A 54,275-nucleotide genomic window follows, 5' to 3' on the forward strand; every position below is an offset into this window, starting at 1 on the left:
CGGAAGGCGTTTTGAAGCCCTCTGCGCCCTGTTTGCGCTGCTCAGCGTGGTGATCATTTTTATCGAATCGGGCGTCGGAACGCAGTATCACCTGACGCTGGAAGAATGGCATCTCTTTGTCTGGCTGGAGCTGGTCATTACGCTGGTCTTTACCGCTGAATATTTCCTGCGGGTATTCTGTTGGCCTGACCCGGCCAAATATGTCTTCAGCTTCTGGGGATTTATTGATTTAGCCACGATCCTGCCGCTCTATGTCATGTGGCTATGGCCAGAAATCAGTCTGAGCTATGTTTTTGCCTGGCGAGCGATGCGCGTTATTCGGGTGTTACGCATTCTTAAACTGCTGCGGTTTATGCCGTCATTGCGGATATTTTGGAGTGCCATCGTCAGCGCGCGGCATCAGCTGATCCTGTTTTATTCATTTATTGCCATCGTCATGGTGATATTCGGCGCGCTGATGTATTTGATAGAAGGGCCGAAGAATGGCTTCTCAACGCTGAATGCTTCTGTTTATTGGGCGATTGTGACCGTCACAACCGTTGGCTATGGTGATATAGCCCCTCACACTCCGCTGGGACGGATTGTCGCCTCGGTACTGATTCTGATTGGTTATTCGGTGATTGCGGTCCCGACAGGGCTCATTACTACGCACATGAGCAGCGCCTTTCAGAACCGTAAGGCGCAACGAAAATGCCCGAAATGTCACCAGGGTGAACATGAACACAGCGCGCGGTTTTGTAATCAGTGCGGAAGTGAGTTACCGGATTAAATAAAAAAGGCTGCAATCGCAGCCTTTTTTATTATTCGCGCCAGAGAATATGACACAGCTTGTGGTTTTTCTCGCGACACAGCAGGACGCGGGCGAAGATGTCGTTAATTTCACCGCCATCTTCATCGGCCAGGCCAATCACCACTTCGGCAAAGAAGTCAGGATTGAGGTCGAAATCCACATGTTCAGCCCAGTCTTCAGAAGGGTCGAACAACTCGGCGCCCCCGCGCTCTTCAAACTGGAGATTAAAGAGGATCACGTCTGCGGGATCGAGGTTATCAACCGCCAGTTCGAGAAAAATGTCATAGGCCTGTTCGAGCGTTTCGTCTTCGGTCAGGCGATTGTTCAGATCCATTTCCATGATGACTACCTGTTTAACATCGTTGGGCACGTTTTACAGCAACGGACTAAAGAAGTAAAACAGTCGTTCGGTAATTCTCTGCCACAGCGGGCGTTTAACCCACAGTCTGGCATCCAGCAGTCGCGAGCGGGAGATATAATCATCCTGGACCGCGGCCAGATCGCCGCCAAAGCCGGCATCATCGATCACCAGTGTGATTTCAAAGTTCAGCCACAGACTGCGCATATCCAGGTTAACCGTACCCACGAGACTTAACTCGCCGTCGACAAGCACGCTCTTGGTATGGAGTAATCCGCCTTCAAACTGGTAGATTTTCACCCCCGCAGCCAGCAGTTCACTGAAGAATGCCCGGCTGGCCCAGCCCACCAGAAGCGAGTCATTTTTGCGTGGCAAGATGATACTCACATCGACACCGCGCTGTGCCGCGGTACAGATGGCGTGCAGCAGGTCATCGCTGGGAACAAAGTAGGGGGTGGTCATGATCAAATATTCACGCGCTGCGTAAGTGGCTGTCAGCAACGCCTGATGGATCAGGTCCTCCGGGAAGCCCGGTCCGGAAGCGATAGTATGGATGGTGTGCCCGCTGGCCTCTTCAAACGGCATGATATTGCCATCCGGTGGCGGCGGCAGGATACGTTTCCCGGTTTCTATCTCCCAGTCGCAGGAATAAACGATACCCATCGAGGTGGCAATGGGCCCCTCCATTCTCGCCATCAGGTCTACCCACTGCCCGACACCCGAGTCCTGCTTGAAGAACCGCGGGTCAACCATGTTCATGCTGCCGGTATAGGCAATATAGTTGTCGATCATGATCATTTTACGGTGCTGGCGAAGGTCCATCCGGCGCAGAAACACACGCAAGAGATTGACCTTCAGCGCCTCAACCACTTCAATACCGGCATTACGCATCATGCCCGCCCAGGGGCTACGGAAGAAGGCGACGCTGCCAGCGGAATCCAGCAACAGTCGGCAATGAATGCCCCGACGCGCAGCGGCCATCAGCGATTCAGCAACCTGATCGGCCATGCCGCCAGGCTGCCAGATATAGAACACCATCTCGATATTATGGCGAGCCAGTTGAATATCGCGGATGAGGGCCTGCATGACGTCATCCGAGGAGGTCAGCAACTGGAGCTGGTTGCCCTTAACGCCGCCAATACCCTGACGGAGTTCGCACAGCTTAAACAGCGAGGAGGCAACACTGCTGTTCTCCTCGGCAAAGATATGTTTGCAGGCTTTGAGATCGTTGAGCCATTTGGCGGTTGAAGGCCACATGGCGCGGGCACGCTCGGCACGGCGTTTACCCAGATGAAGCTCACCGAAAGAGAGATAGGCAATAATTCCCACCAGCGGCAGGATGTAGATTATCAGCAGCCAGGCCATGGCAGAGGGTACGGCTCTGCGCTTCATCAGGATGCGCAAAGTCACACCCGCGATTAACAGCCAGTATCCCAGAATGACCAGCCAACTCACCACGGTGTAGAAGGTTGTCATAGGTAAAAAATCCTTTTGAAAGCGTATTGTTATGAGTGTACGCATCAGGAATCATCTGGCAAATAAAAACGCCAGTTAAAAGCGCTGGTTTGCTGCGGGGTTGGGTTTATAATGGGGTTTCTGTTAGAGAAAGAGTTGTAAACATGAAGCGCAGTAGAACAGAAGTAGGGCGCTGGCGCATGTTGCGACAGGTGAGTCGTCGCAAGGCTCGTTGGCTGGAAGCACAATCCCGCCGCAATATGCGTATACACGCCATCAGAAAATGTGGAATGACCAGACACCGTAACGCGTTGCTGTTCGCTACACAGGTTATCTGAGAACCATCAGGGCACCGTTAAGGTGCCCACTGATTTTCAGGCTATCATTTTTCGCAGTCTCTCCCCCGATTCATTCCGCGATATACTCCGCCCTCTTAATCTTATGCATTTCAAAGATGAATCCTTATCTCTGGGTATTTATTGTGCTGCTTGCGCTGGATGCGATCAGGGAAAACGCAGGATTATCGTCATTATCCGCGTTGATTAATTTACTGCTCAGCGGGATATCGCACTGGATAAACTAAAAAGGAAAAGAGATGAACGGAAAAGTGGTTGCAGCCCTTCTTGGGATTGCCGTGTTGAGCGGTTGTGCCAGCAGTAAAACGTCACCGGAAAGGCATGCTTATTATTTCGTGTCGCATAAAACCAATTTTACTGGCGGCAATTTTACGTCAAGTGTATCGCAAAATTATCGTCTGAATGTCCCTCAGTTCCGTGAGCTGTATGAGCAGGGGAAAACCGATCGCGCTGCAGGACGCACACGGTCTGAGGCTAACCAGTACGCCCAAAGCATTCGCGATCAACTGAAGAATCAGGCGAAAACGGAGCATGCTTTCGACGGTAATACCGCGGATAAATGGACGTCTCAAATGGAAGAGAAGGACGCCGTTTTATTTGGTAACGAACTGGCTACGACTTATCTTGATGGCTATAACGGCGTACAATAGCGTCTGATTTTGGGGATATCGTATTTGCAGCGATATTCCCGTCGTTTTTTAGCAAAAGGAGGGAGAGGTGTTTGCGGAGTTTGGTGTACTTAATTTCTGGACCTATGTTGTAGGGGCATTTTTTATCGTGCTGGTGCCTGGACCGAACACATTGTTTGTACTGAAAACCGGTATTGGGCACGGTGTTAAAAAAGGGTATCTCGCCGCCACTGGCGTGTTTATCGGCGATGCAGTGCTGATGTTTCTGGCCTGGGCGGGCGTCGCAGCATTAATCCAGACGACCCCGGTTCTGTTTAATATTGTGCGCTACCTCGGTGCTTTCTATCTCCTGTGGCTCGGCGGCAAAATGCTCTGGTCAGTCATCACCCGTCAGAAGAATACCCATGAGAGCGGAACCGAGCCTGCGAGCATGATCATGAAACGCTCGCTGGTGCTGAGCCTGACGAATCCAAAGGCTATTTTGTTCTATGTCTCGTTCTTTGTGCAGTTCATCGATGTGAATGCGAAAAACACGGGCACGTCTTTCCTGATCCTCGCGACCACGCTGGAGCTGATTAGCTTTATGTATATGAGCTTCCTGATCTTCTCTGGTGCGTTTGTCACGCGTTATCTGAAAACCAAAAAGAAACTGGCAAAGCTGGGGAACGGGCTGATTGGGCTGCTGTTTGTCGGATTTGCGGCGCGCTTAGCGTCACTGCACTGAAGAGATGAGTGGCTCCTTTCGGAGCCACTTTTGTATCAAAACACTTTCTTGTACGGGCGAACCGTCACCTTCGCATAGACACCTGCGGCAACGTACGGGTCTGCATCAGCCCAGGCCTGAGCCGCTTCCAGGGATTCAAACTCGGCGATCACCGTGGAGCCCGCGAAACCGGCAGCGCCAGGGTCATTGCTGTCTACCGCAGGCATTGGACCCGCGGTCAGTAATCGACCTTCATCCTGGAGCAGTTGTAAACGCGCCAGATGGGCAGGGCGAACGGACTGGCGTTTTTCGAGGGAATCAGCGACATCTTCAGAGTAAATCACGTAAAGCACGGTGAAGCTCCTTAACCATTAAAAGTGTCAGTAACGTTATGTGAAAGGGCAACTGACTGCAATGTAAAGATAAAAACAATGTTAAAACCCTGATCTGAATGCGCCTTTTTTGGCCTCTCTTGCGCTTAAATTGCGCCAGGACAAAGTGTCTTATTGAATATGATTGCTATTTGCATTTAAAATCAGTGTTCGGTTTTTTAACGTTGATGATTATGACTTCGATGACCCTTGATTTACCTCGCCGCTTTCCCTGGCCGACGCTGCTTTCTGTCGTTATTCACGGTGCTGTCGTGGCGGGTTTGCTTTATACCTCGGTTCATCAGGTTGTTGAAATGCCAGCGCCCGCACAGCCTATTTCTGTGACGATGGTATCGCCAGCGGATCTCGAACCACCGCAGGTTGCGCCTCCGCCGCCACAGCCCGTCGCCGAACCGGAACCCGAACCTGAACCGGTGCCGGAACCGCCAAAAGAAGCTCCGGTGGTGATCCACAAACCCGAGCCGAAGCCGAAACCTAAGCCGAAGCCAAAACCGGTGAAGAAGGTAGAAGAACGTCCAAAACGCGAAACGCGTCCGGTTGAACCCCGCGCCACGCAGACGGTAGAAAACGCAGCACCTTCGCGTCCGGTGATGAATAACACCACGACGACAGCCAAACCGACAGTCACCGCACCTGCGGGACCGCGTGCGGTCAGCCGTAATCAGCCGCAGTATCCGGCTCGTGCTCAGGCATTACGTATTGAGGGCCGTGTACGGGTGAAATTCGATGTTACGCCGGAAGGGCGTGTTGAGAACGTGGAAATACTGTCCGCGCAGCCGTCTAATATGTTCGAGAGAGAAGTGAAAACGGCGATGCGCAGATGGCGTTATGAAGCCGGTAAACCGGGCAACGGACTGATCGTGAATATTGTCTTCCGCCTGAATGGCGGGGCACAGATGGAATAAAAAAAGCCTCCGCAAGGAGGCTTTTTTTTACCGGACAATCAGGCCTGAGGAAGCGGTCGGGGTTTACCTTCGTTGTCCACGGCCACATAAATAAACAGCGCTTCTGTCGCTTTATAACGCTGTCCAATGGGTTCGGACGAGACCTTTTTCACCCACACTTCGATGTTAATGGAGATGGAGGTATTGCCACGTTTTACGCAACGCGCGTAACAGCAAACCACATCACCCACTGCAACCGGGCGCAGGAAGGTCATGCCATCCACTCTCACCGTCACTACCCGGCCATGTGCAATCTCTTTTGCCAGAATAGCGCCGCCCATATCCATTTGCGACATCAGCCAGCCGCCAAAAATATCGCCATTGGCATTGGTGTCAGCGGGCATTGCCAGTGTGCGTAAAACCAGTTCGCCCTGAGGGGCGTTATTTGTTGTCATTGTTTTAACTCGTAACTGAAGACTTCAGGCGGGATGCTACTATGATTTCAGGCTGGAGAGAATAGACCAGAACGCCTGCTGCACACGTTCTGGTCGGTGAACGATCAGTGCTGGTCGTCCTGTGGCATGTGGCGATAGATATAAACGCCACTTAACAGCGTGAAGATGAGCGTCAGAGCCGTCAGGCCAAAGACCTTGAAGTTGACCCAGATATTCTGCGGCAGCCAGAAAGCAATATAGATATTGGCAAGACCACAGAGAATAAAGAAGATCGCCCAGGCGATATTCAGTCGGGACCACACTTCCTGAGGCAGCGTCAGCTCTTTGCCCAGCATGCGCTGGATCAGCGGCTTCTTCATCACCCACTGGCTAATCAGTAACGCACCCGCAAACAGAGCGTAAATCACCGTGACTTTCCATTTGATGAATTCATCGTTGTGGAAGAACAGGGTGAGTCCACCAAACACCGCGACCAGGACGAAGGTCACCAGCGCCATTTTTTCAACTTTACGGTAGCGAACCCAGCTATAGATCAGCACAACCGCTGTGGCCACGATCAGTGCAGTCGTGGCGGCATAAATGTCATACAGCTTGTAGAAAGCGAAAAAGACCACGAGCGGTAAAAAATCAAGAAACTGCTTCATTCTGTGATTCCATCTTCTGTGTAGGGCCGGGCTGACGTTCCCGGCCACAGGATTACTGACGAATTAACATATACAGGCGGAACAGATAGACCAGCAGTACCGCTGAAATGAGGTTGCTCAGCGTATTTGCCACCACCGCGCCAACATTTGGCGTGAGTACCGCAAAATTCGGGGCAAACAGCAGCAGGAGCGTTTTCGCCAACAGCCAGCCGATAACAGCCGGTGCCACCAGGCGTATATTTGCCCAGGCGAGCCGGATGCTGCTGCGCATCGCGGTAAAGATCCCCAGTTTATCCTGCACGACCATTACCGGCGCGAAAGAGAGCACGATAGCCAGTAATACACCCGGCACGACGACCAGCATAATCCCCATCTGCACCAGCATGGTGGTTAAAAAGATGAGGATAAACAGCTTCGGTAATACCGGCGCGCTGGCACCAATCGCCCGCAGGGCGCTGACGCGCTGACCGGCGGAAACCAGCTGAATCATCAGCAGAACGCCACCTGCCAGAATCGCATTGCCGATAAGACCAGAGAATGTCGAAGCAGCGGAAGCCCGCAGCAGGATTTGTTGCTGCTCCGGCGTCATGTTTTGTACCAGTTCAAACAACCCCACGCTATCTGCAAGGTTGTCGCCCTGGCTCAGGCTGGCAATCTGTTCGTCACTTGGCGAGAACGCATGACCAAGCACCACTGTAATGAAGGCGCATAGCAACGCGATCAGTAAAAAGGTTAAGAACTGATTGCGGAAAAAGTTTCCCGTGTCACGGTAGACAGACTTCGCCGTGATAGACATGCACTCTCCTTGAGTATTGCAGGTGTTAATTAGCCGGCAATTGTACACCGGATAACACTGTCGTGGCAGCATCAAGGCTTGTATGGAAAAGCATATCTTTGTAAAGCGGCGGTAATCCAAAGCGCGCACGGGCACGATTACAGGCTTCATTGACCTGCCCATCCTCACCTGACATGGAAAATTCCCGGCACGGGCTGGGGCGGTGCTCGTAGATAGAGCACCGGGTGGACACCCCAGGTTCACCATGAAGCGCAGCGCATCGGCACGGTTTTTGGTTGGTGCCGCTCATGCAGCGCAGAAAAGGCGTTAACGGTTCAGTGAGATGAACCGGAACGGTACCGCCGCCATCGCTGGCTTCGGCCCAGTAGAAAGAGACTCGAAAATACGCACAACAGGCTCCGCACGTCATGCACGGGTTAACATCACTCATGGCACACCTGCAAAAGAAGAACGCATCAAATCAACTTGTGAGAGCGCTAAATTATCCAGCCGCGAGAGGAAGAGCAAGAGGGTGAAAAGAGAAAATTTTGTAACGCCGAAATGCCAGAAATTGACCTGACGACAACTTATCGCTTTACGGTGTGTCACCAAAAATTAACCCAGATCAATGAATGTTAACTTACTGGTTTTAATGTGATCTGTAGCAGATCACTTATTACTCATTTGTGAGTATATTCTCCTCCGCGACTAAAACCACAACGATGGAGCGGATATGAAAAAATTAGCGGTGGCAGCCCTTGTATTAAGCAGTCTCTCTGGCGGCGCGTATGCGCATGAAGCAGGTGAATTCTTTATTCGTGCCGGTTCGGCAACGGTGCGTCCAACAGAAGGCTCTGATAGCGTACTGGGTATGGGCGGTTTTAACGTCAGCAACAATACCCAGCTCGGTTTGACCTTTACGTATATGGCGACGGAGAACATTGGTGTTGAGCTTCTGGCAGCAACGCCATTCCGTCATCGCGTCGGTTTAGGGCCAACCGGGGATATCGCGACGGTGCACCATTTACCGCCAACACTGATGGCGCAGTGGTACTTTGGTGATGCTAACAGTAAGGTGCGTCCGTATATTGGCGCAGGGGTGAACTACACCACCTTCTTCGACGAGAAATTTAACGATACCGGTAAAGAAGCCGGGCTTACCGATCTCAGTCTGAAAGACTCGTGGGGTGTTGCGGGGCAGGTGGGGCTGGACTATCTGATTAACCGTGACTGGTTAATTAACGCCTCGGTCTGGTACATGGACATTGATACCGACGTTCGCTTTAAAGCGGGCGGTGAACAGCAAAGTATCAGCACTCGCCTCGATCCGTGGGTGTTTATGTTCTCCGCGGGTTATCGTTTCTGATTTATCCCCTGAGACTGGCCTGGTTATGGCCAGTCTTGCTTCGGGGGGATTAAGGTTGCCCCTCCATATTCCAGCGTGCTGAACTCATCTCATCAAATACATGCTGAACCGTAAACGGCCGAAATACTGCCCGTTTAGCCGCGTCAGCCAACGCCTGACAATAACCTATTCACACCATTCCTAAAGTCGAGGTGCAGGTTGCACCGCTTACCGCTTTATGCGTGAGGATCGGTCAGTGCGGCGTCCAGTGATTGCTCAATGGCGCAGGCCTGTAGCCAGTGGATATTGTTATCCGAGGCTTTACCGGAATGCTTATAAGTACAGGCATCGGGGGCACGTTGTTTGTGACAGCGTTTAGGGGGAAGGGGAACACATCCGGCAAGCACAGCAGTAATACACACTGACGAAAGAATTTGATTCATGAGAAAGTCCATTTATGAAAGTTATTCCGCAAGCAGGCTATCGGAGTTGGGAGGAGATTAATGCCAGATGTCGCAATATACTGTTCTCGAAAAGCGAGACGTTAAATTTTACAGGACATAATATTGAAAAGAATAATTATTGCGGCTGCGGTTACGCTCATTTCTGGCTGCCATCAACAGCCCATGCAACCTGAACCGGCGCAGAAACCGTGCAATGGAATAACGAATAAGCCTTTCCCTGCCATGCCCGTAAAGGCACAGGCGCTGGGCATTGAGGGTAACGTTGTTTTCTCTTTTTCTGTGGGCGACGATGGTCATCCATACGATATACGTATTGTCTCTGCACAGCCTGAAGGGGTGTTTGAACGCGAAACGCTGCGTGCCGTGCAAATATGGTGTTTATCACCGAATAAAAGCCGTCAAACAGAAACGGTCACTTTCACAGTAAATAAGCCCCGATAGCCCGGGGCTTATCTTTCCTCGCAGGCACGCTAACGCACCACCAGCACCGGGCATTTTGCGTGGCGCACGACGACCGCAGCGTTAGAACCTAACAGATAGGTCGAAATATCAGGTCGATGAGACGCAATAATTATCAGGTCTGCATTGATACTCTCAGCCAGTTTCAGGATCTGATCTTTAGGCGTGCCAGAAATGGCGTGGGTCTGAATGCGGTCGGCCGGTAAATTGAACTGCGTAACGATCTCATTCAATTTCGCCAGCGCCTCCTGCTGCATTTCCTCCAGTTTTGGCATCTCAACGGAATAGGCCAGCCCAAGAGAGGAATAGTAGGGGAAAGAAGGAACGACAGTCAGAAAATGCACTTTGCCGTTACTGATTGCTGCGTTCGCCTGAACATAGGGAATCACCTGTTCGGTCAGGCGACGCTCTGAAATATCGACAGGAACGAGAATTGACGCAAACATGCCACACCTCCTGTTTGTTTTTTATCCACTTTAAGTGTAGTTCCGGGGGAGAACAGGGGGCTGCATTTACCGCCAAAGTGGGACGTAAGGCGGATTTTTGGGGCAGGAGACGCCCCGGTTAAGGAGCGTCTGTGGCGGGATTATTTCTGTATCAAATAACGAATGGTTGGCCCATCCTGTTGAATGTCCAGCACGGTGTAACCGTGGTTTTTAGCATCCAGAGGAATGTTGTTGATGGACTGCGGGCAGTCGCTCACCACCTCCAGAATTTCCCCTTTCCTGAGCTGAGGCAGGGCTTCCAGCGTGGCGACAGCGGGATAAGGGCAGGGTTCGCCCACCATATCCAGACGATAGTCAGGCACGATCTCTTTCATGCGGCATTCTCCTGCGTTTCATTTTTGACAGCGGCACGGCGGAAGAACCGTTTCTCCTGCGCAATCACCAGTAAAAAAGCGACCAGCAGCAGGGCGTACGTGACCAACAGGCCACCGAGTGGGCCGAACGTGCTGAGCAGGTTGACCTTATCCCAGTTTGTCGCGAGGACAGGAGAAAGGGAATCCCAGTAGTACGCGAGGAGAGTTGACCCGAGCACGTTCCCCAGGCCAACCCACCAGTAATGCACCTGACCTTCAACGGCGCGGTACATCCAGCCGGTTTCACAACCGCCAGCCAGCACAATCCCGAAGCCAAACAGCAGGCCGCCAATCACCGCATTCGGGCCGGCCCACATGATTTTCGGTTCAACACCTAACTGAACATAGCTGAAGATGCCGATAGCACTCACCGCCATCCCGGCAATAATCGCTTTTGCCATCATTGTTCGCCCGGTGATCCACATATCGCGAAACGCTGAAGTAAAGCAGATCTGCGCGCGTTCAATAAGCAAACCAAAGCCCACGCCAAACAGCATTGCCAGACCCAGTTTAGGTTGATTGAGCGCTGTACACAGTGCCCATGCCACCATGGCGAAAAAGACCAGCATCCCCAGGCGGAAACGACGGTGTGCCTGAGCCGGTTTTTGCGGCAGCGGCGATGCGGCGCTGACTTTAACCATCCTGACGGGAATACGGAACAGCGGCAAAAGGGTAAATTTTGCGCCAAAGTAAGAACCGATGGCGGTAGCGACGGCAAAGAACCAGGCATGTAGCGAAAACTGTGGGATACCGGTAAAGAAGGCGGCAAGGTTACAGCCCATCGCCAGGCGCGCACCGAAACCGGCAATCATGCCGCCGATGACCGCCTGTACGATGCGGATCCGACTTTTTGGCATTCTCAGCTTAACGTTGTTTGCCCACAGCGCGGCGGCAAAACAGCCGCCGAACATGCCGATGATCATCATCCCGTCGATGCGGGTCAGCGGAGTGCCTTCCAGATGAATGAGCTTAAAGTAACCCCACTCTTCAGCATGCACACCGGCAAGCTGCAGCAGCTGTCCACCCCAGCGGGTAAACTCGCCGGTTACAGCCCAGAACGTACCGGTAATGCCGAAATAGTAAGTAGACAGGATCCCCGCTGCGATAACGGCGGGTACAGGTGACCAGAACTTAACCAGGTAAGTCTGTTTGAAGTATTGCCATGACATGAGTAAGCCTCTGAACTCAGAAGGTATATTTGGATTTAACGGGCTGGAATATATAACTTTTTTTCTTTCTCCAAAACCTCTCCAAAACTTTTCTCAAAAATACCTACCTTTTTTATGACCTCCGTCATCAAATCTTCCTGATATCTCCTGGCAATCACTCACCCGGCTGCAAAATATTCACTCTTTTCGCGGCTCCTCACGCAGAATACGCGAGCGGCAGACATCCAGAATTTCGTCAGCGAGCGCAGAATTATCCGGGCAGGCACGGGACAACACCAGAGCCCCGACAAGATGTGCAAAGGTGTCTATCAGGTCAGCACGTGAGACATTTTCGTCGCTTAACATTGCCAGCTGGCGTTCAACCCCGGCTGCAAATGTCTCTTTGATGGACTCAGACTGACGGGCGGTGTCGGTGCCCAGGGCAGACATCACACAACCCCTGGCCATATCATCGCGATGCTGTCGGGAGAGGTAATATTCAATGAATTTTTCTCGATCCACACCCGCCAGGTTTTCCGCGGCGTGTACAAAACCACAGTTCATGGCTTCTGACATCAGGTCGGCCTTTGAACCAAAGTGCTTATAAAACCCGCCGTGGGTTAAACCCGCCGCAGACATCAGCTCCGCCACGCCCACGCCGTCATAGCCGCGCTCACGAAAAAGTTCTGATGCCGTTTCAACAATGCGCATTCGGTTTTCCCGAACCTGCTCTTTTGACACTTTCATGCGTTCCCGCCCCCTTACAAAACAAGGCTCAATTATACATTGATGATGATCATAATCAAACCAGTTGACTTTATAGATTATGATCATCATCATTAAATCCATGTCCCCGACGGCGCTTCGCAGAGGTATGCGCGCTCTGTCAGTCTGACTGAGATCAGCAAAGAGAGCCGGACATATCCCCGGATTTACCTGCATCGAACAGTGCAGATTCTGTTCAACATTTAATAAAGAAGATCACATATGACGAAAACTTCAGTTCTCATTACAGGCGCATCGACGGGTATTGGTGCTGTTTATGCGCAAAGATTTGCGAGCCGTGGACATGACCTGGTTCTGGTTGCCCGCGATAAAACAAAATTAGACGCACTCGCCGAGCGTCTGCGACAGGAGAAGGGCGTTTCTGTAGATGTTCTGCCAGCCGATCTCACTCAGGCAGCGGATTTAGCGACGGTGGAAGCTCGTCTTCGTGAAGACGAAAAAATAGGGGTGCTGATTAACAACGCAGGCATGGCACAGTCGGGCAATTTTACCGGCCAGACGCCTGAGGCAATTGAGCGTCTTATCGCCCTGAACGTCACTGCGCTGACGAGGCTTGCCAGTGCCGCGGCGCCTCGGTTTGTCAAAACCGGAGAAGGCGCAATCGTCAATATCAGTTCCGTCGTTGGGCTCGCCCCGGAATTTGCCATGACGGTTTACGGTGCCACCAAAGCCTTTGTGCTTTTCCTGTCGCAGGGATTGCATATTGAGCTGTCCTCCGCGGGCGTTTACGTCCAGGCGGTACTTCCGGCCGGCACTTACACCGAAATCTGGGAGCGTGCAGGTATTGATATCAGTAAGGCGCCCGAGATGATGGAAGTGGGTCAGTTAGTTGACGCAGCCCTGGCCGGCTTTGATCGTCGCGAACTCGTCACCATCCCTCCTTTACAAAATGCTGCCCACTGGGATGACCTGGAGAAGGCGCGTCAGGCTCTGCTGGCGGATATCAATCAGGCTAAAGCGGCAGAACGGTACACAGTGTAGCCACGGGGATTCGGCATAACCCTATGCCGCGTTGTTTCCCTGCAGCGTGTTGTTGCGCTGCAGGGTGAGCAGGACTCCATCAAGAGAGCGTAGTGAGAATGACAAAAAAACGTGTAGCACTGGTGACCGGAGCTTCTTCGGGGATCGGTGAGGCGTCGGCTAAAAAACTGCTTGCCGCGGGGTATACGGTCTATGGCACCAGCCGGCGCGGTGCGCAGGCAGGCACGCATCCCTTTGCGTTATTAACGCTTGATGTGACGGACGATGCGTCCGTGAGCGCCGCCATTGAGGCGTTACTGCACCTGGAAGGGCGGATAGATTTGCTGGTGAATAATGCGGGCTTTGGGGTTGCTCCTGCGGCCGCGGAAGAAAGTTCGATTGATCAGGCCAGGCGTATTTTCGACACCAACTTTCTTGGCCTGGTCAGAATGACGCGGGCAGTGATCCCGCACATGCGCCATCAGGGCAGTGGCCGCATCATCAACATTGGTTCGATATTAGGGATTGTCCCGCTACCGTACGTGGCACTGTATGCAGCCAGTAAGCATGCGGTTGAAGGGTATACGGGCGCGCTGGACCATGAACTGCGCGCACAGGGTATCAGGGTTTCCGTGATCGAGCCGGCTTATATAAAGACACAGTTCGACGCAAACAATTTAGAACCTGACGCGAAGCTAGAAGAATATGAACCGCTCCGGGCTAAGCTGAACAACGTCGTCAGCAAGGCAATGGACGAGGCGGAACGTCCGGAAGTGGTGGCTGATGTGGTGCTAAAGGCTGCCCAGTCTTTACGGCCTAAGGTGCGTTATACGGCGGGCACGCTGGCGGGGAAACTGAATTTTATTCGCCGCTTTGCGCCTGCTTCACTTCTGGACAAGGTAGTACGCAACAGTCTTCAGCTCGACGCGAAAGAATAAGAATATGAAATTTTCTCAACTGGCTATTCTGACTGCCGGGTTGTTTTTCATCCTGACGGCGATATGGATGTTCTTCCCGCAACTGCTGTTAACGCAGTGGGGAATCACGCCGACACCGGGAACTGATGTGCTCGGCCATCGCTCTGCCGCCCTGTACGCGGGCCTGGGGGTGATGTGTTTATTCGCCAGGCATGCAGAGCCCACGCTGGCACGCTATGCCCTGGCAGCAGGGATCGGTACGTTATGTTTGATTTTAGCCGTGTCCGGCGTTGTTGAGTGGTATGCAGGACACGTTAATGGGCAGATCGTTATTGCAGTATTTATCGAGCTATTCCTGGGTATCGCTTTTTTACTCAGCAACAGCGTTGGTAAGAAACACGCCACCGGCAAACCCGGCAGAGTAAAAGACAAATGAATAAGAAGACGATGAAAGCATTTACGTTCAAACGCTATGGTAAATCCCCTGAACTGGGATTCGACGACGTCGATTTTCCCTCCCCTGGTGATGATGAAATTCTGGTCAAAGTGTATGCAGTAGGTCTGAACCCGATCGATAACATGATCCCGACCGGCATGTTCAAACGTGTTCTGCATTTCAGTCTCCCCGCGACGTTGGGCAGTGACGTGTCCGGCGTTGTCGTTGCCACAGGACGTCGCGTGACGCGTTTCAACGCAGGCGATGAGGTGTTTGCCAGTATTTTTGACAGGGGAACGGGTTCGCTTGCTGAATTTGTGCGGGTGCCAGAAAACCTTGCAGCGTTAAAACCCGCCACTCTGGATTTCGTACAGGCAGCGTCGCTTCCGATGGTCGGTCTCACCTCCTGGCAAGCGCTGACGGAACGCGCGAAGCTGCGAGCGGGGCAGAAAGTATTTATCCCGGCCGGCTCCGGTGGAATTGGCAGTTTTGCTATCCAACTGGCAAAACACCTTGGCGCAACGGTAGGGACGACAACCAGCACCGCCAACATTGACTGGGTGAGCCGCCTTGGTGCAGATGAGGTGGTTGACTATAAAAAGCAGGAATTCGAAAAAGTGCTGAGCGGCTACGATATTGTCCTCGGGACTATCAGAGGTGACGCGATTGAGAAATCCACCCAAATCCTTAAACCGGGAGGGAAGATAGTTTCCCTGATCGGGCCGTTAGATACGGCTTTCGCACGGGAAAGACACCTTAATGTGTTCCTGCGTTTCGTATTAGGACTGATGAGCCGCAAAATCATGCGACTGTCAAAAAAACGAGGGTTAACCTATTCGTTTCTCTTTGTCCGCCCTGATGGCAGCCAGCTTAGCCAAATCGCTGAACTCATGGACGCTCAACGCATCAAACCCGTTATCGACAACGTTTTCCCCTTTGCCGAAACTGGCGACGCCTTCGCCTATCTGGCTCGCGGGCATGCAAAGGGGAAAGTGGTGGTTAAAATTCATGAGTGATAGCAATGAAGGCTTGCCTCTGTGCTAAGCATAAATGACCAGGGTTATCGCCTCAGGGAAGAGGTATTGTCACTATCACCGTTCGTATCAGTTATAGCCCTCCGTCTTCATCGCATAATGCGGCCAGATATCAGGATCGTGCCCGGGAATAATTTCCGCATTATGCATCTGGGTAACCACTCTTAGTTTTGCCACCGATCGTGCCACCTCACTGGCCGATGTCATCAAGCCAGGCAGGGCTTTATCCTGAAAATGGTCAAGCGTATAGGCAGCATCTATCGCCAGGGTGAACGATTTTCCACTCGGCAAGGAGACGACAAAAGATTGATGACCCGGGGAGTGGCCTGGTGTGTAAATAATTTTCAGAACGCCGTCGCGATACAGATCAAAACCGTCATCGGCATCTCCTGCCAGAAACTGCCATTTGAGACCTTCGCGATGAAAATCTTTCCGACAGTAGGCCCCGGCGGTAAACCAGTCCGGTGAAAAGGCATAGTCGTACTCAGCACGCTGCACAAGATGAGTGGCTTCAGGAAAGCGGCCAATCGCGCCGGTATGGTCAGAATGGAGGTGGGAGAGTAAAACATAACGCACCGATTCTGGCCTTATTCCGAGCTTCGCCAGTTGTCTTCTACAGCCCTGGTTTGTATCCATGATGGGGTGATACTGGTCAACAGTCGGTCCCCAGTAGGCGCGGGGATCCTTCAGCCCTTCCACCGCAAGACCACCGTCAATAACAACATTCCCCTGCGGATGCGTCAGTAAAAACCAGGGGACAGGTATAATGTAGTCGGAGCCTTCACCCTGATTCATCCTGATATCGTGATATTTACAACGCTGATAGCCCGACTGGAACATATAAAGCCTGATATCTGACATGCTTCTTTTCCCGTAAAAAATGAAATGTTCTGTACGCCATAGCTACACCAGCCGTGGACGCACAGATTTTCATTAACAGAAGGGCCTGGCAGTAGAGGGGCGGGACCACTTTCATTTATCGGTTTTACCAATATAATCGGTGAATGGATTTACTTACGGCAATGCGTATTTTCATTCGGGTGGTTGAGCGCGGAAGCATGTCTGCCGCTGCGCGCGATCTCGGCATCGGACAGCCGGCGGTCAGTGAAAGGATAGAGCGTCTGGAAGCTCATCTTAATACCCGCCTGCTGCGACGTCACACGCGCCGAATGTCTCTCACCAATAGCGGGACGCTGTTCTATGAACGGAGCAAAAGCGCCGTTGCAGCGGCTGACCATGCGCTGGCAATCGCGGATAATGGTGAGGCAATTAGTGGAACCCTGCGCATTGCCGCACCCTATGGTGCCGGGGAAGAGTTACTTATGCCCGCCCTGCTTAAACTGCAATTGGCCTATCCGGGCATAAACATAGATCTGGTGCTCAGTGACAGAGTGACGGACCCGGTCACCGAAGGTGTGGATATCTCGCTACGTCTTGGTGAGGCGGGGGAAGGATATTATGTTGTCCGCCCGTTGGGGAAAATTGAGCGGTTGCTGGTGGCCTCTCCCGAATATTTGCAGCGTTATGATATGCCCCGTACACCGGGTGAACTCGCCCGACATGCGTTTGCTCGTGTTTCGGGCCTGTTTATGAATAACCATGTGACGCTGATCGCGCCTGACAACGCGTTACTCACCGTCCCTGTGAGAATAACATTCACTTCCAGCCACTGGCGGCCGTTACGTACTGTGCTTCTGGCAGGAAGGGCAATCGGGGTATTGCAGTCTCCGGTTTGCCGACAGGAGATTGCCGACGGGCATCTCGTACCTGTGTTACCCGACTACCTTGTTCCTTCATTCCCTGCATATCTACTTTATCCCCCGGCTAATATCATCTCCGCTGAAACACGAGCATGTGTCGCTTTCCTTGAAAACGAACTTCGCACAAGCCTTACGCGCTCGGTAACAAAAGGGCAGCCATAGTTCTCAAACTCGAATATGAGGCTGTTAAATAAACGGTTGAACAAAATTTCTTGCCCGCCTGAGGTACACCCCGGTTAATGGCTTGCCCAGTCGAGCATGCGTCATTCGCTGCTACGGTGCGGCAACTCTCCGGAAGCTAAATATTCTGCGCGGGTTTGAAACTACTGCAGTGACGTCTTCCCCCACTGCCTGACGTGTTCAATCAGAGCCCGCAGCTTGGGGGCCATATTTCGACGTTGCGGGAAGTACAGATAAAACCCAGGAAAAGGCGGAAGAAAATCATCCAGTAATGAAACAAGCTGTCCTTTTTCAATAAATGGCCTGAATGTTTCATAGGTTGCAAAGGTAATTCCTCCCCCCGCAAGCGCGAGCCTGAGCATGAGACGGAGATCGTTGGTGGTGATATGCGGTTCAACCGCCACGTCGAAAGGTATTCCCGCTTCCTCAAATTCCCAGCGATAGGGCGCGACGTCTGGCGATGGGCGCCAGCCGATACAGCGATGGCGGATAAGCTCTCGCGGATGGCGAGGTGCGCTGTGGGCCGCCAGATACGTTGGTGATGCCACCACCACTTCCCGTTGCTGTCCCGTCAGAGGGACAGCAATCATGTCTTTTTCGATCACGTCACCGAGCCTTACGCCGGCATCATAGCCCGCTGCCACAATATCAAATTCGTCATCCAACACGACGATATCGATGGTGACGGCAGGGTTAGCGGCTGCAAAGGACGCGAGCAGAGGGCCTGAAAGAAATTCTTCTGCAATTGAGGTGACAGCAATTTTCAGATGCCCTCGCGGCCCGTTGTCAGAGAGAACGTCTTCGCACGCCGCGTCAATCGTTGATAGCGGTACGGACAACGATTTTCGCAGCCGTTCTCCCGCTTCAGTCAGGTTTACCGAACGTGTGGTGCGCATGACAAGCAGGGTCCCGAACGTATCCTCCAGGCGTCTGATCCCCTGGCTGACCGCCGATCGCGTCACGCCAAGACGTTCGGCGGCAGCGCTGAAGCTACGTTCCTCCGCGACAGCCAGAAACAGAGGTAAAAGATTAAGGTCAATTTTCATTGTTTAGGATTGCTAACCAGTGTGTACACCAGAGGCAGGATACACGAAACAATAACCGCGTTCTATTATCCCTCTGAACTCAACTGAAGGAGTAAGTCATGGATAAAGTCATCTTGATCACCGGTGCATCCAGCGGTATCGGAGAGGGTATTGCACGAGAGCTTGGCAATGCAGGCGCGAAGTTGTTACTTGGGGCACGCAGGAAAGATCGTATTGAAGCTATCGCTGCAGAAATCCGCAGTACAGGCGGGCAAGCGGAAGCCTGCGAGCTGGATGTCACAAATCGCCAGTCGATGTCTGATTTCGTGCAGGCGGCACTGACTACGTGGGGGCGTATTGACGTTCTGATCAACAACGCGGGAATAATGCCCCTTTCTCCGCTGGCAGCGGGTAAATATGATGAATGGGAACGTACCATTGATGTGAATATCAAGGGCGTGCTATGGGGGATTGGCGCCGTGCTTCCCACCATGGAAGCGCAGGGCTCCGGTCAGATAATCAATATTGGCTCTATCGGCGCGCTCTCTGTGGTGCCGACAGCTGCCGTCTATTGCGCCACAAAGTTCGCCGTTCGGGCGATTTCAGATGGCTTGCGACAGGAAAGCGCCAGCATCCGTGTCACCTGCGTCAACCCCGGTGTGGTGGAAAGCGAACTTGCCTCGACCATTACTCATCCGGAAACGCAGGCGGCAATGGAGGTATACCGTTCCATTGCACTCCAGCCGGCTGATATTGCCCGCGCTGTTCGGCAAGTGATTGAAGCGCCTGAAAATGTTGATACAACAGAAATCACGATTCGACCTACCGCGTCTGCGAACTGAACTGGCTAACACATATGCACCACGAAAGCTGCCTGTAAGGCAGCTTTTTTTGTCGCGTCACAGGGTGCAGGGTGAAAATTGTATGTGTATTGAAAAGGTCATAACGCGGGCCAGACAACCGGTTTGGCCCGCATGACAAACTTACCACTGCTGCTCTGTGGGCATGATGAACAATTCTGCCACGTTGACATGGTCCGGCGCGCGCAGCACATAAAGGATGGAATCAGCAATATCCTCTGACTTCAGGAACGTCATGTGTTCCTTCAGGTTTTCCATCTGTGCACGGTAGTTTTCGTCAGTAATGTGCTCGAATAATTCACTTTCAACCGCGCCTGGCTGAAGTGAGGTTACGCGAATATTGTATTGAGACGAAAGCTCCATGCGTAATACATCTGAAAATGCGGCTACCGCATGTTTCGTCGCGCAATATACCCCGAGTCCAGCGAACGTTTTTCTGCCCGCAATCGAGGACGTATTGATGATATGCCCTGACTTTTGCGCTTGCATCACAGGGAGTACCGCGGCAACCGTGTTCATTAAGCCCTTAATATTGACATCAACCATACGATGCCACTCCTCCAGTTTGAGACTGGCGATGTCTGAAATGGGCATGAGTCCGGCATTGTTAAAGGCGATATCAATATGGCCATAGGCGTCGTGCAGTTTCTTCACGCCGTCGAAGACTGACGCCTGGTCAGTCACATCCATTTCCAGCGCAATGGCTTCTCCGCCGAAGGCCTTGATTTCTGACACCAGCGCCTGGAGACGATCCCGGCGGCGGGCCGCGAGTCCCACTTTGACCCCCTCTCTGGCCAATTTAATGGCGGTGGCTGCGCCGATACCGCTTGATGCACCGGTCACGATGGCTGATTTACCGTTGAGTTCCATGATTAATCCTCTTATGCGTTTGTTTCAGCGCTTCAGCAAAGAACATCTGAAGTTCGGGTCAATCATGTCTGCAAATGGCACTCTCTTCGCGCGGTGGTTTGCTCACACTGTCGGTGTTTTGCTACGCATATTTTCGTGGCGATACTGAGAGGGCGAAATACCGGTGTGCTTGCGGAATATGGCAGCAAAATGGCTGGGGCTGTTGTAGCCCACGGTCAGGGCGATGCTGATCATCGAATCCTCTGTCTCGGACAACAGGCGGCGCGCCTCTTCCATTCGCAAGCGGATAAAATAATGGGAAGGCGAAAGCCCGGTAGACTGTTTAAAGACCCGGCTGAAATGGAATTCGCTAAGCTCGGCAAGGCCAGCCAGACGTGCTAAGTCAAAGGGGTGAGCCAGCTCTTCATGCATCGCCTTAAATACCCGGTGTAATTTATATGCCTGCAACCCGCCGTGGTGTCGCTTTGCCGATGTCCGGTAAGCACGGGAGAGATGTACGGCAAGGGCTTGAGCGATACCCTGGATGTAAGGTCCACTGGGTGGGTGCTGAAAATAAAGCTCTGCGCGCATAAGTTCCAGCAGGGCTGACAGTGTTTCATCGCGTTCGCCCGACACTTCCCGCAGCTCAATGTCCTGCATCATGGACACACCAATATAGACGTGCATAACGATGAAAGGGCAGTCTGGCTCGGCTTGCCATCTCATCTCTGTCGGAGAGGTGTCGGTCGTGAGAAAAAAATCACCTGCGGTAACGTGGTTTTCTGACCACTCTCCGCCCAGAGGCCGTTCTTCAACGACGGCCCGTCCAGAGAGTATCCAGACAATAAAAGGCTCTGGCACGGCCGGGATAATAACGTTGTCCTGCCTCTGCCGGCGCGCCAGAATTTGAATGAAGACATCCCGGGAAGATTGTGCCCGATGTTCCTTGAGCAATTCGCCCGGAATGTACGCTTCGAATGATTCAGCGGAAGTACGTTGAGCCATATTCGTCAATAACGTCTCTTAAGCCAGTTTCACAAGGTTTAGCGCGGGAAGGGGACCACCTGGGAATTGTTGCAGATATCCCCCCATCTCAAGACTCCCTAAGTCTATACTGGCGAAGCCCATTCGGGTGGCTAATTCCTCGACGTCCGCTTTTGCATCAGCGTGGTCGCCGGACATAAAGACCACGCGGCGTCCGCCAGATTGGGACGGGTCTTGCGCAAGAACGTTTGCCAGAAGCGTGTTGAAGGCTTTGACGACTCGGGCTCCCGCTGCCCATTCTGAAACGCGCTGGGATGAATTTTTACCCCCCAGATCTGCAAGGGTGTAGCCCGGCAAAAGTACCGGGTTAGTCGCGTCAATCAGAATACGCCCCTCCCAGTTCAACCCACTTAATGCGGCCTCGGTTCTGTTCCAGTTGGTACTTATAAAAACGATTTCGGCTTCGGCAGCCTGATGTACCGTTCCGGCGCGAGCTTTGTCGCCCAATGCCTCAATCACTTCAGCCAGGCTGTCCGGGCCACGACTGTTACTGAGGATGACATTCATGCCTGCGTTGACCAGCTAGTGGGCAAAAGCTTGTCCGATGGCGCCTGCACCAATAATGCCGACAGTATTTGTTTTCATAATTTGTTTCCTTAAATGAACAGATGCGTTGATGTGTTTGGCTACGTTGCTTGAGAACATGAAAGGAGAATAGTGCTCACCGATCTATCTGTGTAGCCTATATAATTAGATGGTATACATCTAAAGGGGCGATACATGCTGGATGGTATGTCGATTGATCAACTGCGTACTTTCATTGCTGCGGTTGATGAAGGCAGTTTCTCGGCCGCAGGTCGCAAACTTCGCCGGGCGCAGTCCGTCGTTAGCGCTACGCTGGCAAATCTGGAATCTCAGGTAGGCTTTCCTTTATTTGAGCGAACGGGACGTTACCCGAAACTGACGGAGGCGGGGGCAGCCTTACTGGAGGCCGCACGCCATACGCTTGCCGGAATGGACGCGTTTAAGGCTAAGGCGCGTATCCTGGCAGAAGGCCTGGAACCCGAACTCGCCGTGTCTGTGGATGTGATGTTTCCGATAGAGATCCTGACCGCAGTCGTGAAGGAATTTCATCTGGCCTTTCCCGGCACACCGTTGCGTCTTTATGCTGAGGCGCTGGGGGCGGTACTTCAGCCGTTGCTGGCCGGCAACTGTCGGGTCGCGATTATCGGCTCGCTACCGGATGTTCCGACCGGGTGTGCCTCTGAGTTCCTGCTCAGTGTTCCTGCCGTGGCTGTGGTCTCACCCGATCATCCTTTGGCTAAAATGGCTGGCCCAATTCTTCGACCGGTTATGGAGAACGCTGTGCAGCTTGTATTGGCTGACCGCTCATCACTCACGGCGGGTCGCAACTTTGGCGTGATGTCGGCTAAGACGTGGCGTTTGGGTGACATGGGGGCAAAACATGCATTCTTGCGTGCGGGCCTCGGTTGGGGTTATATGCCTTTGCCTATGGTTGAGGACGATCTTGCTAATGGCAGACTGGTTATCCTGAACCTGGAGATGCAGCCCGATGTTGGCCCTGGTTTTTCCATGCATGCGGTACATATGACGCAATATCCTCCAGGGCCAGCCGGACGCTGGTTTATTAATAAGCTTAAAACGCACTAAACCAGGTTATCTGGCAGTCAGAGCACCAGATAACCGATATCCTGCATCAGAATGTATAAAATGCCCCGACGGTAAAGAGAAGATATTCATCCTTTTGCACAATGGGGCTGCTGCTTACACGGTCTGCAAGCGTGATATACCCTAAATCCGCATAGCCGGACCAGTTATCATTAAATGTGTGTTGCCAGTTAATATCGTAATTCACACTGTTTAATCCGCTACCCGCGTTGAAAGACCTATATCCGGAATGGGTACTCTGATTTTCATTCACCCCAAACCAGGTATTATTATACCGTGCGTCGCCGTATTTTCTTTCGGTACTGATTAGCAGGGTATCTGTGTCGTTAGCAAAAAGAACGACATTAAGTTTAATTTTATATTGCATTCCCTGGCTTTCAGTCAGCGGTGCCGTAATATTTCCCTCAAAGCCTATCCAGGGTGCCATCCACCATCCTGCCGTGGTGGTGGTATTCATTACGGTATTAATCTTACCCATACCTTTAAGTTTATCAGAGCCTTCCTGAAGCCAGGCGTTTCCGCTATCCGTGCGGCCAAGGGAATACCCCAGAGCTTGCCCCAGGTAAACGCCATTACTGAACTGATGGGAATAGACAATGCCTTTGTCGGTATTGACGGACCAGTCATCGTAAGTCCATCCGAAATACGGCAGCGTATTGACATCATATTTATTCGAGCCGGTATATTCAGGCGCATATTGTGAACCCACGCCAATCGTGACATAAGATGCTTTTTTATCTGATGATGCCTGTGAAGCGAACGATGCTGCGATGAGTGTTACTAAGGCGATTTTTATTTCCTTCATAAAACTTCCTGAATGAATTATGCTTATATCTATGAATTGCGGAGTATGCGGGCGGTCAATCAATATTCCTGCAAGATTTAATCAAGATTCCATCAAGGTGCGAATGTGAAACGTGTTTTAATTATTGAAGACGATTTGGATGCCGCGAATGTGCTTGAGGCTTACCTTAAGCGCGATCAGTTTCAGACCTCTTCGGCCAGCAGCGGTAACCGGGGGCTCGAACTGGCATTCAGCTGGAAGCCCGACATTATTTTACTGGATGTGATGTTGCCCGGCATGAGCGGGAACGATGTTCTGCTGGCCCTGCGCCGGCGCAGTGATATTCCCGTGATTATGATCACCGCCATCCGCGACGGCAGCGACAAAATCAGTGCCCTGCGATTTGGCGCGGATGACTATGTGGTGAAGCCCTATAACCCGGGTGAGGTGGTCGCCAGAGTCCATGCTGTACTCCGTCGTTATTCCGGCGAGCGCAGCAGCACGCTTATTGAGTACCGGGGACTGCAGGCAGATACAGAGTCCATGACGGTAAGCGTTGAGAGCGAGAACGGGCAACGGACAGCGCTGGATTTAACGCCGACGGAACTGTTGCTGCTGATGACATTTCTTAAGTCACCGAATAAGGCTTTCACCCGTCAGGCGCTTCTTGAAGCGTGTCTCCCAGAAAGTGAAGCCCTGGAGCGCGTTGTGGACACGCATATCTATAACTTGCGAAAAAAACTCGAGTCAGCGGGGCAGACTGATTTGCTGATAAACGTACGAGGGATCGGTTACCGATTTGCAAATGCATGAAAAAGTTTACGTTATCTCCACGAGGCGAACCGAGTACGCTGTGGAACTGGATATGCAAGCGGCTGATATCTCTGGCAGTCGGAAGTATTATTCTTATCGCCTTTTTTATGTGGGTGCGATTTTTTGTTGAAAACAAATGGCACGCCTACCGGATGCCAGAGGCCGTCAGTGCTGAACTCTCCGTTCTGAGCAAGCACCCTGAACAGAACATCAACCGCTATCATGAAATTATCGACACCTGGTATGGGCTGTCCTACTCAGATCCGACGATGGGGATTAAGGACTGGGTGATTCTTGGCATCCTGGTTCTGATATTCATACCGATTATTTTTATGCTTACGCTGAAAACAGCGCGACCCATTTCCCATCATATTAGCCGGCTTGCCGGTGCGGCACGGTCTGTTGCTGAAGGCGGGTTTGGGACCCGTGTGCCCGTCCCGGACAATCTGCCGCTTGAATTGCGTAGCCTCAGCGAGAACTTTAACGGGATGTCGATGCAGCTGGAACGCTACGAGAAAGATTTGAAAAAATCGCATGTGATCATGGCACATGAATTGCGCTCGCCGCTGACGGCTGCCATCGGTCGTCTGCAGGGCATTATGGATGGCGTATTTGAACCCAGTCAGGCCCAGTTGAACATGATTATGCAGCAGATGAATGATTTAAACAGACTGGTTGACGATCTGCATCTGTTAAAACTGGCTGATGCCAACCAGCTGAATTTGAGCCTGGTATCAACCAGCCTGGACCAGATAATCCGTGAGAAAGTGGCATGGACGATGCCTTCAGCCCAAAGGGTGGGCGTGAACATTATCTACCATGAGGGGGAATCTGTGACCTGTCGGGTTGATCCGTACCGGATAGGCCAGGTCTTTTTGATCCTGATGGACAATGCGCTGCGTTACGCTGCGGAAGGGGGCATCTTGGATATTCGTTATTATGTCAGCGATAAAAAGGTATCCGTTATTTTCCGCGACAACGGTCCGGCAGTCCCGGACGCACTGCTTGAAACCATATTTTCACCGTTTGTGCGTGAGGAGCAGTCCCGTTCACGACATACCGGTGGGTCCGGGCTTGGGCTTTCTATTGCCCGAGCGATATGCGAGGCGCATCGCGGTACTATCTTTGCAGAACGGAATGCCAGCGGAGGGCTATCGTTCACGATGACGATACCGCTAAGCGAAAAGGAACAGCATTGACGGTTCCTTAACAAAGGGTGAACTGAATCTTGTAAAAATTGAGTTTAAATACATGGTAAACGGGGGTTTACCATGTCACCTGAATTACTTCTCTCACTGCTTTCTGCCTTTCGTAAAATGGTACGATGTGGATGTTTTTTACTGTACATCGCACCGGTGATTGTCATATTTCAGATTATCATTATTGTTTTATTGGATGCGCCGAAAGGAGATAAATAATTGTTGAGGGCAGGGCGGCGAATACAGTTCAAAGAACCAGTGATTTACCTGTGGGCTGGGTTTCGGCCCAAAGCAGTTTATAGTCCCATTTTTTATCATACAATCCGATTGAAAATTGCATTGCCTTATTTTCATTGCGACATACTTCTCGTGCATCAACAATATTTTTCCACATGAGCAGACTTCCTGGGCTGAATGCGGTGATCGACGGGTCAATCCCTCCGTTAGGAACATCAAAATACAGGCTTTTTTCACTACGTGCACACAGTACGAGATCTATCGCAACGGGGGCACCTTCAAAGAAAAGTACATTGCCGGTGACCATATGTGGCAGGGCGGTTAACAGTTCAGTGATGTTTTTCCTGTTATAGCATCTGACGCTGTCAGCAAAACGCAGCCTGAAAAGATGCACGTAAATATCAGCAATATCCGCCGGTGACATCTCTCTGAGCGGTATGCATTCTCCGCCCGCAGCCAGCATTTTTTTTAGCTCGCCATTTCTTTTTTTCACCGTTTTACCTGAGAAAGACGTTTTAATCAGGCAAACCTTACGTTTTTCACGAAAAGCATAGGTGGCATTTATTATATTCCCACGCAGCGAAGAAGACAGCCGGTTTGTTTTTACTGGCAGAACGATTTTTTGATCGGCAGCCATGGGGATAATAATTTCATCATAAGATACCGGGTAATCGCGCCAGACATTCAGGCCGAAGGTATTTTCATCACTGGTAAAGTACGCTGCGGTGACCTCGCCATCGCGTCGGTAATGCCAGAATGCGAAATCTTTTTCCTTCTTCTGCATAAAGAAATTGATAATGTCGGGGTGAGTATTAACACTGCCGCCGTACTTATAATAAGCCGCCTGGTAATGCGTGAAGTTTGAACGTTCCCATCCAAAAAGCGAATGTCTGAAGCCCATTATTGTTTCTCCTTGCAATCTCATCAGAGGGCGCTGTCAGCGCCGGGCAGTTCTGTCTGAACAGGCTGATTATCCCGACCGTTAATCAATAAACGGTCAAGGCAAAATCAAGATTGCTGCAATCTTCGTTGGCGGAGTTAATTTTGCCTGTCTCAGGAAATATCTGCTTACATTCCAGCTAACGCTATGCTCTTTACATTGACACTAGTGTCAATGTTGTAGAGTGCATCTATGACGAGGAGAAAGGTATGCGACCATCTGAACTGGCGGCGCTCACTGGCGTCAGCACCCGAGTGCTCAGACATTATGAAGCTAAAGGACTGATTGTTTCTCAGCGGTTGGACAACGGTTATCGGAATTACGACGCGAAAGACGTCGAGAAAGTGAGATGGATAACCTCGCTTTTAAAATGTGGGTTCAGTACCCGACAGATTGCAGAGCTGGAAAAGTTTTCTCAGGTAAGCGACATGGATGATGCGCGTTTTATCCAGTGTCTGGCGCAGCACAGAGAAAAACTTCGGGCCCTGGACACGCTTATCGAATTACTTAATGAACGCAGAAATACACTTGCCACGCGTATTCACGCCTACGAGTGATCGCTCTGTCTGAGCAGTAATAACAGGAAATATCATCATGAAACAGTTAGACAATAAAGTCGCGTTAATTACCGGAGGCAGTAGCGGTATCGGACTGGCCACGGCCAAACGGTTTATTGAAGAAGGTGCAAAGGTGATTATCACTGGCAGGAATGCAGAAACCCTGCAGCAGGCGATGAATGAACTCGGTGACGATAATGCACTGTCAATACAACACGATATCGGTGACATACGAAGCCATGAAAACCTCTTTCGCATTATTAACGAAAAATACGGCAAGCTGGATGTGATGTTTGCAAATGCCGGTGTTATTGTGCTTTCCGATTTCCCGGCTTCCTCCGAAGATGATTTTAATACGCAGTTTGATATCAACGTAAAAGGGACGTTTTTCGCCGTGCAACAGGCCCTCCCGTTAATGTCCGACGGTGGCTCGATAATATTAACGTCCTCCATTGCGCATTATAAAGGGTTCGATGGACACAATATCTATGCCGCCTCAAAAGCCGCGCTGCGATCTTTTGCCCGCAGCTGGACGACCGACCTTAAAGGCCGTGGGATCCGCGTGAATTGCCTGAGCCCAGGACCCGTCGCCACACCGATTATCAGTAAAATGGGCGTTTCCCTGAGCGATCGCGAGATTTTTGACGCCAGCATCGCAAGTCGTATTCCGTTAGGTCGTTTAGGCAAACCTGACGAGGTGGCCGCGGCAGCGCTGTTTCTTGCATCGGATGAAAGCAGTTTTATTTCGGGTATCGACCTGTCTGTCGATGGCGGGATGGGGCAAATTTAGCGACGCGTGCAGCGCTGATAAAAAACATCAAATTTGATTAAAGCACATCAATTTTGCTAGAGCAGGCAGGTTTGACTTTCACTACTCTTGGTGCGGTAACGACATTTTCATCATCCGCTGTTAACAGGTATCACTATGAAAAAACGTATTATTATTGCCGGTTCGGGTTTTGCAGGTATGTGGGCCGCCATTTCAGCAGCAAGGCTGGTACATATGGAAAAGGCAAATGATCGGATTGAGATTTTTTTGGTTTCTCCGGAACCTGCATTAACCATTCGCCCAAGATTGTATGAAGCCGTACTTGAAAATATGGCACCCTCTATTCTGCATGTTCTTGAGGCTGCGGGTGTGCACTATATTGCCGGTTATGTCACCGGTATTGATGCAGAAAATAAAACTATCTCGGTAAAAAAAGAGAGTGGCGAAACCTCAGTTAATTTTGACAGTTTTGTGCTGGCCACCGGAAGCCAGGCATTTCACCCTGAACTGCCGGGGATCACGGAATACAGTTTTGACGTGAACTCATTGAATGCTGCTCATGAACTGGAGCAACACCTCATGTCGTTAGCTTCAGAGCCTGATTCTGTCGCACGAAATACTGTTGTTGTCGCCGGTGGGGGCCTGACCGGGCTTGAGACCGCCACTGAAATGCCGGAACGCCTCAGAGACCTCTTGGGTTCGGAGCACCATTTGCAGGTTATTATTGTGGACAGTTCGAACAAAATTGGTCAGGCGATGGGCGAGGATGTCTGTGAGGTCATCAATCAGGCGCTGGCCAGTAATGGCGTGACTGTACGAACGGGCGTCAGAGTGCGCGCAATCAACGCTGAGGGGGTGATGCTTTCGGACGATGAATTTATCCCCAGCAAAACGGTGATATGGACGGCGGGAATGCGGGCCAGCGCGTTAGCCGGGCTCATCCCTGGCGACCACGATAATCTGGGCCGCGTTATAGGGGATGCGTATCTGCGGGCACCTGGCGCCAGGGGTATCTTCGTTACCGGCGATACCGTAAAAGTCCCTACGGATGATGAAGGTAATTATAACGTCATGTCCTGCCAGCATGCGATGAGCCTGGGGCGCGTCGCCGGTCATAACGCGGCAGCAGAAATACTGGGATTACCGCTGCATCTTTACAGCCAGCCAAAATATGTTACCTGTCTTGATCTGGGCAAATGGGGGGCGGTTTACACGGAAGGCTGGGATCATCAGGTTATGTACCAGGGCATGGAAGCGAAAAAAATAAAGCAGGAAATTAATACTCAGTGGATTTATCCGCCAGAACCCGACAGAGAGAAAATGTTTTCTGTTGCTAACCCTGATTATATTATTGTTCCGTAACAGGCCATCTCTGTTGATGCTGCCTGGCGGCAGGCAGCATCAACGCGTGTTCTTTTTTTCACGCCATTGACCGGGGGTCAAGCCTGTTATTTTTCTGAAGGCCTGGGTAAATGCATTTTGCGAGCCATAGCCGCTTTCAATGGCAATTTCTGTAATCAGTTTATCGGTGTGTTGTAACTCGTGGAAAGCGCGTTCCATTACGCGCTGCTTAAGCCACCCGTACGGGGTTAAGCCGGTACTGTTTTTAAAGGCACGGCAGAAATGAGCTGAGGAAACTCCCAGCTCAAGAGCCAGCGATTTAATCGTGACATCCCCTATGGGGCTGTTATCCAGTTTTTCCAGCGCCATTTTTAATGCGCGCGAAGACAATACTCCTTGCGACTGACCTGCGGCTGTCAGCGTGTTGGAGTGGTTTTTTATTAACTGTAATATTAATGACAGTGTTAAGTGCTCGCAGAGCAGTTGGTTAATTTTGTTATTGTCCGAAATGATTTCCGCAACGGCCAGCGTAATTTTTGATGCCGTCTCATCAAAATGCGCTGTGCGTAAGAGTAACTCTGCAGTGGGTATCTCCATTTGATTCAGAAGATCGGCGAAAATATTATCAGGAATATATAAATGCATAACATCTACAAGACCAGCAATATCCCAGCGAGATGTACTTCCCTGAGGAATTGTCGTGATGGCGCCTTTCCGGATCGTGTTTTTAACGATTTTATTTTCTGTTTTTCGCTCAACACGCTGCATATGTCCAACGTGAGCAATAATCACATGTTGATCGAGTGGCGGGATAGTTTCATGCAATGGCCCATGCGGCCAGTGATAACAGCGAATTTGCAGCGCATCTCCACTGTCTATGCCTAATTCAGGTCGGTTCTTTAATACCTGAGCCATTTTATGAACGGCATCGTCAAGAGGATTGTCATGATTTTTCATGAGTATACCTGTTAATAACAGTGGGCATCATAAGAGTATAGCGATGTTTTAACCCTGTTTCATTGTGTTCTGTCTGCATGTTTATTTTTGATGATGGGAAATAACAGAGGGGAAAAAGTCATTTCTACGGTGTGTATACCCTTAAATCGATTAATTATGTTGTCTGGAGGAAATATGGCGATATCTAAGAATGATGCAGCGTCGTTAGCTCCTGTTAATGGCACCTCGCATGGGGAAGCCGTTTATGAAAAGGTGCCATCACGTTATGCACTACAGGTCGGTAAGATTGATGTTCTGGTGATCAGTGACGGCGTGTTGTCATTACCTGGACCCATGTTAGGTCATAACGCGGAGGCCTCCGAACGTACCCACTGGTTTGAAGATAAGTTTCTGCCTGCCGATTTTCTCGACTGGGCATTAAATGTGGTTCTCGTGCGTAGCGGTGACCGGACGATCCTGGTTGATGCAGGGATGGGGGAGGCTTTCCCTGATTTACCCCGCGCCGGTCGGACGGTTAACCGCCTGGCGTCAGCGGGGATAGATCTTGCCAGCGTCACGGATGTGATTATCACGCATCTGCATATGGATCACGTTGGTGGGTTGCTTATTGAGGGTGTGAAAGCGCGCATGCGGTCAGACCTTCGCATTCATGTCGCTGCTGCTGAGGTGGAATTTTGGCGTGACCCTGATTTTTCACAGGTTTCCATGCCGCCTGGTTTCCCGGAAGCACTGCGCCAAACCGCTACCCAATTTTTGGAAGCGTACCAGACTCAACTGCATACATTCGAAGAGGAATACGAGGTTGCACCCGGCGTGCGTGTCGTTCGTACAGGCGGGCATACTCCCGGACACAGCGTGGTAAGGATGGCCTCTGAGGGGGAACGACTCACCTTTGCCGGCGATGCTATTTTCCAGGTTGGGTTTGAACATCCTGACTGGTTCAATGGTTTCGACCATTATCCCGAAGAAGCGGCACAGATTCGCATTCGTCTGCTGCAGGAACTGGCAGATAACAGGGAGTCATTGATCGCTACTCATCTCTCATTCCCGTCTGTCTGCCATGTTGCTGTCGACGGCAATACGTTCCGTTGCATCCCGGGTCCCTGGGATTATTAAGAATACCGCTGATGTCATTTTCACGGATACCGGCAGGAACATAAGAGGCATTACTTATACGGCCATCCCTCAGACGAGGGATGGCGTTCAGGAGGGAGAGCGATGTTTACTTCGCCGCTTCCTCAATAAGTGTGGCGACATCCTGCGGATGAGAAACCATCACGACATGGGATGCGCCCTTGATCACCACGGTGTGTTTTGAGCCCGCGCGTTCAGCCATGAATCGCAAACCCTGGGCGGGGATATTCTTGTCGCCGTCACCGTAAATGAAGTAAGAGGGCAGTTTTTTCCAGGCAGGCGCACCTGACTTTTCAGTTAAAGCCGCTTCGGTAATCGGTCTTTGCCCTGCGGCCATCAGCGCCGACTCTTTAGCTGAAACGTCATGTGCGAATTGCTGGTGGAACTTCGCCTGGTCGATGGAGAGAACGACGCTACCATCAGCCAGCTTCACCGGTGCGGCGAGCGCCTGGCCAAGCGTGCCGCCAGGGAATTTTCCGGCCAGGTCGGCCGCCGCTTCACCGGCATCCGGAGCAAATGCGGCGACATACACCAGCGATTTCACATTGTTTGTATCACGGGCCGCGTTCGTAATGACCTGGCCACCATAGGAATGGCCGACAAGGACGACCGGCCCCTTAATATTGTTCACCACGGAAGAGACGTAAGCCGCATCAGTCGAAACACTGCGCAGCGGATTCGCCGCAGCGACGACGTTATACCCGTCCTTTTGCAGGATTTGGGTAACGCCATTCCAGCTAGAAGAGTCGGCAAAGGCACCATGAACCAGGACAACAGTCGGCTTAGCGGTTTCTGCGATAGCACTGGCAGACAGCAAAACGGTGGCAACGGCAAGGGAGGCAGCAAATTTGGACATGATCGTTCCTCTTTTCAATTCAGTTTAAAGGCTATGCATATGATGGTTGCGGCCTGTCTGGAACAGGCCACCTTGTTAGCTGCGAATAAAGGCCAGTACGTCAGCGTTAAAGCGATCGGCTTCTGTCTCCGCCAGTCCATGTGAACCGCCGGCATATATCGTCAGCGTCGCATTCGCGACGATCTCAGCGGCGCGGTGTGCAGATGCCTTAATGGGGACAATCTGGTCGTCGTCGCCATGAATAATCAGGGTAGGGCGATCAATTTGTTGCAGGTCGTGTGTGTAATCGACTTCAGAGAACTCATGGATGCAGTCATATTGCCCCTTAATACCGCCCTGCAGGCCGATTCTGCGGAAGTTTTCCCGCAACCCGTCATTGGTGGGGACATGGTCACGGTTGAAGCCATAGAACGGAACCGTCAGGTCGAAGAAAAACTGTGAGCGGTTTTTGGCCGTGCCTTCGCGGATAGCATCAAACACCTCCATCGGGGTGCCGTCAGGATTGGCATCCGTCCGGAGCATCAGAGGAGGGACAGCGCCGACCAGAACGACTTTAGCCACACGTGAGGTACCATGACGACCGATATAATGTGCAACTTCGCCGCCCCCTGTTGAGTGACCCACTAAAATCAGATCCTTCAGATCCAGCGCCTCAATCAGCTCAGCGAGATCGTCCGCATACTGATCCATATTGTTACCGTGGAAAGTCTGGTCCGAACGCCCGTGGCTGCGACGGTCGTGTGCGATGACCCGGAAACCCTTCTGGCTGAAAAACAGCATCTGCTGATCCCAGGCATCAGACGATAACGGCCATCCATGAGCGAAGAGGATAGGCTGACCTGAACCCCAGTCTTTGTAGAAAATGCCTGTTCCGTCTGTGGTGGTGAAAGTTGTCATTTCGTTCTCCTGTCATGTGTTGTGCTATTAGTTTGTGTGCGACTTGTTTGTGTGCAAATGAATATGGCAGCCCTTTTTGCCTTTGTCAATCGCTTGCAATTAAATCGTATGCAAATTATTTTAGGGGGACTGGAGGACATATGACTAAACACACTACTTTCGAGGATTCCCTGCCCGATGTGCACGGTATGCTCTGTTTCTCTCTTTACTCAGCGGGACATGCTTTTACCCAGCTCTATCGTCCCATGCTCGATAAGCTTGGCCTGACCTATCCCCAGTATCTGGTGATGGTCACCTTGTGGAATCAGGATGGGCGAACAGTGAAGGAACTGAGTGGAATTCTTTTTCTTGAGTCCAGCACGCTGACCCCTTTACTGAAGCGGCTGGAGACTGCGGGGTTGATCACCCGGACACGCAATCCGAAGGATGAGCGCGAAGTGCTTATCCACCTAACGGAGAAGGGTGAGGCGCTGAAAAGCGAGACCAGCACTATCACGCGCTGTATTGTGGATACCCTTGGGATGGACGCCGACATCATTGCTGACATCAAAGCATCAGTTGATAAGATCCGTGACAAGATCCACCGTGCGCAAAAACCGGACGCCGATGACCTATCCTGATTGAGAGGCGGGCAGGGACATTCTGTCCATTCGTCCGCTCCATGAAACACTGAATTTACTGGAGGGCTGTTTTTCGCATTGAGGAATCTCATTATGATGAGTGCTGATGCTTACCAGGGGATACCGCATGCGCATTGACAATCTACAGTATTTTTTTGACCCACTTTGCGGCTGGTGCTATGCCAGCTCGCCTGCCCTGAACTACCTGGCGCAACATTACAGCGAAAAACTCACGTTAATGCCCAGTGGTCTATTTTGTGATGAGGGAGCCAGGGACATCACCGCCCAATGGGCAGAATATGCGTGGACAAACGATCAGCGGATTGCTTCGCTGACCGGCCAGCCATTCAGTGAGCGTTATCACCAGCTCCTGAACTCAGGTGCGCGCTTTGATTCGACGTTTATGAACCGGGCACTCACGGCTTTCCATGAAATCAGCCCGGCGGCAGAAGCAGGGCTGCTTCGTGCACTGCAACATGCCCGCTATGTACTGGGGCGTGATACCGCGCAAAGTAACGTAGTGGAAGAGGTCGGCATTGCCTGGGCTCGGGAAAATCACCTTGACCTTAACCCTAACGACTTTGTCGGGCGGCTTGATGCCGATGACGGGCTTCGCAGCCTGACAGACGACAGGATCGCTGACGTAAAGCGTCTTATGAATCAAAAAGGTTTCAGAGGGGTTCCACTGCTGTTGGTTACGGTTGACAGCACTGAGCACATTATTAGCGGCCACGATCTTTACGGCGGAGCAAAAAGCATCAGCGAGGCGCTGGCAAAGCTTGCATAGCCCACATCGAGGTTTCCGGTTTTACACCCCGGTGCTTCGTTTACCAGTGGTGTTTATCTCTCCTCCGAATACCAGAATCATTTCTGGCGGGGGAGCGACCGGAAAGAGCAGTAGTACCCTACAGATGCTATAAGGCAGAGCATATACCCGAATGACTCGCTGCCTTCCTCCACGACATTTTTGACCACCCTGACGTAGCTTTGATCAAGTATCGCGTACCATAACCCGTGCATTCCAAACAGTCGGGAGAAGACCAGGACTGCCAGCAGACCACTGAGCATCACGCCGTACCACGGGGTACGGGTATAGTGTGCGAGTTGTGTAAGGGTAAGACGATAATGGATAACGGGATAAAGCAAAGCGCAAACGGCGGAAAGCAGTGCAAACCATACCCAACTTCCGTGAGCCAGAAGATCGAAAAATGCATCCAGTTCTCGAATCAGCATCGAGAGGAAAAAGCCGCCAATCAGGATGTTGCAATAGCGCATGAATGCCCATTTCTTCGCCAGCAGGAAGTGTATAAATACGATGCCCCCTAAAACTGTTTCCTGCACAATTTCGGTCAGCGATATCTCCGGTATATCCAGATTAAATAAATAGATATCTGCCCACAGGCAAAGCACGGGCACAGTGCAGGCTGCTGACGCGAAGAGAAAGAAGAAAAAGCTTTTGAGCACAGACATTAACACCACCACTTTCATTCAAAACACCTATGATAAGTGGCTTCGAACGTAAATCTATTTCACTTTGTGCGCTATAGGCATGAATTTTAAGCATTTTGAGCTACTTAGCGAGGGCGCATTAGCTTTCCACCTCAGACTTCAGCCTTGCATCAGAAATCCAGGTGTAAAGTTGCCTGAGCGATGTAATCCCATGCCACACGAGTTCAGCCTCTGGTTGAGCAGTCACGTGCATACGATGACCCATCGTCAGACGGGTATCCACCCTCAAAAGGGGCGGTATGCTTTAGCTAAACAGGGCGTGAATACGCTGTTCCAGCGCCTTAATTTTCATAGCCATTCAGCCGTCCGGGTGTTTAAGTGGTTATAATAAAAAATAAAAACTTTGCTTAAAAAAATTTTCTGTGCCTAAATAGCGTCATCGGTTTGGAATACAGACCTTATTAAAGCAGTTTAGTAAAGCAGTCCTCAGTTCAGGTGTTATCAATAGATACTCTTCTTCGTGAGCCTCCTCCTAAGTGCCAAATAAGTTACTCTCTAAATACAGGCCATCATCGCCGCGCTTAGTGGCTCAAAAAATAAGGAATTATCTATGTCTAATAAAATGACTGGTTTAGTAAAATGGTTTAACTCTGATAAAGGTTTTGGCTTTATCACTCCTGACGACGGCAGCAAAGATGTATTCGTACACTTCTCTGCTATTCAGAGCGACAGCTACAAATCTCTTGATGAAGGCCAGAAAGTGTCCTTCACCATTGAAAATGGCGCTAAAGGCCCAGCAGCGGGTAACGTTTCTCCGCTGTAAGTCGCGCACATTGTCGGTAAGCCTTACGATAGCGATGAAGACGCGAGTCTGAGCAGTTAAGCTTCACCGATAATAAAAAAACCCGCCGAGTGCGGGTTTTTTTATGGCTTCAGGATGGTGATAGGCTGTCTATTATTCCGTTTGACCGGCCTGTTTTCAAAAAAGCTTAACCTTCACCCGGAGGTGGGGTGCGGTCCCGAAGGCTGTGTTCCTGTGATAAACGCCAGAAATCATGTCCTGCCGGATACTGATATAAGCGGAGCGAGAATTGACCGGCGACAGCCGTGATGTATTCAAATATCGCTGACTGAGTATTTTCATACTCCATCCACAGTACGGAAGAGGTAAAGCAATAAATTTCCAGGGGAATACCCGACGGCGTAGGCTTCAACGTTCTCACCACAATATACATATCTTTGATAATATCAGGCCGATCGGCGAGCCAGGCCATCAGGTAGTGCCGAAAGAGCGTTAAATTTGTCAGGCCATTATCCATAAACCAACTGTCCGGTACGCCCATGGGATCACGCCCGTCGATGAGTTTTGCCAGCGGTTCATTCGTGCCGCGCAGGGCCAGCATCGGGGCCAGCGTTTCCTGCGTGAGAAATGTAACGGAGTGCTGATCGATCGTGGTACTGCGCATAATCCGGCGTGCGCCTGACGAAAACATGGCCTGCCAGTTGGTATACGTTTCGGTCAGAAAGTTTTTGGTCGGGATACGCGAGATCGTGTTATCCCAGTTACGGATAGTAATGGTGTGCAGCGCAATGTCGGTCACTTCACCACTCAGGTTTTTATCGGGCATTTCAATCCAGTCCCCCAACTGCAGGACGTCATTTGACGAAAGCTGGATATTGGCAACGAGCGAAAGCAGGGTATGCTGAAAGACTAACATCAGCACGGCCGCCACGGCCCCGAGGCTGGAAATAATAATCGCGGGGGATTTATTCGACATGACGGCAAGGATCATGATCGCGGCGATGACGTGAATAAATATTTTCCCTATCTGGATATAGCCTTTGATAGAGTGATTTTTGCGCTTCGTCTTGCGTAAATATGAGCTGTTGACAATATCCAGCATCTCATTGAAGAAAACCGACAGAAAAATAAAGAATAGAATCCCACAAATGGTATTTATTGCCGTCACCAGCGATGCAGGCATATTGGGCATAAACTGCAGGACGTAATAAACGATAATAACCGGAATGAAATTCGACAGCTTTTCGGCTATGCGACGATCTTTTTCCAGCGGGACATCCTGTTTATGGCTGGCAAAGAAGACCTTACGAACGATTTTTATGAGCAGGAATTTGCACATCAGGTGCGCAAAGAAACCTGAGATGACCAACAGAATAAGATTAAATCCAATGGCCAGAGCCGGATTGCTTTCTATAAATGTTAATAAATAATCCAAGTACACCATCGCTTATCGCCTGAATAAGTATGCCATTTTGTATTAACCTTATTCAAAAGATAAATACAAAGATTTAACCAAATCATATAATGGCATATCCGGTACAGACAAGTCCACGACCTGAATCCTAAGTCGCACAGACCTATTTTGTTTCGGTCGGTAACTTTATTTCCAGAACCGTTCCAGGCAATAAAAGCAGACGATGTCCACCTTCAGCATTTGGATCGCTAAAACATATATCCTCTCCCTGTTCGGTACCGAAGCAGGGAGAGGGGTGTTACATTCTCTGCAGAAGTGGAAGAGGGTGGCACGCCGCGTCGCGCTTAGTCGTGGATTTTTACACCCAGACACCCGCGAACAAACTCAGGGTTAAAGTGTTTAACCGCATCGTCAACATAGCCTAAGTCGAGCGAACTGATTTGTGCCATTTCGGCATCGCTCAGGGAGAAGTCCCAGATAGCCAGGTTCTCTTCAATCCGGTTCTGGTGCGTGGATTTAGGAATGACGGTAACGCCACGTTGCACATTCCAGCGCAGAATGATCTGAGCGATGGTTTTTTGATGCGCTTCGGCAATCCCCTTGAGCATTTCATTTTCGTACGGTTTGTGCCTTCCGCCGCCAAGTGGTGCCCAGGCTTCTGGCTGAACGTTGTAATATTTCATGGTCTCGAGCGCGTCAGATTGCGCAAAGTAAGGGTGTAATTCCACCTGATTTACCATGGGCTTAATTCTGACCGTTTCACAGAAGTTGGTGAGCACGTGGGCGTAGAAATTAGACACGCCAATCGCTTTTAGCTTTCCGGCATCATACGCATCTTCCAAAGCCCGCCACGCGCTGAAATAATCACGCATTGCCTGATGCAATAAGTAGAGATCGAAATAGTCTAATCCCGATTTTTTTAACGAGGCCTCAATACCGGCTTTGGCGGTCTCGTAGCTTGCCATGTCCTGCACCCACAGCTTAGAGGTAATAAATAACTCCTCGCGGGTACACAGACCTTCAGCGATGGCTTCACGAACGGCATCGCCCACGGCGTCTTCATTGCCGTACACTGCTGCGGTATCAATGAGGCGATAGCCTGTACGAATGGCGCTCAGTACTGAGTGTTTACATTCTTCTTTATCGGTGACCTGAAAAACACCAAAACCCGCCATCGGCATTCTGAGGTTGTTGCTTAATACTGTATATTCCACTGAAGAGTCCCTCCACCCTGTTTAGACACCATTCAAAAGTATAAACAGAACCACGACGAACCCGTGGTAATCGTCTTTATTCTTTCAAATCGCTGAATACACTGGTCTACACCCTGTCGGGAATAAACCAGAATGACATCTGATTACTGAACCGTATAACCGCCATCAATTGCCAGAGCCTGTCCGGTGACGAAGCTGGCATCGGAACTGCACAACCATAAGACGGCGCGCGCGATCTCTTCGGGCTCGCCCAGGCGACCAATCGGCTGCAGCTTCATGAGCTCGGCCATTGCGTCTGGCTCGCTGTTCAGCATATTTTCGACCATTGGCGTGCGGATAATCCCGGGACAAACGGCGTTGATCTGTATTCCACGCGCGGCATATTCCAGTGCTGCGCTTTTGGTCAGCCCGAGAACGCCGTGCTTTGTCGCATGATAAACGCCGCGCCCGGCAATGCCGACCAGCCCGCCCAGAGACGAACAGTTAACGATAGCGCCACTTTTCTGACGGCGCATTTGTTGCAGTTCATATTTCATGCAGTTCCAGATACCCCGCAGGTTAATCGCGTTGACGCGATCAAACTCTTCGCCGCTGGCATCTGCGGTTTCTGCAATGGGGCTCTGAATACCGGCGTTGTTATAGGCGGCGTCGAGCTGACCAAACGCCTGTACTGCATTCTCAATCATGCGTCTGACCTGCTCTTCGTCAGTCACGTCGCAGACGACGGGTTTCACGGTATACCCTTCAGCCAGTAGCGCATCCGCTTCGCGAGATAACGCATCCTCGCGAATATCCGCCATCACCACCGTTGCGCCAGATTCGCAAAATGCCCTGACGGTCGCGAGTCCCATACCGGAAGCCGCGCCGGTGACCAGCGCCACCTTGCCACTAAAATCATACTTAACCATTTGATACCTCTTACCGTGGAATCACGTGCAATGAAGACGTCTCACGTTGTGTAAAAGTATTCTGCGGGAAATGTGATGTTGTTAAAACTGACTAAATCAAAATGCAGTAATGAGGAATTTTCATAAATTAGATAGACTGCTTCTCGTACAGCGCAGGCGGCCGTCATTTATAATGAACGCCATACCGCCAGAACGCTTTTCGTCTGAAGAGACAGTGTATTGGGATGAATCAGCCACCCATTTTCCGGATATCAGAGGCCCAGATTGGCACGAGAAAATCTTAATGACTTAATGGCTTTTATTGCCGTTGCGCGCGAAAAAAGCTTCACCAAGGCTGCGGCCCAATTAGGCGTGTCGCAGTCAGCCCTGAGCCATACTATGCGTACCCTCGAATCTCGTCTGGGGATGAAACTGCTGACTCGCACCACGCGCAGTATTGCGTTAACCGATATTGGTCAGTCCATGCTGGATGACCTGGGGCCTTACATCGATGGTATTCAGGGTCGTTTGCAGTCCCTGAAAGATCTCAACAGCAAACCCGCGGGTACGGTGCGTATATCAACATCAGATTATGCTATCGGGTCTGTTATCTGGCCGAAGCTGGAACCGCTGCTTAAAGAATATCCTGACATTAGTCTGGAGCTGATTGATGACTATGCCTTGACGGATATTGTTTCCGGGCGGTTTGATGCAGGAACCCGTCTGGGGGAACAGATCTCCAACGGCATGATTTCCGTGCGTATTGGCCCGGATGTCCGTTTTGCCGTGGTCGGCTCACCTGATTATTTTTCCCGCAATCCTCAGCCGCAGCACCCTAACGATCTGATTGATTACAACTGCATCAACCTGCGGTTTCCTACGCATGGCAATTTATACGTCTGGGAATTTGAAAAAGAGGGTAAAAGCCTGAACGTGAAAGTCACTGGCCAGCTGGTCTTTAGCCGGATCTATCAGTGCCTTCAGGCTGCAGTGGAAGGGTACGGCCTGGCGCATGTTCCGCGTGATATCGCAGAAAAGCATATCGCCCGTGGGGAGCTTATTAGCGTGCTCGACGACTGGTGTCCCTACTGGGATGGCTATTATATTTACTATCCCGAGAACCGAAATCTATCGAAAGCATTCCAGCTGGTGGTCGACGCGCTACGCCATTACAAACATCCCTGAAGAGAGACGTTTGTCAGCAACGCAAAGCCAGGCCCCTCATCCGGTGCCTGGCGTTTACAGTTGCGTGGCTAAATGTCAGGCATTATCCCTGCCGGCAAACACCTCTTTAAAGACCGGCATCGCCGAGAAAACATTGGGCCAGCCCGCAACAAAGGCCAGTTGCGTCAGGACTTCGGACGCCTGGGGCCGGGTTAAACCATTGTCCATGGCGCGGTTGAGATGGTAAGGAACCTGGGCCACCTGGCCGGCAGTGACCAACGCGCTGACGGTGATCAGACTTCTGTCCCGAGGCGCCAGTCCGGGCCTGAGCCACAGGTTCTGGAATAGCGCGTCGGTCGTGTATTTCACTACGCCCGGCGAGACCTTGCCAAAGTTTGATTCAACCAGCGTGGCACGCTTGTTTTCCGACTCTTCATCCAGCGGCAGGAAATCCACCTTTCCGCCTGGCAAGGAAGCGGTATCGATATGGCGTTGCGCAAACAGCTGACGCGCGATCAGCGCCGCAGAGGTGGCGTTCGGCCAGCCGGCGTAAAAAGCCAGGTGGGTGATTGTCTCTGAGATTTCCGCAGGTTTTACGCCGCTGTCCAGCGCCACGTTGAGGTAGTGGGGAAGTTCCGCCGTATCATTGCGGCTGATCAGCGCTGCAACCGTCACCAGGCTTCGATCGCGTCGCGACAGTTCCGGGCGATTCCAGAGATCTTTTTCAATAAACTGTTCTGAATAGGCAGCCATTGCTGGCGCGACCTGGGTTACAGCGTCCCGTGAGTCTTCCGGTTTCATTGTCGAACTCCTGTTTTGAGTAGTCTGGGAGACACATCCGTTAATCAATAAGAGTGAAACGATAAGCAGGGCGGTTCTGTTCAGCATTAATGCCCTCCCGCCTGCAGGTACTGCGCATCGCTGACTTTTTCAAGCCAGTTCACGTTTTGCCCCTGCTCATTCGATTCCTGAATGGCCATATGCACCATCGTGGTTTTATCCGTTGCGCCGTGCCAGTGTTTAACCCCTGGTGGGCATTGAATGACATCCCCGGCGTGCACGGTTTTTCGCTCCTGCCCCCACTCCTGCACCCAGCCCGTCCCGGACGTGACCACCAGTGTTTGCCCAAGCGGATGGGTATGCCAGTCGGAACGTGCGCCGGGCACGAAGGTGACATACGCGGCGCCTGCTCTTTGCGGGGCGACAGGTGAGAAGAGGGGGTCAATGTAAGCACGTCCGGTAAAGTGGTCAGCGGGTTCGGCAATCGTCGCGCGACTGCCCGTTTCAGACACGGTCATTTGAGTTGAAGGGGTGGTTTCGCTGTGTGCGGACATACCTGCAAATACCAATAGTGATGCTGCTACAGAGGTGAAACGGATCATCATACTCTCCTGTTGTGAATGAAACGGCAAACCCGGTACCGGGAAAAAGAGAAGGGGATAAATGTGTTGTGATGAGATTTGCCGGCTGTGCCGGAAATACATATTCGGGCGGCTACTTATCCGTCAGTAGCTCAAATCGGGCATTATATTCAGCAGGTGATACGGGCAAGGCATCCGGTTCGTCTAATTGCCCCAGCGTAATTAATCCCGACGCATATCCGTGTGCTTTATAGAAAATCGCCAGATTTCCCCACGGGGCATATAGCGTGATATCACCCTTAGCGGCCGCGGTACCCGCAGGTGCGCCGGCCGTGGACAGGTGGCGAGGAAGATCGCCGATTTTCTCTTCCCCGGCATAATCTTTCAGCTGCAGCGTAAGGGGCAACAGTGCGATAAAGTCACGACTGGTTTGGCTGCTATTCAACGTTGCGGTCAGCGTCTTGTCGTTCAGTATAATTTTTATCTTCATCGGGTTTTCCTGTATGAGTTCGTTGCGCCAGCCGGCAATCGTCTGCAGTCATTGGCAACTATTCTTAACAGAAATAAACCGCGTGTTAATAGGCGTTATCAGAATAGAAAAATGAATAAATTTCATTAATCCGGTCCGGGAAGCAAAATGTTTGTTATCGGCAGATACAGGCCTCAGGGTCTGGCAACGTGGCGTAACCAGTGCCCAACGCCTTCAGCAGCAGCGTCAATTGCGCCGGCCAGATAACCCGAAAATTGCGGTGACCATTCGCTGGCAATCCCGGTTAATTTATCAGCCCATTCTTCCTGCGCCGGAATCTGTTGCGGCTGTGCGTGCCCGACGTCCTGCTGCAGGTCAAATTCTGTCGTCGTAAACGGATCGGCGGCCCAGTCTTTTATCCACTCGGCTTCAGGCTCTGCCGCGTCTTCTCCGAAGAGTCGCACCAGTTGCTCCCGGCACAGTCGCTTGAGTTCGGCCTCGCTCACCGTCCATCGCGATTTTGCCGGTACGCCAATAAAACCAAAGATAGCCGTTTTGCTGGTATCGGGCTCTGACACATCGTGAATTTCAACCATCGGACCCACACGGCTGCTTACGTCGCCGGAGAGATACTGTGACTGCAAAAAGTCGGCCTGGTACAGGGCGACATATTTTGCGTGAGGCGCCATCCAGGTTGGCGTTTTACGCCAGTGTGAAAGTATCTGCTCCGGCAATGCCGGCTCGAACGTCATTTTTGCTGCCAGCGCGGGAGGCAGGGCGAGGAAAACGTGTTCACCGGTGAAAAGTGAGCCTTCGCCCGTTTCGGACTGCGTCGCGACCTGCATACCCTCGCCGAGACGGGAAATAGAAACCACCTGATGGTCTGACTTAATCTTCTGCGCCGGGATCTGGCGTGTTAATGCGCTCGTCAGCGTCTGCATTCCACCCTGAAGCCTGAACGACTCCGGTGATGTCACATAGGCAGGATAACGTTGCGCAGGGGACGTCGTCTGGCGTTCATAAAGCATATCCCCTGGTCGCCCCTGAGGGAGAGGCGTTAATCCAAGTTGATGAACCAGGTGTGCGAAGTCAGGCTGAATTTCCGGCCAGAACCAGGTCGCACCCATGTCCACATGAACCCCATCAGGCGTGTTTGCTAACGCCTGACCTGAAAGTACGCGACCGCCGGTTCTTTTCCTCGCTTCCAGTATCACGTAATCCACTCCCGCTTTTTCAAGCAGTGTGCCCGCATACAGGCCGCTGACACCCGCACCAATGATAATAACGCTGCCTTTCATGGTATCGCTCCGGTCAGTGTGGTCGGGCTGAGATGTCCCGTTTTAAGATAAAAAAGTGCCCCAGAGGCGGCGGCCGTCAGCGCCGGCAAATCGCCTTCAGGAAATCTGAGCCAGCTTCCTTTCAGGTAACGACCTTCCGGTGCGCTGATTTCACCTTCGAGAAGCAGGAGCTCGGCTCCTCCGGCGAGCGGAGCGCAGAAGAGTCGTTCACCCGGTGCGATCCTCTGAAGCTGGGTGGTTTCCGCTACGCTTGCGAACAGGGGACAAAGGAGTCTGTGCGGCTGGCCGTGCCAGCGACTCGCCTCGTTGGTATTGATCCTGACCGGTTCCTGTTCTTCTGAGGCGAACTGGCGCAGCTTAACGAAAAGGGTGGTGCCGTCACGACTGGACGGTCGATGCGACGAGCCGTCCGGGCTGCGCAGATACCAGCCAGCCGGATAATCGGTTCCGTTTTCCGTAAAGGTACCGCTCAGCACCAGAATCTCTTCTCCGCCGGGGTGGGTGTGCTCAGGAAAAACAGAATCAGGGGCATACCTGACAAGGCTGGTTGCGCGGGCCTGCTCGCGGCCAATGCGATCAAGCATGACGCGATCCACACCGGGCTGCGGGGAGGGCACCCAGCGGTAGTCATCAGGAGTAATGATGGCTCGCTGTGAAAAATCAGAATTCAGTAACATCATAGTCAGTCATTAAACGGCACCGCAGGCGGTGCCGTATACAGGTTTATTTTGTTGGCAGGTTGTCAAAAACATCCAGAGCCCGGGCGGTGTAGGTTAACGCAGCACCGGCGTTCAGACTGATGGCAACGGAAAGCGCTTCAGCTATCTCTTCACGCGTTGCGCCTTTCTTAACCGCAGCTTCCACATGTACCGCCAGGCAACCATCACAGCGAGTGGTAACGGCAACAGCCAGCGCAATCAGTTCGTGGGTCTTGGGATCAAGGTGCTGATTTTCAGAAGCCCCTTTATCCATCTGCTGTAAGCCTTTCATAAATTCAGGCTGCAGTCTGGCAAATTTCCCGACGGTGGCCAGCAGGCTGGTGCGATATTCATTCCAGTTTAAAAACATTCATAGCTCCGGTACGTGTAGGTTTCAGAAAATGCCCGTTACAGGACGTCGTAAATGCGGATTTCAGGCGCGCTGTTCAGATACGGTTTCAGTGCTTCAACGACGTCCTGGGTGAAAAGCGGACTGCTGAGATACGCCTGTGCCTGGGACACGGTTTTAAATCCGTGCAGGACCTGCACGTCCTCGTCACGAACAAGCAGTTCTTTAGAGGTGGCACCGTCGATGGTGGTCAGGAACGGGGTTTTGTATTGCTGGTAGACCCCGACGGCTGCCGCACGGTTTTCATTACTGATATCAAGGCTGATTTGCAGATAAGCCATCGTTCTCTCCTTCGCTCAGGGTTAAGGCAAGGCGGCCGGATAAGGTACCGGTCTGCTTTACCGTTCGTTGAGGGCGATTATGAGAAAGCCGGTTATCTTCAACAAATCAGTTAATCTTGCGTTGCAGAAAAGAAAAACTATGTCGGACGTCTGAAGAGAGAAGCATCATGCCGGTACGCGATGACCCTTGCCGCATGATGCTTAAAAAAGGGGGAGTTATGGATTGTCAGAGACCACGTCATGAAGAAGCCAGTCGTGAAATATTTTTACTTCTTCACGCATGGCGGTGTGCTGCGGGGTCACCAGGTAGTAAGACCATGTTAACGGCCAGCGATGGTCTGGGTGCAATTGAACCAGTTGCCCGGTTTCAATCAGCTGTTTCACCAGCGCGTGACGCACAATCGCCACCCCCCGGCCGCTCAGGGCCGAGAGAATCACGGCGGAGGTGGAGTTAATATGCAGCCTCCTTTCCAGCGCGCCAGGGGCATTGACGGTACGGAGAACGTCATCCCATGAGGGAAAATTCGCGCCCGGGTGCGGCGTGTCATCGTGGATCAGCTTCTGCGTGGCGAGCCAGTCACCACAGGCAATTTTCTCCGGAGGCACCAGGCGGGGGCTACTGACCAGCACCGCCTCTTCATCCATCAGCCAGGTTTTATTCACGCCGGGCCAGTCTCCCTGTCCGCAGCGAATGCCGATATCCGCCTCGCCGTGCGATACGTCCATCAGCTTTTCCGTGACGTTAAGCCGCAGATCGATTGTGTCATGCGTTTCTGAGAACCGGTTAAGACGCTCCATCAGCCAGTTCATCATCAATACCTGAGAGGCGGTGACGACCACGACAGAACGTGCGCGACGTCCGCGCAGTTTGTTTAACCCGCTTTCCAGCTTGTCCAGGCCCTGCGTAATGTCCTGCAGCGCATCCTGAGCCTCATCCACCAGCGTCAGGCGCTCCTTACCCGACCGCGTACGGCGAAGCAGCGGGTGGCCAACCCAGTCTTCGAGCGAACGAACAAGCTGACCCACTGCGGCAGGCGTCACGCCAAGCTCTTGTGCCGCACCGGTAAAGCTACCGTGACGGGCGGTCGCTTCAAAAGCATGTAGCCATTTAAGTCTGTTCAGGGAACGCATTGCAGGTATTCCGATTTATTCTTTCTTTCAGTATACCTGAGCGAAGAAGATTTTCTTTCCTGTGTCGCAATTTCTTCTCAGTCGTCAACCCTGATGCAGGGTGGCATTCTGGATGCACACGATGAGGAGCGAGGCTTTTCATCAATGACAACCAAATGTTTTAAAAGAGGTTAGCGATGAACGCATCTTTTGCCGGTAAAAAGCTGTTAGTGGTCGGTGGTACAAGCGGTATGGGCTTCGAAACGGCGAAGCGGGTTCTGAAAAACGGTGGCAGCGTGGTGCTGGTGGGGAACCGCAAGGACAAAGCGGAGCAGGCTCGTCAGGCGCTGGCGGTCGACGGGCCGGTATCCATCATCGTGGCCGACCTGATGAAAGAAGAGGGTATGCAGCACGTGATGAATACCCTCAATGCTGAACACAAAGACATCAGCCTGCTGGTCAATGCCGCTGGCGTGTTCTTCCCGAAACCGTTTACTGAACATGAAGCGTCAGATTACGACATGTACATGAGCATCAACCGCGCGACCTTCTTCATCACCCGTGATGTGGTGCGCAATATGATTGATGCCGGTATTAAAGGCTCCATCGTCAATATCGGCTCTATGTGGGCACAGCAGGCCATCGGGGCCACGCCGTCTTCCGCATATTCCATGGCGAAAGCCGGCCTGCATGCGTGGACCAAAAACCTGGCTATTGAGCTGGGCGGGAAAGGCATTCGCGTCAATGCCGTGTCTCCGGCCGTTGTTCACACGCCAATTTATGAAGGCTTCATCCCGAAAGACGATGTAAAAGAGGTGATGAACAGCTTCGACAGCTTCCATCCGATTGGCCGCGTGGGTACGCCGGGCGATGTGGCTGAAACGGTTGCCTTCCTGCTTTCTGACAAGACAGGCTGGGTCACCGGCGCAATCTGGGACATTGACGGCGGCGTCATGGCTGGCCGTAACGCCTAATACACCGCTCATCACAGGTGATACCGTGAATAAAACTTTTCGTGCTATGCAGGTTTCCTCGCCGGGCATGCTTGAAATGGTCGTCAGACCGTTGCCCGAGCCGGGGCCCGAGGACGTACTGATCAAAATTGAGGTATGCGGCGTTTGCGGTGCCGATCTTCAGGACGCGGAGAAGGTACCGGAAGCGGGGCAGCCCGGGCGCATTCCGGGCCATGAAATTGTGGGCCACATTACCCGGATAGGAGATGCAGTTCCCGGGATCTGGCACACCGGTCAGCGCGTGGGCGTCGGGCGTCTTGGGGGATATTGCCAGCATTGCCCGCCTTGCCGTAACGGGCTTTTTCACCTGTGTGAAAATCAGCTAACGCCGGGGCTGAGCTGTGACGGAGGTTACGCCGAGTATGTTGTTATCCGCCATACCGCGCTGATTGCCATTCCTTCAGCGCTCACTTCCGTTCACGCGGCCCCGATCTTATGCGCCGGTACGGCAACCTTTAACGCGTTGCGTCAATCCGGTGCCAGCGCGGGAGACAGGGTGGCTATTCTCGGTATTGGTGGCTTAGGCCATATGGCGATTCAGTACGCCCGGAGGATGGGGTTTGAGGTTATCGTGATTGCGCGCGGCAGTGAAAAGGCGCATGACGCTTTACAGCTGGGCGCCCATCACTATATCGATGCGCAGACGGAAAACGCGGCGGAACGGCTGAGAGCGGAAGGCGGCGTCGAGATTATTGTGGCCACTGCCCCGGATGCAGACGCGGTTTCAGCGTTATTGCCAGCCCTGGCCCCCAGAGGAAAAGCGATCCTGTTGGGTGCCGGACGCACACCGTTGCAGGTCATGCCGGGTATGATGATTGGCGCGGAACGCACCCTGACAGGTTCATTTGTCAGCACCCCGTCGCAAACCGAACGCGCGCTGCGTTTCAGCCACCTCTTTCAGACGCTGCCAGTCACAGAGCTGATGCCCTTTGAACAGGCAAATGAGGCGCTCGACAGGTTACGGCAGGGAAAGGCGCGCTACCGGATAGTGCTTACGATGAACCCGGATAACTGATCGGCAGAAACACCGTCTGGCGGGGAGCCAGACGGTGGAGAGGTTACGCTTTACGCGTTGCCGCTTTCATTGCGCTCACAAACGTTTTCAGCTCAGCCAGCATTTGCTCTGGCTTGTCCACGTTCTTCTCAATGATTTTAACGATAGCGGAGCCTGAAATTGCACCGGCTGCGTTAGCGTCAATTGCCGCGGTGACCTGATCGGGAGATGAAATCCCAAAGCCCTGCAGCGGAGGGGCCGCGTGGTATTCAGCCAGCTTCTCGACCAGATGATGCAGAGGCAGCGCCGCTTTGTTCTCCGCGCCGGTTACACCCGCACGGGAGAGCAGGTAGGTATACCCGCGACCATAAGAGGCAATCTGGCGCAGCAGTTCATCATCGGCGTTTGGTGGGCAGATGAAGATAGGTGCCACGTTATGGCGCATCGCCGCCTGGCGGAACGGCGCAGATTCTTCAACCGGTACGTCTGCCACCAGCACCGAGTCAACGCCCACGCGCGCGCATTCTGCATAAAAGGTATCAATACCGCGACTGAAGACCAGGTTAGCATACATCAACAGGCCAATCGGAATGGTCGGGTGCTTCTGGCGGATAGCGGCCAGCATCTCAAAACATTGCCCCGGGGTGACACCCGCCGCGAATGCCCGCAGCGTTGCGTTCTGGATAGTCGGGCCATCGGCCAGAGGATCGGAAAACGGAATACCCAGCTCCAGCGCATCGGCACCGGCCTCAATCAGGGTGTCGATAATTTTCAGCGACTGCTCAGGACCCGGATCACCCAGCGTCACGAAGGGAACGAACGCGCCTTCCTGGCGAGATTTCAGTGATGCAAATGCGTTATCGTAGCGTTCCATCAGATTTCCCCTCGTGCTTTCAAAATATCGTGAACGGTGAAGATGTCTTTATCACCGCGACCGGAAAGGTTAACCACCAGCAGTTGCTCTTTTTCCGGGTTCTCTTTCATCATTTTTAGCGCATGCGCCAGGGCGTGAGAGGACTCCAGGGCAGGAATGATCCCTTCGTGGCGACAGAGCGTTTTAAACGCCTCCAGGGCTTCGTCATCGGTAATGGAAACGTAGTCCGCACGACCGGTACTGTTCAGGAAGGCATGCTGAGGCCCAACGGAAGGGAAATCCAGGCCTGCCGAGATAGAGTATGACTCTTCAATCTGGCCGTCATCGGTCTGCATCATCGGTGCTTTCATACCGAAGTAGATCCCAACGCGACCATGTTTCAACGGTGCGCCGTGCTCACCGGTTTCAATTCCGTGGCCTGCAGGTTCAACGCCAATCAGCCCGACGCTGGTTTCGTCGATGAAATCAGCGAACATGCCGATAGCGTTAGAGCCACCGCCAACGCAGGCGATCACCGCATCCGGCAGGCGACCCTCTTTTTCCAGGATCTGCGCTTTGGTCTCTTCGCCAATCATGCGCTGGAATTCACGCACAATCGTCGGGAACGGGTGCGGGCCTGCAGCGGTGCCAAGCATATAGTGCGCGGTTTCATAGCTGCCAGACCAGTCGCGCAGCGCTTCGTTACACGCATCCTTCAGCGTCGCGGAGCCGCTGTGCACCGGGATCACTTCAGCGCCCATCAGACGCATACGGAATACGTTAGGTGACTGGCGCTCAACGTCTTTTGCGCCCATGTAGATGCGGCATTTCAGACCGAGAAGGGCGCTGGCAAGGGCTGATGCCACCCCGTGCTGGCCTGCGCCAGTTTCAGCGATGATTTCGGTTTTACCCATCCGTTTTGCAAGCAGCGCCTGACCCAACACCTGGTTGGTTTTATGCGCGCCGCCGTGCAGCAAATCTTCACGCTTAAGATACAGCGTAGTTTTGGTGCCTTCGGTCAGGTTACGGCATTTCGTCAGGGCCGTTGGACGGCCAGCGTAGTTTTTCAGCAGGTCGGTAAACTCAGCCTGAAACGCCGGATCTTTCTGCGCGCTCACGAACGCTTCTTCCAGCTGGCGCAGGGCGGGCATCAGGATTTGCGGGACGTACATCCCGCCGAACTCACCAAAATAGGGGTTTAGTAATGTCGTCATCTTCTCTTCCTTAATATGCACGCAGAGTTTTAAATACCGAGGCCAGCTTACTGGCATCTTTGATGCCCGGTTGCGACTCTACGCCTGAATTGAAATCGAGGCCCGCGCAGCCCGCTTTGGCGGCTTCCACGCAGTTATCCGGGCTAAGTCCACCCGCCAGCAAAACATTGTCCAGCACTTCGCCGTGCAACAGGGACCAGTCAAAACGCTGTCCCGTGCCGCCCTGGCCATTATCGAGTACGTATTTATCAACATGATTCAGGTTACGCTCAGGCAACCTGTCGCCCACGCTCTGCGCTTTCCAGATTTGCACCTGAGGTGCCAGTGCGCTGCGCAGGGCATCGATATAGGCCTGATCTTCGTTGCCATGAAGCTGCACCGCATGCAGAGATAACGCTTCGGCTTTGGCTACCACGTCGGCGATATCCGCGTTGCGAAAGACCCCCACATAGCTGAGTGGCGCTGCCGTCATCACCTGACGCGCCTGCGCTTCGGTCACCACGCGAGGGGAGGAGGCGACAAAAATCAGCCCGCCGTAAATCGCACCGGCTTCATACGCGGCCAGGGCATCCTCTTCACGGGTTAAGCCGCACACTTTGTTTTCACCCAACAGTACGCGGAGCACCGCGGCATTGAGATCGTCATGTTCCATCATTGCTGAACCAATCAGGAAACCGTTGGCGAAATGGCTCAGCTCGCGGACCTGTGCGTAGCTGTTAATACCGGATTCACTGATCACGGTGACGCCAGAGCCCAGACGCGGCGCCAGCTGGCGCGTGCGGTTCAGGTCAATCGACAGGTCACGCAGATCGCGGTTGTTGATGCCGACCACTTTGGCTTTCAGCGCAATGGCGCGTTCCAGCTCCTCTTCGTTGCTCACTTCGGTCAGCACGCCCATATTCAGACTGTGCGCAACCGCAGCGAGCTGGCGATACTGTTCGTCATCCAGCACTGAGAGCATCAGCAGGCAGGCATCGGCCTGGTAAAAGCGTGCCAGCCAGATCTGATACGGGTCGATAATAAAGTCTTTGCACAGGATCGGTTGTGGCGCGATCCCGCTGACAACAGGCAGGAAATCGAAGCTGCCCTGGAAATACTTCTCATCCGTCAGCACGGAGATGGCTGACGCATGATGTTTGTAGATACCGGCAATTCGCGCCGGATCGAAATCGTCACGGATAACGCCTTTCGACGGGGACGCTTTTTTGCACTCAAGAATAAACGCGGTGCGTGCGCCCTGCAGAGCATCATAGAAACGACGGCTGCTCGGGACAACGTCATTCTGGAAGCTGGCCAGCGGCTGCTGTGCTTTACGTGCTTCCACCCAGATGGCCTTATCGGCAACGATTTTCGCTAAAACGGTCTGCATTCTTTACCCTCTTGCCGCAAGTGCGGTAACGCGATCGTAAGCTGCACCTGAGCGCAGTACGTTCAGAACTTTTTGTGCGTTGGCTTTGAGATCTTCCTCGCCGTGTAAACGCATCAGCATCGCGACGTTGGCAGCCACGGCGGCCTCGTGGGCGACCTCTCCTTTACCTTGTAATAAGCGCGTCAGAATGTCACGGTTTTCTTCAGGCGTGCCGCCCGCCAGCGCTTCCTGATGGTAAGGCGTTAAACCAAAGTCGCTCGCCTCCAGCTGATAGCTCAGGATTTCACCGTCGCGAAGTTCGGCCACCAGCGTTGGCGCATGCAGCGACACTTCATCCATTCCCCCGCTGTGAACCACCGCGGCACGTTGATAACCCAGCACGCGCAGGGTCTCTGCAATCGGCAGAACCAGCTCCGGGCTGTAGACGCCAATCAGCGCCAGCGGCGGATGGGCCGGGTTGATCAGCGGGCCGAGCACGTTAAACAGCGTGCGGGTTTTAAGCTGCTGGCGAACCGGCATCGCATGGCGGAAACCGGTGTGATATTTCGGCGCAAACAGGAAGCAGACGCCCAGGTCGTCCAGGGCTTCACGCGAACGTTCGGCGTTCATCTCGAGATTGATGCCGAATGCGGCCAGCAGGTCTGACGATCCCGACCGGCTTGAGACGCTGCGGTTACCGTGCTTCGCCACTTTCAAACCACAGGCAGCCGCCACGAAGGCGCTGGCGGTGGAGATATTGATGCTGTTGCTGCCGTCACCACCGGTACCGACAATATCCGCAAACATATAGTCCGGGCGCGGGAACGGGGCGGCATTTTCCAGCAGCGCCGTTGCCGCACCGGCAATTTCCTGCGGGCTTTCACCGCGAACTTTCATGCTCACCAGCGCGGCCGCCAGTTGTTCAGGCTTCAGTTCACCACGAACCACGGCGGAGAAGAGCTGGTGGCTCTCCTGCTGGCTCAGGGTCTGTGCCTGGTACAATTTTTCCAGAACAGGTTGCAGGGTGTTGGTCTGTTCCAGTTTCTGCAGCGCCCAGTCCAGGGTCTGTTCCAGCAGACGCGCGCCGTGAGAGGTGAGGATTGACTCCGGATGGAACTGCATCCCACAGACACGATCGGTATCGTGACGTACGGCCATCACCATGCCTTCGAACGAGGCGTTAATGGTCAGGCCAGCCGGGATGTTGCTGCCGACCAGCGAGTGGTAGCGCGCCACCGGCAGCGGATTCGGCAGCCCGGCAAACATCGCCTGACCGTCATGTTCAATGCTGGAGGCTTTACCGTGCAGGATTTCACCCGCCTGACCGACGTATCCGCCATAGGCTTCAACAATCGCCTGATGCCCCAGGCAGATGCCGATAATAGGCAACTTGCCGCGCATACGGGTCAGCAGTTCAGGCATACAGCCCGCTTCACTGGGGGCGCCGGGGCCAGGAGAGAGCATCAGCACCGGGTTTTGCATGGTTGCCAGACGCTCAATCAGGGTTTGCGCCGGCACGTGGTTACGATAGATAACGACGTTGTGACCATTCGCACGCAGCTGATCTGCCAGGTTATAGGTAAAGGAGTCGATGTTATCGAGCAGCAGAATGTCAGCCATCAGAAAATCTCCTGTGCATGGTGTGCGGTAGCGATGGCGCGCAATACCGCGCGAGCTTTATTGCGCGTTTCGTCAGCTTCAGACTGCGGAACAGAATCAAGAACCACCCCGGCGCCCGCCTGGACGGTGGCAATGCCGTCTTCAACATAGGCAGAGCGGATAACGATGCAGGTATCAAGGTCACCGTGCGCGGTGAAATAACCCACCGCACCGCCATAGCTGCCGCGACGACGCCCTTCGGCGGCGGCGATAAGCTGCATCGCACGGACTTTCGGCGCACCGCTCAGGGTGCCCATGTTCATGCAGGCGCGATAGGCGTGCAGCACGTCGAGGTCGTTGCGCAGTTCACCCACCACGCGGGAGACCAGGTGCATCAC

The 54,275-nt window shown here is 52.5% G+C and carries 66 protein-coding genes and 1 pseudogene (2 of these 67 only partly in view); 27 read left to right on the forward strand and 40 right to left on the reverse strand.

What is annotated here, in order from left to right:
- Positions 1–769 carry the 3' portion of an ion transporter gene (locus tag QE396_RS04330; protein WP_020882382.1) on the forward strand. 101 nt of this gene lie to the left of the window's left edge, so only the last 769 of its 870 coding nucleotides appear in the window; the start codon falls outside the window, past its left edge; the stop codon is at positions 767–769.
- 31 nt (positions 770–800) lie between these two features.
- On the opposite strand, the gene QE396_RS04335 is transcribed toward QE396_RS04330, so the two are convergent.
- Complete coding sequence (locus QE396_RS04335) at positions 801–1,130, reverse strand: HI1450 family dsDNA-mimic protein (protein WP_020882383.1); 330 nt, start codon at positions 1,128–1,130, stop codon at positions 801–803.
- 33 nt (positions 1,131–1,163) lie between these two features.
- On the reverse strand, positions 1,164–2,624 hold the full coding sequence (gene cls, locus QE396_RS04340; RefSeq protein WP_014170441.1) for a cardiolipin synthase: 1,461 nt from the start codon (positions 2,622–2,624) through the stop codon (positions 1,164–1,166).
- A 143-nt stretch (positions 2,625–2,767) separates the two neighbouring features.
- Between cls and QE396_RS04345 the strand changes: the two genes are divergently transcribed.
- The 4 genes from QE396_RS04345 (at position 2,768) to leuE (ending at position 4,312) form a co-directional block, all read left to right on the forward strand.
- Positions 2,768–2,941, forward strand: coding sequence for a YciY family protein (locus QE396_RS04345; RefSeq protein ID WP_086463573.1), 174 nt, complete (start codon positions 2,768–2,770; stop codon positions 2,939–2,941).
- 116 nt (positions 2,942–3,057) lie between these two features.
- Positions 3,058–3,186, forward strand: a complete 129-nt coding sequence (locus QE396_RS23485; RefSeq protein WP_014170440.1) for a KPN_01571 family protein — start codon at positions 3,058–3,060, stop codon at positions 3,184–3,186.
- A 12-nt stretch (positions 3,187–3,198) separates the two neighbouring features.
- Complete coding sequence (locus tag QE396_RS04350) at positions 3,199–3,609, forward strand: Exc2 family lipoprotein (protein ID WP_020882384.1); 411 nt, start codon at positions 3,199–3,201, stop codon at positions 3,607–3,609.
- Positions 3,610–3,676: 67 nt separating this feature from the next.
- Complete coding sequence (gene leuE / locus QE396_RS04355) at positions 3,677–4,312, forward strand: leucine efflux protein LeuE (protein WP_020882385.1); 636 nt, start codon at positions 3,677–3,679, stop codon at positions 4,310–4,312.
- 35 nt (positions 4,313–4,347) lie between these two features.
- Here the strand turns inward: leuE and QE396_RS04360 are convergent, their stop codons facing one another.
- Entirely contained in the window at positions 4,348–4,644 is a 297-nt protein-coding gene (locus QE396_RS04360; protein ID WP_014170437.1) for a YciI family protein, read from the reverse strand.
- A gap of 221 nt (positions 4,645–4,865) precedes the next feature.
- Between QE396_RS04360 and tonB the strand changes: the two genes are divergently transcribed.
- Positions 4,866–5,588: a TonB system transport protein TonB gene (tonB, locus tag QE396_RS04365; RefSeq protein ID WP_025203933.1), complete on the forward strand. Its 723-nt coding sequence runs from the start codon at positions 4,866–4,868 to the stop codon at positions 5,586–5,588.
- Between the two features lie 38 nt (positions 5,589–5,626).
- Here tonB and yciA read toward each other — a convergent pair whose 3' ends face one another.
- From yciA to QE396_RS04385, 4 genes are all read right to left on the reverse strand, one after another.
- Positions 5,627–6,022: an acyl-CoA thioester hydrolase YciA gene (yciA, locus tag QE396_RS04370; RefSeq protein WP_014170435.1), complete on the reverse strand. Its 396-nt coding sequence runs from the start codon at positions 6,020–6,022 to the stop codon at positions 5,627–5,629.
- A gap of 104 nt (positions 6,023–6,126) precedes the next feature.
- On the reverse strand, positions 6,127–6,666 hold the full coding sequence (locus tag QE396_RS04375; protein WP_020882387.1) for a septation protein A: 540 nt from the start codon (positions 6,664–6,666) through the stop codon (positions 6,127–6,129).
- A gap of 52 nt (positions 6,667–6,718) precedes the next feature.
- Positions 6,719–7,462 (reverse strand): YciC family protein, encoded by a 744-nt coding sequence (locus QE396_RS04380; protein WP_020882388.1) that lies wholly within the window; start codon positions 7,460–7,462, stop codon positions 6,719–6,721.
- A gap of 25 nt (positions 7,463–7,487) precedes the next feature.
- A complete protein-coding gene (locus QE396_RS04385; protein WP_020882389.1) occupies positions 7,488–7,892 on the reverse strand; it encodes a YkgJ family cysteine cluster protein in 405 nt (134 codons plus the stop codon).
- A 282-nt stretch (positions 7,893–8,174) separates the two neighbouring features.
- On the opposite strand from QE396_RS04385, the gene ompW reads away from it, so the two are divergent.
- On the forward strand, positions 8,175–8,807 hold the full coding sequence (gene ompW, locus QE396_RS04390) for an outer membrane protein OmpW (protein ID WP_014170432.1): 633 nt from the start codon (positions 8,175–8,177) through the stop codon (positions 8,805–8,807).
- A 215-nt stretch (positions 8,808–9,022) separates the two neighbouring features.
- Here the strand turns inward: ompW and QE396_RS04395 are convergent, their stop codons facing one another.
- On the reverse strand, positions 9,023–9,229 hold the full coding sequence (locus tag QE396_RS04395) for a hypothetical protein (RefSeq protein WP_226876133.1): 207 nt from the start codon (positions 9,227–9,229) through the stop codon (positions 9,023–9,025).
- Positions 9,230–9,352: 123 nt separating this feature from the next.
- Between QE396_RS04395 and QE396_RS04400 the strand changes: the two genes are divergently transcribed.
- Positions 9,353–9,691, forward strand: coding sequence for an energy transducer TonB (locus QE396_RS04400; protein WP_080127469.1), 339 nt, complete (start codon positions 9,353–9,355; stop codon positions 9,689–9,691).
- 29 nt (positions 9,692–9,720) lie between these two features.
- Here QE396_RS04400 and uspF read toward each other — a convergent pair whose 3' ends face one another.
- The 4 genes from uspF to QE396_RS04420 all read right to left on the reverse strand — a co-directional run bounded on the left by uspF (position 9,721) and on the right by QE396_RS04420 (position 12,463).
- Complete coding sequence (gene uspF, locus QE396_RS04405; RefSeq protein ID WP_014170429.1) at positions 9,721–10,155, reverse strand: universal stress protein UspF; 435 nt, start codon at positions 10,153–10,155, stop codon at positions 9,721–9,723.
- A gap of 140 nt (positions 10,156–10,295) precedes the next feature.
- A complete protein-coding gene (gene yedF / locus QE396_RS04410) occupies positions 10,296–10,529 on the reverse strand; it encodes a sulfurtransferase-like selenium metabolism protein YedF (RefSeq protein ID WP_014170428.1) in 234 nt (77 codons plus the stop codon).
- Positions 10,526–11,737 (reverse strand): selenium metabolism membrane protein YedE/FdhT, encoded by a 1,212-nt coding sequence (gene yedE, locus QE396_RS04415; protein WP_309950084.1) that lies wholly within the window; start codon positions 11,735–11,737, stop codon positions 10,526–10,528. The genes yedF and yedE overlap by 4 nt, the downstream gene beginning before the upstream one ends.
- A 177-nt stretch (positions 11,738–11,914) precedes the next feature.
- On the reverse strand, positions 11,915–12,463 hold the full coding sequence (locus tag QE396_RS04420; RefSeq protein WP_032681991.1) for a TetR/AcrR family transcriptional regulator: 549 nt from the start codon (positions 12,461–12,463) through the stop codon (positions 11,915–11,917).
- 240 nt (positions 12,464–12,703) lie between these two features.
- Between QE396_RS04420 and QE396_RS04425 the strand changes: the two genes are divergently transcribed.
- The 4 genes from QE396_RS04425 to QE396_RS04440 all read left to right on the forward strand — a co-directional run bounded on the left by QE396_RS04425 (position 12,704) and on the right by QE396_RS04440 (position 15,831).
- Positions 12,704–13,483 carry an SDR family oxidoreductase gene (locus QE396_RS04425; RefSeq protein WP_047356802.1) on the forward strand — a complete coding sequence of 260 codons (780 nt, stop codon included), beginning with the start codon at positions 12,704–12,706 and terminating at the stop codon, positions 13,481–13,483.
- Between the two features lie 98 nt (positions 13,484–13,581).
- Complete coding sequence (locus tag QE396_RS04430) at positions 13,582–14,400, forward strand: oxidoreductase (protein ID WP_309950088.1); 819 nt, start codon at positions 13,582–13,584, stop codon at positions 14,398–14,400.
- Positions 14,401–14,404: 4 nt separating this feature from the next.
- Entirely contained in the window at positions 14,405–14,815 is a 411-nt protein-coding gene (locus QE396_RS04435; RefSeq protein ID WP_309950090.1) for a hypothetical protein, read from the forward strand.
- Positions 14,812–15,831, forward strand: coding sequence for an NADP-dependent oxidoreductase (locus QE396_RS04440; protein ID WP_309950093.1), 1,020 nt, complete (start codon positions 14,812–14,814; stop codon positions 15,829–15,831). The genes QE396_RS04435 and QE396_RS04440 overlap by 4 nt, the downstream gene beginning before the upstream one ends.
- Before the next feature lie 87 nt (positions 15,832–15,918).
- Here QE396_RS04440 and attM read toward each other — a convergent pair whose 3' ends face one another.
- Positions 15,919–16,710 carry an N-acyl homoserine lactonase AttM gene (gene attM / locus QE396_RS04445; RefSeq protein ID WP_032680856.1) on the reverse strand — a complete coding sequence of 264 codons (792 nt, stop codon included), beginning with the start codon at positions 16,708–16,710 and terminating at the stop codon, positions 15,919–15,921.
- A gap of 161 nt (positions 16,711–16,871) precedes the next feature.
- Between attM and QE396_RS04450 the strand changes: the two genes are divergently transcribed.
- The gene (locus QE396_RS04450) at positions 16,872–17,771 is read left to right on the forward strand and encodes a LysR family transcriptional regulator (RefSeq protein ID WP_309950096.1); all 900 of its coding nucleotides are present in this window, start codon (positions 16,872–16,874) and stop codon (positions 17,769–17,771) included.
- A gap of 161 nt (positions 17,772–17,932) precedes the next feature.
- On the opposite strand, the gene QE396_RS04455 is transcribed toward QE396_RS04450, so the two are convergent.
- On the reverse strand, positions 17,933–18,835 hold the full coding sequence (locus tag QE396_RS04455; protein WP_309950101.1) for a LysR family transcriptional regulator: 903 nt from the start codon (positions 18,833–18,835) through the stop codon (positions 17,933–17,935).
- A gap of 98 nt (positions 18,836–18,933) precedes the next feature.
- Between QE396_RS04455 and QE396_RS04460 the strand changes: the two genes are divergently transcribed.
- On the forward strand, positions 18,934–19,656 hold the full coding sequence (locus QE396_RS04460) for an SDR family oxidoreductase (protein WP_047366395.1): 723 nt from the start codon (positions 18,934–18,936) through the stop codon (positions 19,654–19,656).
- 141 nt (positions 19,657–19,797) lie between these two features.
- On the opposite strand, the gene QE396_RS04465 is transcribed toward QE396_RS04460, so the two are convergent.
- The 3 genes from QE396_RS04465 to QE396_RS04475 form a co-directional block, all read right to left on the reverse strand.
- Positions 19,798–20,544, reverse strand: a complete 747-nt coding sequence (locus tag QE396_RS04465) for an SDR family oxidoreductase (protein ID WP_014170417.1) — start codon at positions 20,542–20,544, stop codon at positions 19,798–19,800.
- A 102-nt stretch (positions 20,545–20,646) separates the two neighbouring features.
- Positions 20,647–21,528, reverse strand: coding sequence for a helix-turn-helix domain-containing protein (locus tag QE396_RS04470; RefSeq protein ID WP_020882400.1), 882 nt, complete (start codon positions 21,526–21,528; stop codon positions 20,647–20,649).
- 18 nt (positions 21,529–21,546) lie between these two features.
- Positions 21,547–22,089: an NAD(P)-binding domain-containing protein gene (locus QE396_RS04475; RefSeq protein WP_309952583.1), complete on the reverse strand. Its 543-nt coding sequence runs from the start codon at positions 22,087–22,089 to the stop codon at positions 21,547–21,549.
- A gap of 198 nt (positions 22,090–22,287) precedes the next feature.
- On the opposite strand from QE396_RS04475, the gene QE396_RS04480 reads away from it, so the two are divergent.
- Positions 22,288–23,178 (forward strand): LysR family transcriptional regulator, encoded by an 891-nt coding sequence (locus tag QE396_RS04480; protein ID WP_232946894.1) that lies wholly within the window; start codon positions 22,288–22,290, stop codon positions 23,176–23,178.
- A gap of 46 nt (positions 23,179–23,224) precedes the next feature.
- Here the strand turns inward: QE396_RS04480 and QE396_RS04485 are convergent, their stop codons facing one another.
- Entirely contained in the window at positions 23,225–24,001 is a 777-nt protein-coding gene (locus QE396_RS04485) for a MipA/OmpV family protein (protein WP_126488221.1), read from the reverse strand.
- Positions 24,002–24,106: 105 nt separating this feature from the next.
- Here QE396_RS04485 and QE396_RS04490 point away from each other — a divergent pair, with 105 nt between their 5' ends.
- Together QE396_RS04490 and QE396_RS04495 are read left to right on the forward strand one after the other, a co-directional pair.
- Positions 24,107–24,793 carry a response regulator gene (locus tag QE396_RS04490; RefSeq protein WP_020882404.1) on the forward strand — a complete coding sequence of 229 codons (687 nt, stop codon included), beginning with the start codon at positions 24,107–24,109 and terminating at the stop codon, positions 24,791–24,793.
- On the forward strand, positions 24,790–25,992 hold the full coding sequence (locus QE396_RS04495) for an ATP-binding protein (protein WP_309950107.1): 1,203 nt from the start codon (positions 24,790–24,792) through the stop codon (positions 25,990–25,992). Before QE396_RS04490 ends, QE396_RS04495 begins: the two co-directional genes overlap by 4 nt.
- A gap of 247 nt (positions 25,993–26,239) precedes the next feature.
- Here QE396_RS04495 and QE396_RS04500 read toward each other — a convergent pair whose 3' ends face one another.
- Entirely contained in the window at positions 26,240–27,130 is an 891-nt protein-coding gene (locus tag QE396_RS04500; protein WP_041162683.1) for a GNAT family N-acetyltransferase, read from the reverse strand.
- Positions 27,131–27,378: 248 nt separating this feature from the next.
- Here QE396_RS04500 and QE396_RS04505 point away from each other — a divergent pair, with 248 nt between their 5' ends.
- The 3 genes from QE396_RS04505 to QE396_RS04515 all read left to right on the forward strand — a co-directional run bounded on the left by QE396_RS04505 (position 27,379) and on the right by QE396_RS04515 (position 29,857).
- Positions 27,379–27,726 (forward strand): MerR family transcriptional regulator, encoded by a 348-nt coding sequence (locus tag QE396_RS04505; protein WP_025203954.1) that lies wholly within the window; start codon positions 27,379–27,381, stop codon positions 27,724–27,726.
- Positions 27,727–27,763: 37 nt separating this feature from the next.
- Positions 27,764–28,516, forward strand: coding sequence for a glucose 1-dehydrogenase (locus QE396_RS04510; RefSeq protein ID WP_113656299.1), 753 nt, complete (start codon positions 27,764–27,766; stop codon positions 28,514–28,516).
- Positions 28,517–28,651: 135 nt separating this feature from the next.
- Entirely contained in the window at positions 28,652–29,857 is a 1,206-nt protein-coding gene (locus QE396_RS04515) for an FAD-dependent oxidoreductase (protein WP_309950113.1), read from the forward strand.
- Positions 29,858–29,896: 39 nt separating this feature from the next.
- Here the strand turns inward: QE396_RS04515 and QE396_RS04520 are convergent, their stop codons facing one another.
- Positions 29,897–30,793 (reverse strand): AraC family transcriptional regulator, encoded by an 897-nt coding sequence (locus QE396_RS04520; protein ID WP_086532429.1) that lies wholly within the window; start codon positions 30,791–30,793, stop codon positions 29,897–29,899.
- A gap of 174 nt (positions 30,794–30,967) precedes the next feature.
- On the opposite strand from QE396_RS04520, the gene QE396_RS04525 reads away from it, so the two are divergent.
- Positions 30,968–31,909 (forward strand): MBL fold metallo-hydrolase, encoded by a 942-nt coding sequence (locus tag QE396_RS04525; RefSeq protein WP_309950117.1) that lies wholly within the window; start codon positions 30,968–30,970, stop codon positions 31,907–31,909.
- A gap of 106 nt (positions 31,910–32,015) precedes the next feature.
- On the opposite strand, the gene QE396_RS04530 is transcribed toward QE396_RS04525, so the two are convergent.
- Complete coding sequence (locus QE396_RS04530) at positions 32,016–32,783, reverse strand: alpha/beta hydrolase (RefSeq protein ID WP_309950120.1); 768 nt, start codon at positions 32,781–32,783, stop codon at positions 32,016–32,018.
- A gap of 75 nt (positions 32,784–32,858) precedes the next feature.
- Positions 32,859–33,680 carry an alpha/beta fold hydrolase gene (locus QE396_RS04535; RefSeq protein WP_047356786.1) on the reverse strand — a complete coding sequence of 274 codons (822 nt, stop codon included), beginning with the start codon at positions 33,678–33,680 and terminating at the stop codon, positions 32,859–32,861.
- Positions 33,681–33,820: 140 nt separating this feature from the next.
- On the opposite strand from QE396_RS04535, the gene QE396_RS04540 reads away from it, so the two are divergent.
- Together QE396_RS04540 and QE396_RS04545 are read left to right on the forward strand one after the other, a co-directional pair.
- The gene (locus tag QE396_RS04540; protein ID WP_309950125.1) at positions 33,821–34,300 is read left to right on the forward strand and encodes a MarR family transcriptional regulator; all 480 of its coding nucleotides are present in this window, start codon (positions 33,821–33,823) and stop codon (positions 34,298–34,300) included.
- 127 nt (positions 34,301–34,427) lie between these two features.
- Positions 34,428–35,087 (forward strand): DsbA family protein, encoded by a 660-nt coding sequence (locus QE396_RS04545; protein ID WP_032680874.1) that lies wholly within the window; start codon positions 34,428–34,430, stop codon positions 35,085–35,087.
- A 77-nt stretch (positions 35,088–35,164) separates the two neighbouring features.
- On the opposite strand, the gene QE396_RS04550 is transcribed toward QE396_RS04545, so the two are convergent.
- Entirely contained in the window at positions 35,165–35,770 is a 606-nt protein-coding gene (locus QE396_RS04550; protein ID WP_032669825.1) for a hypothetical protein, read from the reverse strand.
- 589 nt (positions 35,771–36,359) lie between these two features.
- On the opposite strand from QE396_RS04550, the gene cspA reads away from it, so the two are divergent.
- Positions 36,360–36,572 carry an RNA chaperone/antiterminator CspA gene (gene cspA / locus QE396_RS04555; RefSeq protein ID WP_014170400.1) on the forward strand — a complete coding sequence of 71 codons (213 nt, stop codon included), beginning with the start codon at positions 36,360–36,362 and terminating at the stop codon, positions 36,570–36,572.
- A 166-nt stretch (positions 36,573–36,738) separates the two neighbouring features.
- On the opposite strand, the gene QE396_RS04560 is transcribed toward cspA, so the two are convergent.
- The 4 genes and pseudogenes from QE396_RS04560 to QE396_RS04575 all read right to left on the reverse strand — a co-directional run bounded on the left by QE396_RS04560 (position 36,739) and on the right by QE396_RS04575 (position 40,087).
- Positions 36,739–37,653 (reverse strand): mechanosensitive ion channel family protein, encoded by a 915-nt coding sequence (locus QE396_RS04560; protein WP_226778040.1) that lies wholly within the window; start codon positions 37,651–37,653, stop codon positions 36,739–36,741.
- Positions 37,575–37,995: pseudogene (locus tag QE396_RS04565) on the reverse strand (hypothetical protein). Before QE396_RS04565 ends, QE396_RS04560 begins: the two are co-directional and overlap by 79 nt.
- A gap of 314 nt (positions 37,996–38,309) precedes the next feature.
- Positions 38,310–39,179 carry an aldo/keto reductase gene (locus QE396_RS04570; RefSeq protein WP_309950129.1) on the reverse strand — a complete coding sequence of 290 codons (870 nt, stop codon included), beginning with the start codon at positions 39,177–39,179 and terminating at the stop codon, positions 38,310–38,312.
- A 143-nt stretch (positions 39,180–39,322) separates the two neighbouring features.
- On the reverse strand, positions 39,323–40,087 hold the full coding sequence (locus tag QE396_RS04575) for an SDR family NAD(P)-dependent oxidoreductase (protein ID WP_014170397.1): 765 nt from the start codon (positions 40,085–40,087) through the stop codon (positions 39,323–39,325).
- 264 nt (positions 40,088–40,351) lie between these two features.
- Between QE396_RS04575 and QE396_RS04580 the strand changes: the two genes are divergently transcribed.
- Positions 40,352–41,251, forward strand: coding sequence for a LysR family transcriptional regulator (locus QE396_RS04580; protein WP_014170396.1), 900 nt, complete (start codon positions 40,352–40,354; stop codon positions 41,249–41,251).
- A 75-nt stretch (positions 41,252–41,326) separates the two neighbouring features.
- On the opposite strand, the gene QE396_RS04585 is transcribed toward QE396_RS04580, so the two are convergent.
- From QE396_RS04585 to QE396_RS04620, 8 genes are all read right to left on the reverse strand, one after another.
- Positions 41,327–42,118, reverse strand: a complete 792-nt coding sequence (locus tag QE396_RS04585) for a carboxymuconolactone decarboxylase family protein (RefSeq protein WP_153852515.1) — start codon at positions 42,116–42,118, stop codon at positions 41,327–41,329.
- On the reverse strand, positions 42,118–42,615 hold the full coding sequence (locus tag QE396_RS04590; RefSeq protein WP_309950131.1) for a cupin domain-containing protein: 498 nt from the start codon (positions 42,613–42,615) through the stop codon (positions 42,118–42,120). The genes QE396_RS04585 and QE396_RS04590 overlap by 1 nt, the downstream gene beginning before the upstream one ends.
- A gap of 109 nt (positions 42,616–42,724) precedes the next feature.
- Positions 42,725–43,081 carry a cyclophilin-like fold protein gene (locus QE396_RS04595; protein ID WP_050736893.1) on the reverse strand — a complete coding sequence of 119 codons (357 nt, stop codon included), beginning with the start codon at positions 43,079–43,081 and terminating at the stop codon, positions 42,725–42,727.
- Between the two features lie 173 nt (positions 43,082–43,254).
- Positions 43,255–44,358 (reverse strand): FAD-dependent oxidoreductase, encoded by a 1,104-nt coding sequence (locus QE396_RS04600; protein ID WP_309950133.1) that lies wholly within the window; start codon positions 44,356–44,358, stop codon positions 43,255–43,257.
- Positions 44,355–45,038, reverse strand: coding sequence for a cupin domain-containing protein (locus tag QE396_RS04605; protein WP_080456927.1), 684 nt, complete (start codon positions 45,036–45,038; stop codon positions 44,355–44,357). Before QE396_RS04605 ends, QE396_RS04600 begins: the two co-directional genes overlap by 4 nt.
- Before the next feature lie 43 nt (positions 45,039–45,081).
- The gene (locus tag QE396_RS04610) at positions 45,082–45,426 is read right to left on the reverse strand and encodes a carboxymuconolactone decarboxylase family protein (protein WP_014170390.1); all 345 of its coding nucleotides are present in this window, start codon (positions 45,424–45,426) and stop codon (positions 45,082–45,084) included.
- Between the two features lie 38 nt (positions 45,427–45,464).
- On the reverse strand, positions 45,465–45,746 hold the full coding sequence (locus tag QE396_RS04615; RefSeq protein ID WP_309950136.1) for a hypothetical protein: 282 nt from the start codon (positions 45,744–45,746) through the stop codon (positions 45,465–45,467).
- 216 nt (positions 45,747–45,962) lie between these two features.
- Positions 45,963–46,877 (reverse strand): LysR substrate-binding domain-containing protein, encoded by a 915-nt coding sequence (locus QE396_RS04620; protein ID WP_309950139.1) that lies wholly within the window; start codon positions 46,875–46,877, stop codon positions 45,963–45,965.
- Positions 46,878–47,053: 176 nt separating this feature from the next.
- Here QE396_RS04620 and QE396_RS04625 point away from each other — a divergent pair, with 176 nt between their 5' ends.
- Positions 47,054–47,830 (forward strand): SDR family NAD(P)-dependent oxidoreductase, encoded by a 777-nt coding sequence (locus QE396_RS04625; RefSeq protein ID WP_020882429.1) that lies wholly within the window; start codon positions 47,054–47,056, stop codon positions 47,828–47,830.
- 25 nt (positions 47,831–47,855) lie between these two features.
- A complete protein-coding gene (locus QE396_RS04630) occupies positions 47,856–48,884 on the forward strand; it encodes a zinc-binding dehydrogenase (protein ID WP_309950142.1) in 1,029 nt (342 codons plus the stop codon).
- 43 nt (positions 48,885–48,927) lie between these two features.
- Here the strand turns inward: QE396_RS04630 and trpA are convergent, their stop codons facing one another.
- The 5 genes in view from trpA to QE396_RS04655 are tightly spaced (at most 10 nt apart) and all read right to left on the reverse strand, a layout consistent with a single transcriptional unit that may run on beyond the window.
- On the reverse strand, positions 48,928–49,737 hold the full coding sequence (gene trpA / locus QE396_RS04635) for a tryptophan synthase subunit alpha (protein ID WP_040017647.1): 810 nt from the start codon (positions 49,735–49,737) through the stop codon (positions 48,928–48,930).
- Positions 49,737–50,930: a tryptophan synthase subunit beta gene (gene trpB, locus QE396_RS04640; protein WP_020882431.1), complete on the reverse strand. Its 1,194-nt coding sequence runs from the start codon at positions 50,928–50,930 to the stop codon at positions 49,737–49,739. Before trpB ends, trpA begins: the two co-directional genes overlap by 1 nt.
- Positions 50,931–50,940: 10 nt before the next feature.
- The gene (gene trpCF / locus QE396_RS04645; RefSeq protein ID WP_309950145.1) at positions 50,941–52,299 is read right to left on the reverse strand and encodes a bifunctional indole-3-glycerol-phosphate synthase TrpC/phosphoribosylanthranilate isomerase TrpF; all 1,359 of its coding nucleotides are present in this window, start codon (positions 52,297–52,299) and stop codon (positions 50,941–50,943) included.
- Positions 52,300–52,302: 3 nt separating this feature from the next.
- Positions 52,303–53,898, reverse strand: a complete 1,596-nt coding sequence (gene trpD, locus QE396_RS04650; protein ID WP_014170382.1) for a bifunctional anthranilate synthase glutamate amidotransferase component TrpG/anthranilate phosphoribosyltransferase TrpD — start codon at positions 53,896–53,898, stop codon at positions 52,303–52,305.
- Positions 53,898–54,275, reverse strand: the end of a protein-coding gene (locus tag QE396_RS04655) for an anthranilate synthase component 1 (RefSeq protein WP_309950148.1). Its footprint extends 1,185 nt past the window's final position; 378 of the gene's 1,563 nt are visible here — the last part of the coding sequence; its start codon lies beyond the right edge, outside the window — the gene reads right to left on this strand; its stop codon occupies positions 53,898–53,900. Before QE396_RS04655 ends, trpD begins: the two co-directional genes overlap by 1 nt.

This window comes from Enterobacter sp. SORGH_AS_0287, from assembly GCF_031453695.1.
Taxonomy (GTDB): domain Bacteria; phylum Pseudomonadota; class Gammaproteobacteria; order Enterobacterales; family Enterobacteriaceae; genus Enterobacter; species Enterobacter ludwigii.

Bases quoted from the DNA above. Each gene is read 5' to 3' on its own strand.
- QE396_RS04335 (WP_020882383.1), bottom strand. From the start codon at position 1,130: ATGGAAATGGATCTGAACAATCGCCTGACCGAAGACGAAACGCTCGAA.
- cls (WP_014170441.1), bottom strand. From the start codon at position 2,624: ATGACAACCTTCTACACCGTGGTGAGTTGGCTGGTCATTCTGGGATAC.
- QE396_RS04345 (WP_086463573.1), top strand. From the start codon at position 2,768: ATGAAGCGCAGTAGAACAGAAGTAGGGCGCTGGCGCATGTTGCGACAG.
- QE396_RS23485 (WP_014170440.1), top strand. From the start codon at position 3,058: ATGAATCCTTATCTCTGGGTATTTATTGTGCTGCTTGCGCTGGATGCG.
- QE396_RS04350 (WP_020882384.1), top strand. From the start codon at position 3,199: ATGAACGGAAAAGTGGTTGCAGCCCTTCTTGGGATTGCCGTGTTGAGC.
- tonB (WP_025203933.1), top strand. From the start codon at position 4,866: ATGACCCTTGATTTACCTCGCCGCTTTCCCTGGCCGACGCTGCTTTCT.
- yciA (WP_014170435.1), bottom strand. From the start codon at position 6,022: ATGACAACAAATAACGCCCCTCAGGGCGAACTGGTTTTACGCACACTG.
- QE396_RS04375 (WP_020882387.1), bottom strand. From the start codon at position 6,666: ATGAAGCAGTTTCTTGATTTTTTACCGCTCGTGGTCTTTTTCGCTTTC.
- QE396_RS04380 (WP_020882388.1), bottom strand. From the start codon at position 7,462: ATGTCTATCACGGCGAAGTCTGTCTACCGTGACACGGGAAACTTTTTC.
- QE396_RS04385 (WP_020882389.1), bottom strand. From the start codon at position 7,892: ATGAGTGATGTTAACCCGTGCATGACGTGCGGAGCCTGTTGTGCGTAT.
- ompW (WP_014170432.1), top strand. From the start codon at position 8,175: ATGAAAAAATTAGCGGTGGCAGCCCTTGTATTAAGCAGTCTCTCTGGC.
- QE396_RS04395 (WP_226876133.1), bottom strand. From the start codon at position 9,229: ATGAATCAAATTCTTTCGTCAGTGTGTATTACTGCTGTGCTTGCCGGA.
- uspF (WP_014170429.1), bottom strand. From the start codon at position 10,155: ATGTTTGCGTCAATTCTCGTTCCTGTCGATATTTCAGAGCGTCGCCTG.
- yedF (WP_014170428.1), bottom strand. From the start codon at position 10,529: ATGAAAGAGATCGTGCCTGACTATCGTCTGGATATGGTGGGCGAACCC.
- yedE (WP_309950084.1), bottom strand. From the start codon at position 11,737: ATGTCATGGCAATACTTCAAACAGACTTACCTGGTTAAGTTCTGGTCA.
- QE396_RS04420 (WP_032681991.1), bottom strand. From the start codon at position 12,463: ATGAAAGTGTCAAAAGAGCAGGTTCGGGAAAACCGAATGCGCATTGTT.
- QE396_RS04425 (WP_047356802.1), top strand. From the start codon at position 12,704: ATGACGAAAACTTCAGTTCTCATTACAGGCGCATCGACGGGTATTGGT.
- QE396_RS04430 (WP_309950088.1), top strand. From the start codon at position 13,582: ATGACAAAAAAACGTGTAGCACTGGTGACCGGAGCTTCTTCGGGGATC.
- QE396_RS04435 (WP_309950090.1), top strand. From the start codon at position 14,405: ATGAAATTTTCTCAACTGGCTATTCTGACTGCCGGGTTGTTTTTCATC.
- QE396_RS04440 (WP_309950093.1), top strand. From the start codon at position 14,812: ATGAATAAGAAGACGATGAAAGCATTTACGTTCAAACGCTATGGTAAA.
- attM (WP_032680856.1), bottom strand. From the start codon at position 16,710: ATGTCAGATATCAGGCTTTATATGTTCCAGTCGGGCTATCAGCGTTGT.
- QE396_RS04450 (WP_309950096.1), top strand. From the start codon at position 16,872: ATGCGTATTTTCATTCGGGTGGTTGAGCGCGGAAGCATGTCTGCCGCT.
- QE396_RS04455 (WP_309950101.1), bottom strand. From the start codon at position 18,835: ATGAAAATTGACCTTAATCTTTTACCTCTGTTTCTGGCTGTCGCGGAG.
- QE396_RS04460 (WP_047366395.1), top strand. From the start codon at position 18,934: ATGGATAAAGTCATCTTGATCACCGGTGCATCCAGCGGTATCGGAGAG.
- QE396_RS04465 (WP_014170417.1), bottom strand. From the start codon at position 20,544: ATGGAACTCAACGGTAAATCAGCCATCGTGACCGGTGCATCAAGCGGT.
- QE396_RS04470 (WP_020882400.1), bottom strand. From the start codon at position 21,528: ATGGCTCAACGTACTTCCGCTGAATCATTCGAAGCGTACATTCCGGGC.
- QE396_RS04480 (WP_232946894.1), top strand. From the start codon at position 22,288: ATGCTGGATGGTATGTCGATTGATCAACTGCGTACTTTCATTGCTGCG.
- QE396_RS04485 (WP_126488221.1), bottom strand. From the start codon at position 24,001: ATGAAGGAAATAAAAATCGCCTTAGTAACACTCATCGCAGCATCGTTC.
- QE396_RS04495 (WP_309950107.1), top strand. From the start codon at position 24,790: ATGAAAAAGTTTACGTTATCTCCACGAGGCGAACCGAGTACGCTGTGG.
- QE396_RS04500 (WP_041162683.1), bottom strand. From the start codon at position 27,130: ATGGGCTTCAGACATTCGCTTTTTGGATGGGAACGTTCAAACTTCACG.
- QE396_RS04505 (WP_025203954.1), top strand. From the start codon at position 27,379: ATGCGACCATCTGAACTGGCGGCGCTCACTGGCGTCAGCACCCGAGTG.
- QE396_RS04510 (WP_113656299.1), top strand. From the start codon at position 27,764: ATGAAACAGTTAGACAATAAAGTCGCGTTAATTACCGGAGGCAGTAGC.
- QE396_RS04515 (WP_309950113.1), top strand. From the start codon at position 28,652: ATGAAAAAACGTATTATTATTGCCGGTTCGGGTTTTGCAGGTATGTGG.
- QE396_RS04520 (WP_086532429.1), bottom strand. From the start codon at position 30,793: ATGAAAAATCATGACAATCCTCTTGACGATGCCGTTCATAAAATGGCT.
- QE396_RS04525 (WP_309950117.1), top strand. From the start codon at position 30,968: ATGGCGATATCTAAGAATGATGCAGCGTCGTTAGCTCCTGTTAATGGC.
- QE396_RS04530 (WP_309950120.1), bottom strand. From the start codon at position 32,783: ATGTCCAAATTTGCTGCCTCCCTTGCCGTTGCCACCGTTTTGCTGTCT.
- QE396_RS04535 (WP_047356786.1), bottom strand. From the start codon at position 33,680: ATGACAACTTTCACCACCACAGACGGAACAGGCATTTTCTACAAAGAC.
- QE396_RS04540 (WP_309950125.1), top strand. From the start codon at position 33,821: ATGACTAAACACACTACTTTCGAGGATTCCCTGCCCGATGTGCACGGT.
- QE396_RS04545 (WP_032680874.1), top strand. From the start codon at position 34,428: ATGCGCATTGACAATCTACAGTATTTTTTTGACCCACTTTGCGGCTGG.
- QE396_RS04550 (WP_032669825.1), bottom strand. From the start codon at position 35,770: ATGTCTGTGCTCAAAAGCTTTTTCTTCTTTCTCTTCGCGTCAGCAGCC.
- cspA (WP_014170400.1), top strand. From the start codon at position 36,360: ATGTCTAATAAAATGACTGGTTTAGTAAAATGGTTTAACTCTGATAAA.
- QE396_RS04560 (WP_226778040.1), bottom strand. From the start codon at position 37,653: ATGCTGGATATTGTCAACAGCTCATATTTACGCAAGACGAAGCGCAAA.
- QE396_RS04575 (WP_014170397.1), bottom strand. From the start codon at position 40,087: ATGGTTAAGTATGATTTTAGTGGCAAGGTGGCGCTGGTCACCGGCGCG.
- QE396_RS04585 (WP_153852515.1), bottom strand. From the start codon at position 42,118: ATGCTGAACAGAACCGCCCTGCTTATCGTTTCACTCTTATTGATTAAC.
- QE396_RS04590 (WP_309950131.1), bottom strand. From the start codon at position 42,615: ATGATGATCCGTTTCACCTCTGTAGCAGCATCACTATTGGTATTTGCA.
- QE396_RS04595 (WP_050736893.1), bottom strand. From the start codon at position 43,081: ATGAAGATAAAAATTATACTGAACGACAAGACGCTGACCGCAACGTTG.
- QE396_RS04600 (WP_309950133.1), bottom strand. From the start codon at position 44,358: ATGAAAGGCAGCGTTATTATCATTGGTGCGGGTGTCAGCGGCCTGTAT.
- QE396_RS04605 (WP_080456927.1), bottom strand. From the start codon at position 45,038: ATGATGTTACTGAATTCTGATTTTTCACAGCGAGCCATCATTACTCCT.
- QE396_RS04610 (WP_014170390.1), bottom strand. From the start codon at position 45,426: ATGTTTTTAAACTGGAATGAATATCGCACCAGCCTGCTGGCCACCGTC.
- QE396_RS04615 (WP_309950136.1), bottom strand. From the start codon at position 45,746: ATGGCTTATCTGCAAATCAGCCTTGATATCAGTAATGAAAACCGTGCG.
- QE396_RS04620 (WP_309950139.1), bottom strand. From the start codon at position 46,877: ATGCGTTCCCTGAACAGACTTAAATGGCTACATGCTTTTGAAGCGACC.
- QE396_RS04625 (WP_020882429.1), top strand. From the start codon at position 47,054: ATGAACGCATCTTTTGCCGGTAAAAAGCTGTTAGTGGTCGGTGGTACA.
- trpA (WP_040017647.1), bottom strand. From the start codon at position 49,737: ATGGAACGCTACGATAACGCATTTGCATCACTGAAATCTCGCCAGGAA.
- trpB (WP_020882431.1), bottom strand. From the start codon at position 50,930: ATGACGACATTACTAAACCCCTATTTTGGTGAGTTCGGCGGGATGTAC.
- trpCF (WP_309950145.1), bottom strand. From the start codon at position 52,299: ATGCAGACCGTTTTAGCGAAAATCGTTGCCGATAAGGCCATCTGGGTG.
- trpD (WP_014170382.1), bottom strand. From the start codon at position 53,898: ATGGCTGACATTCTGCTGCTCGATAACATCGACTCCTTTACCTATAAC.